Raw genomic sequence first — 57,671 nt, forward strand, 5'->3', positions numbered from 1 at the left:
TCTCATACATGGCGTTTCCTCTCGCACAGAACTGTGCCCGAACACTTCCAGGAGGATCGTCGTATCCCGCGTGGATAACAGCAGAATTTGCCTTTGTTACACCCCAGCCTACATCGAGGTTTTTCTCTATGAGTATGACTTCAAGATCGTACTTCGTCAGTTCTCTTGCGATGAGAGAACCGAACACACCCGCACCGATGACAACCGCCTTCAAGTCGAACACCTCCTCAAATAAAAAAGAGCCATACCCCACTCTTGTGGGATATGGCCCTCTCTTTTTCTCTCTCCACATGTATTATAGAATTTTCCAGAGATCTTTGCAACTTGTTGAGATAGCCTTTGCTCCAGCTTTCAAGGCAGCAAAGATCTGTTCTTTTTTCCTCACCAGGCCTCCTGCGATAATATTCCCAGGGTATCGACTGGATATTTCCTCGATGACTTCTGGAATGATACCTGGCAGTATCTCCAGAAAGTCTGGCTCCAGGTCTTTTGCCTGAACTATGCCGCTTTCCATGGCTCCGGAATCCACGAGAAATACTCTCTGAATGATCTTCAATCCGAGTTTTCTGGCCGCTTTTAACAGTGAGATGTGCGTGGAAATAATTCCATCAGCACCCACAACGTCTTTGAGAAATTCGAGTGAACATTTGTCAAACGATAATCCTTTCACAAGATCGATGTGAACGAAAACTTCCTTGTTTCCCTTTTTGAGGTTATAAACCACCTCTTCGATGTTCGCCACGTTTCCCGTCAGTAGAAATACCAAGGTAGAGGGTGAAGCCAGAGCCTCTTCGATGTCTTTTTCTGTCCTGATGGCCGGAATCACAGGATATAGATTCACTGCTTTTCCCATCCGAGAGACCTCGACACAGCCTCTTTCCATTTTGAATACAACCTCTCTCTCTCTTCAGGATCCATGGATGGTTCAAATCTTCTGTCCAACTGCCACAATTTCGATATCTCTTCCTGATCCTTCCAGTATCCAACGGCGAGTCCTGCAAGATAGGCAGCTCCAAGTGCCGTCGTTTCGTTTACAACGGGACGCTCCACAGGGACCCCGAGTATGTCAGCCTGGAACTGCATCAGGAAATTGTTCACAACAGCGCCCCCGTCCACACGGAGTGTGTCCACTTTCATGTTACTTTCCTTTTCCATGACTTCTACAACATCTCTTGTCTGATAGGCGATCGATTCAAGAACAGCCCTCACTATGTGTTCTCTGGTGGTTCCCCTGGTAAGACCGATGATCAAACCGCGGGCGTACATGTCCCAATACGGTGCACCAAGCCCCACGAACGCCGGAACAAAGTACACACCTCCGTTGTCCGGTACCTTTGTAGCGAGTTCCTCAGTTTCTGCCGCACTGGAGATGATCTTCAATCCATCCCTCAACCACTGAACGGCCGCCCCCGTTATGAAAACACTGCCTTCAAGTGCGTAGTAGACTTTACCGTTCAATCCCCAGGCAATTGTTGTAAGAAGCCCTGATTTGGATTCATAGGCCTTTTCTCCGGTGTTCATAAGCAAGAAACAACCGGTTCCGTAGGTGTTTTTGAGCATGCCAGGCTGGAAGCAAGCCTGACCGAACAGAGCAGCCTGCTGATCTCCGGCATCCCCGGCAATCGGTATCTCTGCTCCAAGCAGTTCTTTTGTCGTATGACCATACACGTGACTCGATGGCATCACCTGTGGAAGCATTGCCCTCGGTATGTTCAAAAGTTCCAGAATTTCATCGTCCCAGTCGAGTTTGTGGATGTTGAAGATCATCGTCCTGGAAGCGTTCAAATAATCGGTGACGTGTACTTTCCCGCCCGTGAGGTTCCAGATGAGCCAGGTGTCGACCGTTCCAAAGAGCACCTCTCCCTTTTCTGCCTTCTCCCTCACTCCTTCAACGTTGTCGAGAATCCACTTGATCTTTGTTCCGGAGAAATACGCGTCGATGACAAGCCCCGTTCTTTCGCGGATGAACTCAGCGTAGCCCTTTTCTTTCAACTCATCGCATATGGGAGCCGTTCTTCTGCATTGCCACACGATGGCGTTGTAGACGGGTTTTCCCGTGTTTTTGTCCCAGACGATGGTTGTTTCCCTCTGGTTTGTGATCCCTATAGCAGCTATCTCTTCGGGTTTGATTCCTGCCTCTTCGATCGCCCTTTTTGCAACTTCGATCTGAGACTCCCAGATCTCCATCGGATCGTGTTCCACCCACCCGGGCCTTGGATAGATCTGTTTGAACTCTTTGTTGACCTTGGAGATCACGTTTCCCTTCTCGTCGAAGACGATCGCCCTGGAACTCGTTGTACCCTGATCGAGAGAAAGAACGTATTTCACCTTCTCCCCTCCCCAAACGTGAAAAGCCCTGGGGAATTCCCCAGGGCTCTCTGATTCTCTAAGAGTATTTTATCAGATCTTGAACTTTTCTACATCCTCTTTCAACTCATCTGAGAGTTTCTTCAGTTCTGTTCCAACATCTGCTATTCTCTTTGCGGCTTTTTCTTGTTCTGTAATGTTAGTGGAGACCTCTTCTATTTCGTCGGCAACCGTTGTTGTTGTCTTGGCAACCGCATCGAGGGCACTGCTCATCTCTTCGGATGCGGCGCTGAGTTCCTGGGCACTCGCGGCGATTCCCTCGATCCTTGCGGCAAGATCCTCTATTCTGGATACGATCTGGTTGAAGTTTTCGTAGGACTCTTCCACCAGTTTTCTCGCATCTTTTGTGATCTCGACGTTTTCCTTCGACATCTCGTTCGTTCTTTCTACACCTTCTCTGATGTTCTCGAGGATCTGACTGATTTCTTCCGTTGCCCTCTGACTCTCTTCTGCTAGCTTCCTGATCTCATCGGCAACAACGGCAAAACCCCTTCCGGCCTCTCCAGCCCTTGCTGCCTCTATGGCGGCGTTGAGGGCAAGTAGGTTCGTCTGTTCTGCTATGCTCTGAATCGTTCTCACGATTTCTTCTATGTTTCTTGCGCTTTCTGTGACCTTGAGAACAACCTCGGCGGTCGTTCTGGAGTTCTCTGAAACATCTTCCACTTTTCTGACCGCTTCCTCGAGAACCTTCTGGCCATTCTTTGCGAAGTTCGATATGTTCTCTGCGTTCTCTGAGATCTCCTGGATGAGTTTGGAGATGTTCTGGGAGTTGGCGGCGACCTCTTCGGATCCGGATGTGACTTCTTCTATGGATGCAGAAGCATTCTGAACTTCCCTGCTGATCGTCTCGGACGCCCTTGCGATCTCCTCGAGGGCACCTCGAAGTTGCTGCGAGAGGGCAAAGAGTTCCTCGGAGACCCTTTCCACCTCATCCTGCGACTTGTCTATCTCCGAAACGATCTTTCTCAGATTTTCGAGTGTTTCATTCAACTTCTGAGAGATGGCACCGAACTCGTCCTTTGACCTTATATTCACAGACACGGAAAGATCTCCACCGGATATCTTCTCAAGGGCAGAAAGGATCGCTCTTGTCTTTCTGGAAAGCACCCTTCCATAGAAGAGGATGGCAACTATCACACCAAGACCTATTATTCCAACTATCAGAACGTTTCTGAAAACAAGTCCTCCGACGATCGCTTTCACATCGTCCACGTATATTCCTGTTCCCACGATCCAGTTCCAGGGTTTGAAGAGTTTCACGTAGGAAACCTTCGGTTCAGGTTTGTCACTTCCTGGTTTGGGCCAAGAGTATTCGACAAAACCTTCTCCTTTTTCTTTTGTTACCTTCACCATTTCGTTGAAGAGGTACACACCGTTTGGATCTTTGTAATCACTCAGGTCCTGACCGTTCATCTCTGGCTTGATCGGGTGAAACACCATCCTGGGGTGGGTGTCGTTGATCCAGAAGTAGTTGTTGTCGTCGTATCTGATCTTTCCTACGAGGGACTTTGCCAGGTTCTGTGCCTGCTCTCTTGTGAGTTCTCCTTTCTGTTCCATCTCGTATGCTCTCTCCAGAATGCCGTAGACCGTCTCAACCAGGTATTTTGCTTCATCCTTTTTCCTCTCCATGATAGTGTTGTAGACGGTTGTATTCATGAGGACGTACTGTGTCACAAAGAAAGCCAGCACAACCACCACGCCGATTACCAGGACTTTGGCAGAAATACTTCTCATGTCTGAAACCTCCTCTTTGAAGTATTTATGAAATTTTGATGAACATCAGCAAAGAAATTATACCACAAAAGAGGGGGCTGTTCCCCCTCTTTGATCGCTCGAAAATGCGGTTACTTCAGAAGGTGTTTTATCGTCAGGAGGGATTTTGTGAGGTCTTCGTCCACGACAATGACGTTTGAAGGAAGTTCAAGATGAACGCCAGTGAAGTTCCAGATGGCTTTTATTCCGTTCTTTATGAGAATTTCTGCTGTGGCTTGTGCTTTGTCCCTGGAGATGCACAGTGCGGCTATCTCCACGTTGAACCTCCTCATCACCCTTTCGAGTACGTCCATCTCCCTCACTGAGAACTCTCCGATGAACTTTCCTACGTTTTCGCTTTCTATGTCCAGGACCGCAACGATCTTTACACCGACCTTCGAGAAGTCCTGGTTCACGAGCGCTCTTGCCAGATCGTTTGCTCCCACGATGATCATGTTCGTTGTGCTGTTCACACCGAAGAGGTCGTTGAGTTCTTTTCTGAGTTCTTCCACATCGTATCCAACCCTCGGTTTTCCCTGACACTTCAGATAGGAAAGATCTTTTCTCACAAGTTCTGGGTTTATCTCGAGAAATTTTGCTATTTCATCGGAAGAGATGAAAGGCTTTTTTACAGACTCCAGTGCCTTCCTGTACATCTTCAACCTTTCAAACGTGGCTCTGGGAAGATGGATCATTTCACCCATTCTTCGATAACTCCTCCAGCACCTTTTCGAAAGTGGCCTCACTCAGAATTTTACCATCCACGACCACGTTCGGAGAAGCACCGCAGTTTTCCACGCAGAAGGTCCCGAGAACCTCTATTTTCCCCTCCATGTCATTTTCTTTGACATAGTCGACGAGTTTTTTCAGAATCTCGTAGGATCCCTTGGTGTAACAGGAGGTTCCAAGGCAGACCTTCACTGTTCTCTTCTCTTCAGACGGAACGGGAAGTATCTCAACGTCTTTTTCCGGGTATCTTCTTCTTGGACGATACGTTGTGTGGAGTATCTCGTGCCTCAGGTGTGTGTCCTTTAGGTCTTCTTCGTATAGTTTCATGAGAAAGAGATTCTCCACGGGGGTGAGAAGGGATTTTATTCCCATCGTGTCTCTCAGAACCTTTGCCCTGTGCTGTCTGATCCTGGAGTCGTTCGGATAGGGCTGTCCGCCGCCACCGACACATCCGTAGCTACACGCCATCACTTCCACTATGGACAGGTCGTTTCTTTCATTCAGAATCCTCCTCACCTTTCCAAGACCGTAGATGACAGCTCCCCTGAAGGACGTTCCATCCTTGAGTGTGACTTCTGCCAGTCTAACACCTTCTTCTGGAACCTGGATGTCCACCTTTTCTATACCTATCTCTTCATTCAGAACTGAGAGTACACAGGAGAAGACCCCCCCGGCCTTTCCAAAACCAAGTCCTGCCTGGGAGGACACACCGTAGGGTCTGTCGAAAGGCTGCGGTTCCACTTTGCCGATATCGATTCTGCTCATCTTGATGAGTTGTGAAAGTTCCCTGGTGGTGAAGACAAGATCGACGATTCCCCTGTGCTCTTGCCTCTCTGCTTCGAATTTCTTTGCAGTACACGGCATGAAGGAGACGAGGAATATCTTTTCCTCAGGAACACCGAGTTTCTTCGAGTAGATCTTCTTTATCACAGTGCCGAGTGCCTGCTGGGGTGATTTCACGCTTGAAAGGTTCGAAAGGTAATGTGGATAGTTGTGTTCTGCGTACTTCACCCACGCAGGACAGCACGAGGTGAACTGGGGAAGTTTCTCACCGTTTTTGAGCCTTTCGTAGAATTCGTGTGCTTCCTCGTATGCGACAAGATCTGCTCCGAATGAAACGTCGAACACCCTGTCGAAACCGATCGTCTTCAAGAAGGAAACGAGTTTTTCTGCCATCGCAACGTCTTCATCTATCCCGAACTCTTCCTGAATGGCCGCCCTGACAGCAGGTGCGATCATTCCTATCACCATCTTGTCGCTCTCGAGGGCCTCTATGAGTCTGTCTATATCGTTTCTGATGCTCAGAGCTCCCGTTGGACAGTAGGCGACACACTGACCACAGAAGACACACTCCGTCTCCGCAAGGGGCGTGTTGAACGCGGTTGTTACAACACTTTCGAAACCTCGTTTTGCAAATTCGATGACTCCCACTCCCTGAACTTCCTCACAGACACGCACACAGTCACCACAGAGGATACATTTGGAGGTGTCTCTCACGATCGGAGAGGAATCATCCCTGACGTGGTCTTTTTCGATGGGTTCAAATCTTATCTTTCTGATACCGAAGTCTTCAGCGTACTTTTGCAGTTTACAGCTTCCGTTTCTGTCACAGGTGGTGCAGTCCCTGTTGTGGGTTGCAAGGATGAGTTCGAGGATGTTCCTTCTCATCTCGTATATCTCCGGTGTGTTCGTCTTGACCTTCATTCCTTCGTGCGGTTTGAGTGTACAGGAAGTGGTGATCTGTCCATTGACCTCCACGAGGCACATCCTGCATGCTCCGTAGATGGAGGCTTCCGATAGATAGCACAGGTTCGGTATCTCTATACCCACGTTCCTCAGCGCTTCAAGGAGATTTCTCTCGTTGTCGTTTATGGTGATCTCTCTTCCGTCGACGAAGATTTTCATTCTTTCCCCTCCTCACACAAGTTCAATGGCCTTGAAAGGACATTTACTGGCACAAACACCACATTTGACACACTTTTCCTGGTCTATTCTGTAAGGTTTCCCGCGCTCTCCCGTTATGGCGTTCTGTGGACAGGATCTTGCACACAGACCACATCCTTTACAGATTTCCGGATTGATGACGTACTTTTTGAACGCTGTGCACATTCCGCTGGGGCACTCTCCCTCGATGTGGGCTATGTATTCATCCCTGAAGAGTTTCAGTGTACTCAGAATGGGGTTGGGTGCGGTCTTTCCAAGACCACAGAGAGAGGCCGTTTTTATCGTCTTTGAGAGATGTTCGAGTGTTTCGAGGTCTTCGTAGGTGGCCTTCCCGTGTGTGAACTTCTCCAGTATGTTGTACGCCTGCATGGTGCCTTCTCTACACGGAACGCACTTTCCACAGGATTCTCTCTTTGTGAAGTCAAGGAAGAACCTTGCCACTTCCACCATACAGGTTTTCTTCGTGATCACAACGATTCCACCAGATCCCACCATCGCATCTGCCTTCTTCAGCGTGTCGTAGTCCAGAGGCATGTCCAGGAAGTCTTCGGAAAGACACGCCCCGGATGGGCCTCCTATCTGAACGGCTTTGAACTCTTCACCCTCGACGAAACCACCACAGATGTTGTAGATGATCTCTCTCAGGGTGGTTCCGAACTCGACTTCGATGATACCAGTGGCTTTCAGGGGGCCTGCAACGGAGAACATCTTGGTTCCGGGAGAATTTTCCGTTCCTCGCTTTCTGTATTCTTCCACACCGTCTCTCAGTACTCTTGGAACGTTCGCGTACGTTTCTACGTTGTTGATGAGTGTGGGTTTTCCCAAGAGACCTGACTGGGCGGGAAATGGTGGTTTTGGCCTTGGCATGCCTCTTTTTCCTTCGATGGAGGCAAGAAGTGCCGTCTCTTCGCCGCACACGAACGCACCGGCTCCCTCTTTCACTTCCACGTCGAAGGAAAAGCCTGTTCCGAGGATGTTTTCACCGAGAAGTCCCATTTTCTTTGCATCTTCTATGGCCTTTTTGAACATCCTGACTGCGAACGGGTATTCGGCTCTGATGTAAGCGTACCCCTTCTGTGCGCCGACCGCATACCCGGCTATGATCATCCCTTCCAGAACAAGGTGTGGATCCCTCTCCAGGAGAGTCCTGTTCATGAACGCTCCCGGATCTCCTTCGTCTCCGTTGCACACGACGAACTTCAAGTCTCCTCTGGCTTTTCCTGTGTACTCCCACTTGAGGCCCGTCGGAAATCCACCGCCACCTCTTCCTCGAAGGCCGGAAGCCTTCACCGTCTCTATGATTTCCTCCGGTGTCATCGATGTGAGTGCCTTCACGAGGGATTCGTATCCACCACGGGCGATGTAATCTTCTATGCTGTCACATTCGGACTCTCCGATTGCTTCCATTATGTAGAAGTCCTGGTTCTTGAAGAGCGTTGTGTCTTCTATTCTGGGTACCTTTTTTCCTGTGATGGGATCCGTCAGGAAAAGTCTTTCAATTGGTTCTCCTCTGAGGATCGTCTTTTCCACGATCTCTGGAACGTCTTCCGATGTCACGTTGGAGTAGAAGAACCTGTAGGGCATGATCTTCACGAGTGGTCCAGAGGAACATCTTCCACAGCATCCCGTTCTGTTCAGTGTGACTTTGTCATCGTCGATCTTCTCCAGAGTCACTTTTCCAAGGAGGTTTCTCTTTTCGAGTTCCCTTTTGAAGGCGTCGTAGACCCTGAGAGCACCCTTGGCGGTACACCCCGTTCCAACGCAAACATATACGGAAGTACCGCTCAGTTTCTTTTCTCTGAGGTCTTTCAGTTTGCTTGCGTATCTGACAAATTCCTTCACGTCTTTAAACATTGGCGCTCTCCCTCTCTTTCTCTTTTATTTTTCTGAGGATTTCTTTCACCTTTTCTGCCGTCAAATTTCCGTAGACCTCATCGTTGATCACCATAACGGGTGCAAGGGCACAGGCACCGAGACAACCAACCTGATCCAGACTGAACATGAGATCCTCTGTGACGTTTCCGGGTGTGAGGCCCGTTTCCTCTTCGATGGCCTTCAAAACCTCAGGAGAGCCTGCCATATGACAGGCCGTTCCATCGCACACCATGATCGCGTACTTTCCCTTCGGTTTGAGGGAGAACTGCGCGTAGAACGTTGCCACCCCATAGATCTTCGCAGGAGGAATTCCCATTGCCGTACTCACGTAGTTGATCACGTCTTCGGGGAGGTATCTGTAGAGTTCCTGGATTTCGAGGAGAATCTTTATCAGGTTTTCTCTTTTGTAACCGTGCTTTCTCAGGATCTCTTCAACCCTTTCAAAGCGCCTCTCCAACTCCAACACCTCCTAACAGTATTGAACGTTCACTATTTTTCCTCTTTCCTGAAGGATGTGAGCGATATCCTTCACCAGTCTGAACTTCAGGGATATGTCGTGACTGAACAGTGGATTTTGATGAGCCGGGTTTATCGCCCTTCCAACGAAGAAATTGATCTCATCGGCCTCCAGAAGGTTTTTCACGATGAATTTCGCTCCGTACCCCATCTCTTCGGATTGTCCCTCAAGGTATCTGAACACCTGAGTCAGCGTGACGATCCCCTCTGTTAGAAGATCGATTCCCTCCATGTATCCAACGGGTGGAGAGTTCTCTGAGAACGTGTAAAGATCTATCTCCACCTTCTTTCCAGTGACTCTTTCGAATATCTGACCCGTGGTACCACCACACACGATCTTTTTCCCGGGAAGACTCAGGAATTTTTTCACGTACTCTTCATCTTTTTCCTTCCTCTCAGGTGGTCCAACAAACAGGTTCAGAATGCGCTTTTCACGAAAGTTCAAACAGGCAACGAGTGTGTCGTCTCCCTTCACATCTCTGTCCAGTTTCTCTGCAAGCCTCACAAAGTGTCTGACGATATCTTCGGGAGGAACATGGTTTCTGAGAAGGTGTCTTATTTCGCCCTCGATGTTTTCAACTCCAAAACCTAAGGGAAAAAGCTCCGTTCCCATTCCCGCCTGTGAGAGTCCATCTGTTGCAAGAAAAAGTATCATTCCTTCCTCAGGATGGAATTCCCAGATGGAAATTTGTCTTCCCTCTATGTTGATGCTCTTCTTTTCTGGATGAATCCGTCTGTTCTTCCTGAAAAGCATCACCACGGGAAACTCGTACTCCACCACGGTACAGATTTCGTTCTTGAAATCACACACCACGGAGCACAGGTTGGAGTAACTGATTCCCCTCACCCTGCAAACAGGAAGCGTGGCGAGAATCGTTCTGAAGACATCTGTCACAGCAAGACCGTTCGCCAGCATGGTTGTTGCAATGGTTGAGGTAAGGGTTGAAAGAATGCTCGCCTTTATACCGCTTCCAAGTCCATCGGAGATGCTGACCACGATTTTTTCACTCTCTTTTTTCACCCTGATCGAGTCTCCACAGACTTCCTCACCCTTTTTGTTCTTCGAGGCGAAGAACACATCACAGGTCAGCATCGTTTCCCCCCATGAACATCTTCAGTTCCAGGAAACTGCTCTTTGTCTCTGCAATCGATTCACCGAGAATACCGGCTATTTCCTGAGCGATTCTCATCTGTTTGTTCAGCATCTCCTCGACCTTTTTGAGCGTCTCCTGTTTCAGTCTGTTGAGTTCTTCGTCTTTTAACTTCTCCTGGGTGACATCCACAAGCATGAGAACCTCTTCTCCTTCCTCGAGTGAAAATCTCTTCACGAAGAAGAATCTTTTATCGTCAAGTGACAGCATGTTCCCCACCATGTTCATCGCTTTTGTCAGTATTTCCGGGTCACTTCCTGCCAGATCTCCCGCCAGCTTGTTTCTGTAGATCACCTTTCCTTCCTTAAGAACGAAGACGGCGTTGGGAGACTCTTCGACAACCCTGTAACTGGATGACCTCACCAGATCCAGAAGGTACACAAAGCACATCTCCTTTTCTGCCTTTCCAAGGACGACCGCTTTCGCTTTCTCACGGCACGAATCGTATCCGCAGGCACCACAGTTCAGTTCCTTTTTTGGGTCGTCTTTTCCGGTCGACACGAGAACTTTTTTGATCTCCTCTTCAGGAACGTCTACACTTTTGGATCTGTTCCTGAAGGGCCTGAATGTTTCTATTTCGAAGAAATCTATCTTCGGTTCTTCTGGAAGCTTCTTTTGCCACTCAAGGATCCTGTCTTTTCCTGCACCCTTCTTTTTCATCACGGGGCCGTTCAGACAGCTTCCATAGCAGGCAGATGCCTCGATGAAAACATTTCTGTATTCGTCGATTCGGGAAAAGACTTTCATCAGGTTTTCTATCCCTTCCACCACCATCTTTTTCTCCCAGGGGATGGAGACGGTGTAGTTGATTCCATCCGTTGTCGGGAAAAATCTTGCCCTGCTTGGATACGGAGGATCGGGGAGTGTCTCTTTTGCCTGTGTTTCATCGATGATTTCTTCGAGTTCTTCGAACGTGAGGACGATATCCACGAGGCTGCTCTCTTCTTTCTTTGCTATACAGGGCCCCACGAAGACAACAGGAAAGTCTCCATAGCGCTTTTTCAGAAACTTTGCGTGGGCCATGAGAGGGGAGTCAACCGGTGTCAGATACTTCAGAACATGCGGGAAGTGTTTTTCTGCAAGGTTTACGACCACAGGACACGCCGCTGTCACAACGGGGGCATCACTTTTTTCAAAGACCTCGGTGTACCTTCTTGAGACGATCTCTGCCCCAACGGCCGTTTCCTGAACGACCATGGCTCCCATCTTTTTGAGGGATCCAATCGCCTTCAGTGGATTTTCGAAGTAGGCAAAAAACGAAGGTGCGATGGAAGCAAGAAACGGTTTTTGAAGATTCAAAAGTTTCTCCGTGTCTTTTCTGTAGATTCTTGCACTCTGGGGACAGACCTCCAGACACGTTCCACAGAATATGCACTCTTCCACCACCACGGTGGATTTACCGGATCTGAAAGAAACCGCCTTGACAGGACAGTTTCTCAGACACTTGTAACAGTACCTGCAATCCGTTTCTTTTGAGAATATAAGTTCAGGCACTCTGAAGCACCTTCTTTACCAGTTCCTCCACGTTTTCAGGGGACACCCCTGTGAACAGACGCCCGTCTATTTCAACACAGATTCCCTGAGAACACCTTCCAAAGCAGAGAGAACCGTAGAGTTTGAAGTTGTAGTCCTTCTGAAGTTCCCTGAGTTTTTCAACTACCCGGTAGGAACCTTTCAGGTAACAGGAACTTCCCATACAAACCCGGATTGTCATCGGTTGTTTTCCTCCAATATCGTGAACCTTTTCACGTTATATTTTTCACTATTTTTCGACAAAAGTCAAGGGAGTACACCATGTTGTTACTGTATTCACAAGAAAAGTAAACACCGCGCGCTTCAGATTTTTAATCTTTATGAAAAGCAATAGAAATATATGATTGTCAAAATGTGGTATAATAGAATCGGCTACTGCTACAAACTTCCTCCACCACAATTTCTTTCCTGAAACAACCCCTCGATGAAAAATCTGACAGGAGGTGAAGGTACATGGTCAAAGTCCTGATTCTTGGTCAGGGCTACGTTGCCAGCACCTTCGTTGCAGGTCTTGAAAAACTCAAGAAGGGAGAGATCGAACCTTACGGTGTGCCGCTTGCAGGAGAACTTCCGATCGACTTCAAAGATATCAGGATCGTGGGAAGCTACGACGTGGACAGGGCAAAGATTGGAAAGAAACTGAGTGAAGTGGTCAGTCAGTACTGGTGTGATGTGAACTCTCTGTCCGATGATCCCGTCGTTTCCACGGGAGTACACCTTGGAAGCGTGAAGAACCTTCCCATCGAAGCAGAAGGACTCGAAGACAGCATGACCCTGAAAGAGGCCATTGAAAGGCTCGTCGATGAGTGGTCTAAACTCGACCCTGACGTGATAGTGAACACCTGTACCACCGAAGCGTTCAAGCCTTTCGGAAACAAGGAAGAACTGCTCAAAGCCATAGAAAACAACGATAAAGAAAGGCTCACAGCCACACAGGTGTACGCCTACGCGGCAACGTTGTATGCGAAAAAACGCGGTGGAGCAGCCTTTGTGAACGTGATACCGACTTACATAGCGAACGATCCGGCTTTCGTCGAACTCGCAAAAGGGAACAATCTTGTGGTCTTTGGAGACGATGGAGCAACGGGTGCGACCCCATTCACGGCAGACGTGTTGAGCCATCTTGCCCAGAGGAACAGGTATGTCAAAGATGTCGCACAGTTCAACATAGGTGGAAACATGGACTTTCTTGCACTCACCGATGAAGGAAAGAACAAGAGTAAAGAGTTCACAAAGTCCAGTATCGTGAAAGACATCCTCGGTTACGATGCACCGCACTACATAAAACCAACGGGCTATCTTGAACCCCTCGGAGACAAAAAGTTCATAGCGATCCACATTGAGTACACGAGTTTCAACGGTGCAACCGATGAACTCATGATAAGCGGAAGGATCAACGACAGTCCAGCCCTTGGAGGTCTTCTTGTGGATCTTGTAAGACTCGGAAAGATCGCCCTCAACAGGAAAGAGTACGGAACAGTCTATCCTGTGAACGCCTTCTACATGAAGAATCCCGGTCCATTTGAAGGAAAGAACATACCGAGGATCATCGCGTACGAGAAGATGAGGATCTGGGCGGGACTGAAACCAAAATGGCTGTGAGGGGCTTTCGCCCCTCTTTCTCTTTCATGGAGGTGATGCGGTGAAAGAAGCGGTCGTACTGGCATCGGGTGTGGGAAAAAGGCTGAGGACGGTCACTGGAGAAATTCCCAAAGTTTTCTATAGATTCAACGGCTGTGAACTGGTGAAATATCCGATGATCTCTCTGATGAAAAACGGTGTCGAGAGGTTCGTGATGGTTGTATCTGAAGGATACGAAGACTATGGTAGGAAAGTTCTGAAAGATCTCGGTGTGGAAGGTGTTGTGATAGAAAACAGCAGGGTTGAACTTGGGAACGCTTATTCTTTCTTTCTGACCGAGCCCCACGTGAAGAGCGAGAGGTTTTTTCTCTCCTGTGGTGACTCGATTTTTCCACCGGAGGCGCTGAAGAACGCCTTCGATGAGGATGAGTTTCACATAAAACTGGGTGTGAGCAAAAGAAAAGACCTGATAGATCCTCAGGAAGCAAGCAAAGTACTCGTTGATGAAAATGACCGCATCATCAGAATAGGGAAGAAAATCGATGAGTACAACTACTTCGATACAGGTGTTTTCGTTGTGACGAAAAAGGTCTATCAACTCAGGGATGTCTTTTCATGGTCGAAGGAGATTTCCCTGTACCATGTTCTGCAGAAGGCCGTCGATCTTGGAATGATTGTGAAGGTGTTTGATTTTGAGGATGCACCGTGGACGGAGATAGACTCACCGGAGGATCTGAACGAAAAGGTGTACGAACTGATGGAAAGGATAAAGGAGGGGATACCATGCTGAGAAAGACCACAGATGGATGGATTTCCTCCCTCCTGAACAGAAGAATCTCCACAAGGATAACGAATTTCATCCTGAAAAGGAACTGGAACGTAACACCAAACCAAATGTCTTTCGTCAGTTTTCTAATTGGAATGATCGCTTTTCCGTTCTATCTGATCAAAATGCCGTGGCTTGCGGCGATCTTCATTCAGATCTCTTCCATTCTAGACGGGGTCGATGGAGAAATCGCCCGTGCCAGAAACATGAGTTCAAACTGGGGGGCCTTCTTCGATACCATGCTCGACAGGTTCGTCGATATTTTTGCTGTTCTCGGCGTTTCAATTTACGGGTATCTTGAAGGGGGTCTTTCCTTTTCTCTTCTTCTCTGGTCGATTCTTTCCGTCAGTGGATCTTTGATGGTGAGCTATCTTCACAGTGTTGGGAAGGTGTTCGGTACGCACCCTGCGCTGGTGGGGAAACTCTCTGGTTTTGCCTCAAGGGACGTCAGATTGTTTGTGATCTTCGTCTTTTCGCTGTTTGGAATGTATCTTCCTGCCCTTGTCTTTGTCTCTGTGTTGTCTTATGTTTACATTACAGTAAAGTTTGTGGAACTTCTGGTACTGAACAGGTGATCTGGTGCTAAACTCTTCTTGAGGTGATGAAGGTGCTGGAACTCGTCGATATCTGGTATGAAGTGGAAGGAAAGACCATTCTGAGGGAGATAAACGCCCGTTTTGAAGAGAAAAAGGTTTACTCCATTCTTGGAACCAACGGTGCAGGAAAGAGCACCCTCGCTTATCTCATCATGGGACTTGAGGGATACAGACCCACAAGAGGAAAGATCCTTCTCGACGGGGAGGATATAACAAACCTTTCCGTGACGGAAAGAGCCAGAAGGGGCATCACCCTCATGTGGCAGGAACCCGCTCGTTTCACGGGAATAAAAATCAGAGACTATCTGACGCTCGGTGGGAAGAGAAAGGTTTCAGAGGATGAACTCGAAAGAGTGCTTGAAACGGTGGGGTTGAACCCTCTTCTTTATCTGGAAAGAAACGTCGATGAGAAACTGAGCGGTGGCGAAAGAAAGAGAGTGGAACTTGCCAGCATCCTCCTCATGAAACCCAGGTACACCATCCTGGACGAGCCAGATTCAGGAATAGACATCATGAGCCTTGAGATGATAGAAAGGGTCCTTTCCGAACTTGTGAGTGCGGGTGGTTCTGTGATTCTCGTCACCCACAGAGAAGAGATTGCCCTGGAAAGCGATTATGCCTTCCTCATCTGCCATGGAACCATTCTGAAAGAAGGAGATCCGTCAACGATCGTTCAGTTCTACAAAAACAGCTGTGACAAGTGTGATCACCCGAACGAGCCGCAAGAGGAGATGATCGGATGATAGTCAAAGACTACAGAAAGGAATTCGAAGCGCTGGCAAAAGCCTACGAAAAGGCAGGAGGGGACGTTTCTAAATTTCTCGACAGAAGGATCGCATCGATAATAATAAGCGGTGATAAGGTCATAGGTCTGAACGGTGTCGAGGGAGTGGAACTCACACCACATCGGATAGAAAACGGCGTACAGGTTGACATGAGAATAAAAGAGGGTGTGGTGGTGGAGTATCCCGTTCACGTGTGCACAGGGTACCTCGAGAAAAAGGGCCTTCAGCGGGTGATCTTCAACATAAAACTGGAAAGAGGTGCGAAGGCGATCTTTGTGGCCCACTGCGTCTTTCCCTGGACGGAGGATTTCACTCACGATGCGCTGATGAACGTGGAACTGGAAGAAGGAGCCTGGATGGAGTACCACGACGAGCACATGCACAGCGAAACGGGATCCATAAACCTGATCACAAGATCGATAGCAGAAGTTGGAGAGGGTGCCGTTTACCGGAACACGTTCACTCTGGTGAAAACCAGGATAGGGACTTTGAGGGTGTTCATGGACGCCGAGCTGGAAAGGGATGCAGTAGGAGAGCTCTACACGAAAGTAAAGGCAATCGAAGACGACGATGTAGAGGTGAAGGAGATACTGAGATTGAACGGAAAAGGAGCAAGGGGTCTTGCCAAAACAAACGCGGTTGCACTGGACAGATCGAGGGTTTCTGTTGTGAACGAAGTCTATGGAAACGCTCCTCACACCAGAGGACACGTGGAATGTCTTGAGATCACGAAAGGAGATGCGGTGGATGTGAGAGCCCTTCCGGTCCTTGTGGTGAAAAACGACACCTCTGAACTCACCCATGAAGCCTCGATAGGAAGGGTGAACGCAAAACAGCTCGAGACACTCATGGCGAAGGGCCTCACAGAGGAAGAAGCAACGGAGATGATCATAAAAGGTGTTTTGACATAATGGAGATTTTGTTGTAAAATCCATAGACGGATGGGTGCGTAGCTCAGTGGGAGAGCGCTTCCCTCACGAGGAAGAGGTCGCAGGTTCGAGTCCTGCCGCACCCACCAGAAGGCTCCCTCTAAGGGAGCCGTTAGTTTTTTTGGAGGGAGGGATCGAATTGGACAGACTGGACTTTTCGATAAAACTCCTGAGAAGGGTTGGGCACTTTCTCATGCTTCACTGGGGAAAGGTGGACAGTGTGGAGAAAAAGACCGGTTTCAAAGACATCGTGACGGAAATAGACAAAAAGGCCCAGGAGATGATAGTGGAGGAGATCAGAAAGGTTTTTCCGGATGAGAACATAATAGCGGAGGAGGGAATCTCGGAGAACGGAAAAAAACTCTGGATAATAGATCCCATAGACGGGACGATAAACTTCGTTCATGGACTTCCCAACTTTTCCATCTCCATCGCTTACGTGGAGAATGGAGAGGTGAAGATGGGAGTTGTGCACGCTCCTGCACTCAACGAAACACTCTACGCCGAAGAAAACGGGGGTGCTTTTTTGAACGGTGAAAGGATCAGGGTGTCTGGAAACACAAGTCTTGAAGAGTGCGTGGGATCAACGGGAAGCTATGTGGATTTCACCGGAAAGTTTATCGAGAAGATGGAAAAGAAAACAAGGAGAGTGAGAATTCTGGGGAGTGCGGCGCTGAACGCCTGCTACGTGGGAGCAGGGAGGGTGGATTTCTTCGTCACTTGGAGGATCAATCCGTGGGACATCGCAGCAGGCCTGATAGTTGTGAAAGAGGCGGGAGGAACGGTGACAGATTTTGCCGGAAAAGAGGCAAACGTTTTCTCGAAGAATTTTGTCTTCTCCAACGGACTCGTTCACGAAGAAGTTCTCGAAGTGGTGAACGAGGTTCTGAAAGAGATAGGAGAGGGGAAGTGATATGTTCAAACCCCACTACCACTTCTTCCCTATAACGGGCTGGATGAACGATCCGAATGGACTCATCCACTGGAAGGGAAAATACCATATGTTCTATCAGTACAACCCGAAGAAACCCAGATGGGGGAACATCTGCTGGGGGCATGCTGTGAGCGACGATCTTGTGCACTGGAGGCATCTTCCTGTTGCACTCTATCCGAAGGATGAAACACACGGAGTCTTCTCCGGCAGTGCGGTCGAAAAGGATGGAAAGATGGTACTCGTGTACACCTATTTTCGAGATCCAGAACACAACGAAGGCGAAAAAGAAGTCCAGTGCATAGCAACGAGTGAAGATGGGTGGAATTTTGTAGAGTACGAAAACAACCCTGTGATATCGAAGCCACCAGAAGAAGGTATACACGCCTTCCGGGACCCAAAAGTGAACAGGATTGGAAACAAATGGAGAATGGTTCTTGGATCTGGAAAAGACAAAAGAATCGGAATGGTTCTTCTCTACACATCCGAAGATCTTGTACACTGGGACTACGAGGGTGTGCTCTTTGAAGATGAAAGTACAAAGGAGATAGAGTGTCCCGATCTTGTCAGTATCGGTGGAAAAGACGTTCTCATCTACTCTGTAACGAGTACAAACAGTGTTCTGTTTGCTCTTGGAAAGTTGAAGGAAGGAAAACTAAGCGTTGAAAAGAAAGGCCTTCTGGACCACGGAACGGACTTCTATGCCGCCCAGACGTTCTATGGAACAGATAGGGTGATAGTTATCGGATGGCTTCAAAACTGGCACAGAACGGATCTGTATCCAACGGAGAAAGAAGGATGGAACGGTGTCATGAGCCTCCCCAGAGAACTGTACGTGGAAGACGGTGAGTTGAAAGTGAAGCCCATTGAGGAACTGAAAACGCTCAGAACGGGAAAGATCCTGGAAAAAGAATCTTCTGGAACGTACAGAATAAACACGAACAAAAACTGCTACGAGGTGTGTTGCAGTTTCCAGGGAAACCTTTCTCTGGCCCTTCAAAGTGAACTTGGTGAAGTGATCAAACTGTTCGTAGAGAAAGACACCCTCGTAGTGGACACGACACGTTCTGGCATCTCGAAAGGAGTAACAAAAGAAGTGAAAGTCCAGCGAAGAGAAACCGATAAAGTACGTCTCTTCATCGACGCGTGCTCTGTGGAGATGTTTTTCAACGATTCCGTCGCGCTTTCTTTCAGAGTACATCCTGAAGGGATCTACAACATGCTTGACATCGAATCTTATCTTCTCAAAGTGGATATTTATGCGTTGAAAAACGTATGGATTTCTTGAGCAGGAGCAATTAAAAATTGTTGAGAACATTCACTCGTTATGCTAAAATATACAAAAACTACAGGGGTAATCGGGAATGGCTGGAATTTATTTCAAGTTTCCGTTCTTCCGAGATACATTTTTAGGTGCTTCACTGGTTTTCCTTGTTTCGTTTTTTGAGAATAATTCCTTGTGGTTTATTCCTTTGGTTCTCATAATTTTAGCATCGAAATTTGGTGTTCCTGTTTCACCTTCTACACTTGGGATTCTATCATATTCATTCATTGTTTCGACCATGCTTCTAGGTGGATTTGTGCTGATTTTGACAAGATTGATATCAGACTTTTTGTATTTAAAAGATTCTCAGAGAATTTATGAAAACTATTCAGGATCAATATTTCTTGTAACCCTACTATCTTTTGTAATTGGTATCACAATTTTCAGGGCGTATCAGTACAAAACACTTGCTATTTGGTTATTTGTTAGTTTCTCGGTTTTGCGACTTGTTTTATTGTTCGTTGGGAGCATTGAAAAAACACACTTGTTCGTTTTGCCTGTATTGTCTGCTTTCTTGTTTTTGATAATGTTCTTTAGAACATTTGGAAAAACTTTTGAAGAGAAATATTTGATTATAATAATTACATCTGTGATGAATTTTCTGACTTTTATAGCAAATGGGATTATCACCAGATATTTAAGAAGTTCTACTCATCCTAGGTTTGATTTTTTTCGTTACGCGCGAAAATATCCTGAATTACCCTTATTGGCATTCTTTTATTACCTTTCCTATTGGATTGATAACATATTCATGTGGTTCAAGAAAGGAGTAGAGGTGGCTCCAAATATCATCGTATCTCCTGACTACGATTTTCCATTTTTTATAGCAGGCATTTCTTTTGTACCGGCTATTATTTTATTCAGTCTGAGCATTGAAACTAGTTTTCTGAAAAAGTATCTATCGTTTTTCTCAGCTATAAAAAACAACAAAACTCTTGAACAAATAGAGACGCATTTGAGGGAGATACAATTATCCATAAAATATATTCTTCTCAAAACAACATCTATGGTTATTATAATAACTATCTTAAATATATCAATAAGCCGATTTTTGAACAAATGGTTTTCTGAATTTTCAATAACAGTTTTTAGAATAGGAACCGTTGGACATGCCTTCAATGTTATCTTTTTGTCTATGCTATCGATTTATTTGTATTTCAGTTACTATAGAGAAGCTCTTATAGGGGTCTCTATTTCCTTCTCTGTAAATTCGATTTCAACGATAATTTGTGGTACGACAGTACCGGGGTTAGGTTTTCTATTAGCGTTTCTTAGTGGGTCTGCATTTCTTTTAAGAAAAATGAACACAAAAGATTTGATATTCAAAATTTACTCCTCTCAACCTCATGGCTTGGAAAAAGCTGAAAGAATATCTTGGAAACCTTGAAAGCAAAAAAACAAACACATATTCTTTGATCGAAGTATTGATCGTTTACTTAGTCGTGTACTCTGTTACTTTGATTGTTGAACATAAATATATTGAACAATTATATATCATACCATTAATAATTTTTTCGATACAACATAATATTGCTGCTCAACTTTTAAATATTTTAATGTATTCTCTCTTTGTGCTTTTCATTTCGAAAAGAGAGTATAATCTTGGAGAAATACTTTTACAATATTGCATAATACTTTCAGCTTTTATTTCCTCTTTATTCCATCAAAATCGCATCATCGAAATAAAGCTTTTAAAAGAGGAATTAAAGAGATCAGAAGAGAAATTGGAGTCATCTAAAAAATATATTAATTATCTAGAAGATGTTATAGATAAGTTAAAAGCAAAATTAATTTATGAAAATGAAGGAATAAGCACTTTGATGCTAGATTTATCGTGGGTTTATGTCGAAGATTTAAGGGAATTTGCATATATTTTTCTGGAAAAAGTAACAACTTTCTTGGAGATTAAAAAAGCAGGCTTTTACTTATATAGAAATGGTTTTTTAAGAGTAATTGCCAGTATAGGTAATCCCTCAATTGGATTTTCTGCTTCGGAGAATCAATCGCTGGTGATAAAAAAAGCTCTGGAAAAAGGAAGTTGTTCAATATTTGAAGTTTTCAATCAGGTTTCTCACCTTGAAAGAGAACCTTTGTTGGCTGTCAGAGTTGGAGAGGAAAAAATCATAGGAGTTATCATCGTAGAAGAACTTGAAGAACCCATTCTTTTGAATAGCATAGAGAAAAACTTGAAGATTCTTTCGGTATGGCTTGCTACGAAACTGGAAGGAATTGAGGAGGAAATGAAAAAATACAAGCTACCAGATGGAACATACACTGTTGACTTTTATAATAAAATTAAGCAACGTTTGGCAGACTTCTTTGAAAAATATGGTCTTCCATTCTCAGAGATCTGTATTTCAATACATAATGATGAATTGAAAAGCGTTCTGAAAGTTATCAGATCTGATGATATCATAGCAAAAATTAAAGATGATGGCAATAGAATTTCTTTGAAAATACTTTTGCCTTTTTGTGATGAAATAGGACAAATATCGATTATGGAGAGATTAAAACATGTTTCAAAAACGATTGAGTTTTCAGGTTGTTAATTTAATCAATTTTTCAATCGCTTTAATCAACTTTTTGATGTGGTTAAATGGAGAAAACAGTATGTTCGATTTAGTCATAGTGATAAACATTGTCGTACATTTTGCTTTAAACAAAGATCTATCACAATCTATGATAGCACTCGTTACATATCCCTTTGGATTAATCATTTTTTCGAAGAAAAAAGAGATCGATTTTCGAATTTATGATCAAGAAATTGAAGAAGACTTTCCAGTTCTAAAGGAAAAAAGGCTGGAAATACTTCCTTTAAGAGGAACTATTTTGTTTGGAACTCCAGATGAAAAAAAGAAACTAATACTTCAAATCGTAGAAGATGTTAAAGATGGAAAAATATCTTCGGATAAGGCTCTTTCTGTTTTCCGTAAAATGGTGCTCGACCCACATCCAGATGTTGGATTGTACGCATCAGAAGCGATTGGAAAAATAGAAGAATACTTTGGGTTGGTTGAAGAATCCTTAGATGAGATTATTAAGAACTTAAATGAAAAGAACATTAAAAATGTTTTAGATTATATAGAATCAGGTTTTTTAGATGGAGAAGTCGGAATTTTTTATAGGAACATGTTGCTTGAGGGATTGAAGAAAATACCACCCTCACAACCAGAATACTTTGCTCTGCTTTATGAGATTAAAGGAGATGTATTCATACTCATAGAGGGATTTTTAAAAACAAAATCCCAGGTGTTGTATAAAAAACTTTTGAAGGAATTATTAAAGAAAAAAGATTATCAAAAACTCAGGTTTTTAATGCTGTTTGGCCCCTTACCAGATGAAGATAAAGATCTCTATACCTCTTTATCATAAGATCAAGCCTGTATTTCTTGCGAACGATTTTTTTCGCATTTTGAGAAAACACTTTTCTCAGCTCTGCGTCTTCGTACAATTTTAAAATAGCTTTTGCCATCATAATGTGATTTTTAGGAGGTACAATAATTCCACATTGTCCTTCCTCATCATAAACCATTTCTTTACATGCACCTACGTCAGTTGCTACAATAGGAACACCTGCTGCCATAGCCTCCAGTATTACGAGAGGTTGTCCTTCTGATACGCTACTTAGGAGAAGAAGGTCCAGTTTAGGATAGTATTCCCTTACATTTTGTCGTCCTAGGAATTCGACCACATCTTCCAAAAAAAGGTTCTTCGATAGTTTTTTGCATTCTTCATAATAATCCTGTTCCTCATCTGTTGGGCCGATTATCAAAAATTTTATCTTTTTATTTCTTAAGACATCTTTCACTACTCTTATGGACCTTATAGCTGTTTTTACGTCTTTTATTCGGGTAACTCTTCCGACAAAACCTATTATAAATCCTTCGTGTTTTTCTTTGGGCATATCAAATTTGTCTACATCAACTCCGTTAGGTATTATCACCATTTTTTTCGGATCAGCACCAAGTTCCAGCTGAAAGAGTTGATTTTTTTTAAAAAGAGTGGTTAATGAGTCACAGGTATTATACGCTATCATACTAATTGCTCTGAACAAATTAATCCACATGGTTTTGTAGTCTTCGGGAAGCCACTTAGAGATGATTATTTCCCTTTCTCTTTCTCTATGATAAATCCCGTGTTCTGTTATTATTAGTGGGACATTGTAAAGAAACTTTCCCACAACCCCCACAAGAGAGGCGTAGCCTGTACTTGGAACGTGAAATATATCACACTTTTCAGGAACAAAATTCAAAGAATTTACGATGGGGAGAATCAAATTTCTGATGACCCAATAGTATTCAGTGAATCCTCTATGACTGAAAAAGTTTCTGTATGTTTTAACTACAAGGTTCCAGAATTCTTTACTAGAGAATATTTTGGAAAAAGACTTTCCGGCATTTTTTTCTATAAAATTCTCTAGTATAGAAACCAGTTCTTCCAAGCTTCGGTTTTTTACAATTACATCTGTTATGGTGTCGAGCATTGAAAGATCGGCCTTTTCAGAGATATCGGGATCGAAATCCCCAAAAATGTTTACCTCGTGTACACGAACCACGTTTTTTGGTATTTTGTACCTGACTTCTCTCTTTTTTGAATCTGGTCGTAAGTGATAGATTTCAAACTCAAATTCTGGAAGATTGGAGATAAGTGTTTGGATCCAACTTGAAACACCTCCTGTAATGTAAGGGTAAGTACCTTCAGCAATAATACCTATCCTCATATTTGTTTTCATCCCTCCGAAAACTATTCCGCAGGTTGTATTCCCTCTATTATATTTACCTCATCGAGTTGCAAATCAGATTTGGCTGCGTAGGGAATGTAAACCTTTTCTTCACATTTTTTGTAATAATCCAGAATGCGCTCCAGATTTTCTAAAGAATCACTACCGTCGTCCACGTAGTCAACAGAGAGAACAAATTTTCCGTGCCACCTCAACATATCCAGGTAATGTATTCTACTCTCAGTTTCTTCATCTGGAAGTGGTGTGGTTTTTAAGTAAAAGAGATTTTCAACACTCCAGCCAGAAACGAACGAGAGTATTCGCCCATCGTCGAACTCAAGGATGTTTTCGCCGTTCTGTGGGATTATCAGGATGTCAGGATTTTCTTTTCTGATGTATTCTGCTATATCTTCAATCAAATCTATCATCCGCCTGGCTGCCTCTTCTTTTGAGATCTGTCCCGTTGACGACCAGTATTCGAAGGAATCGACTCTATCCAGATACACACCTTTGAATCCCTGTGAAAGGATCCTATCGATGTAAGAAAAGATTATATCCTTCCATTCCGGATACCAGTATTTCACGAAGTAATTTCCTGGCCACATTTTATCTTCTTCTCCAAGCCACTCAGGGGGATTTTCATACCAATCATTTTTCCAGTAAAAACGATAATCTTCCGCTTGTCCTATGTTCAGGTACGCAACAGGAACAACTCCTGCGTCCAGCATGATTTTTATTTCCTCCTGGGAGTATTCACCCTTTTCACTTCCGTCTCTGGAATAATCTATGACGGCGAGTTCAAAACCAGAGGAAGCAATTTCAGAGGGATCAGCATTCTGGAGTTGATAGAGCCAGTTTTTGAAAGGTATCTCCCATTCATCTTGAAAGGTCATGCCACACGAAGCTATGATCAATGCTATTATAGAAATGAGCAAATTTCTTTTCGTAGAAACCACCTCCGGGGTGATTCATGTGAAAAAGATGTTCCTAGTGATGTTATTTTTGATCTCCTATCTGACCCTTTCTAGGACTCTCCTTCTTTACAAAGGTTCTGAGAATGGATATGGAACTGATGTGCTTTCATCTTATATTATCCCTGTCCTGAAAAACCTGTACGAAGATTACGATCTGGTTGATGTGGAAAAAGAACTGCCTGATCTTTCAGAGTACGATCTTGTTGTGACCTGTTATTATTCCTCGAAGATGAGAAACGCAAAGATCTATCTGAAAAAACTATCGGAATACGTTCTCAACGGAGGAAAAATATTTGTAATAAACAACCTTGGAGCCTTTGAAGATCCATCGGGAGACAGTCCTGGCCTTTCTGATATAAATGCTTTGTTGAATCTTATCGGTGTTCGCTATGAGTATAACTGGCGTCAGGAGGATGTTCTAGATCTGAAAGTCGATCAGGAATATCTCCTGAAAAGAGTGACACTCCCCGTGAGGAAATCTTTCGATGGATTTTCGATTTTTTCGCCGACTGTAAAAGTTCTGATGTACGCCGTGACGAGCAGAGGTAATTACCCGGTGATTTTTTATGGAGAACGTGGAGGAATGGCAATTTTTGAGCATGCTTTCGACGAAAGAGGCAATGCCGTGATAGATTTGGGAAAGATCGTAAGAGACATTCTTCTTTTCAACAAAACAAACCGGATTCTTCTTTTGAAGGAGAACACTCATGTAAAAAAGACGTTCGAGAATGCTCTTTTCGAAGTGGACACATCGCCCAGGTATCCTCTTTCTTACTATAAGGGCGTGGTGATAACCGAAGATACTCTTCTGGAAAGAGAGGACGTGAAGAATTACATTGAAAACGGAGGAAGTGTTATTTTTCTTGGAAAGGGGACACATTCAATAACTGGAAATCTTGTACTTGAGAAAAAGCATCTTTACATCCCAGAAAACATCAACGTGGGATATCACTATGTTAGTTACAGACCTGCTCCTCAAGATGCAGAGGTTTTCATGACGGTAGACGGAACACCTGTTTCCTGGATGGTGAAAAGAGGTAAGGGAACTCTTGTGTACTTTCCTCCCGATCTTCTCGAAAAGTGGTCCAGAGGAATTCTGTTTAATGAATTTCTTGTCTCATCTGGTTTGATAGTCTCTCCCATTGTAAATGTTTTTTCCATCTTCTTTGATGATTTTCCCCTTCCGTCTTATGGTATCAAGCACGATATAACGGGTACGGCGGATGAAATATTCTATTACAAGATCTGGTGGGAAGATATGAAAAAGCTGTGCAAAGAGTATTCTATGAGGCCGTTTACCGCGCTGATAACAAGTTACAACAACAAACCTGAGTACGTTGGTTTTCTTGAGTTTTTGCAGAGCAGGGTCACTCTTGATTTTTTAAAGACGCTTCTGGAAGCAAAGGATGTGAATGTGGGCTTGCATGGATACAACCATCTTCCTCCTCTACAAAAAAACTGGAATCCCGATGAATTGAAGATCTCTTACAAAGCTTTGAAGACTTTCCTGAATGAACTTTCAAAATCGTATGTTCCTTTCTTTTTTGTGGCTCCCAACAACGAAATTGATAAGGCAAGTATAGAGATTTTGAAAGAGATCTTTCCTTCGATAAAGATCGTTGGGACTTCTTATTTGGCAGAAACCGAAACAAGTGAGTACGAAATCTTCGAGGATGTATTGATTTTGCCGAGGACCACAAGTGGGCACTATCCTGTTCAGAGACTTCTTGTTGAAACCATGTCCACTCTCTTGAACATGGGAACTTTCCATTATTTCACCCATCCTGACGATGTGATCAGTTCCAACAGGAATCCGGAGAGCCGAAACTGGGAGTACATGCTTGGACAACTGAGGGAATTTTTCCGTGTAATAAAAAGAAATTACCCATGGTTGAGAAATATGACACCTGAGGAACTGTACGATACCTTCAAAGATTACTTCGAAAATAAACCGACAATCGTTTATCATAAAGATAAAATAAATGTGATATTGAATTCGCGTGCAAAACTCCCGCGCTATTTCTTCCTCAAGAGTGATCAGGATTTTTCCATTCAAGGTGGAGAGTTGATCTATGAAAGAAATGGCTTGTGTGTAATAGAGATGAAAGAAAGGAAAATGGAGGTATTGTTGAATGGCGGGTAAGAGTTTTGATTTGCTCTTTTCAAAGAACACCCTTTTTGCAGACGCTCTAGCGTTCTTTTATTCCACGTTCATATACTTTGCCCCGTGGCTGGTTGTCTTATTTTACATAGTCTGGGTTTCCAGATGGTTTTCTCCCTCCCCATTTTTCCTTGGTGTTTTGACTTACTCTCTCATATTCTCCATGATAATTTCAGGCGGAATGTCTTTTCTGATATCCCGTTTCCTGGCAGACAGCATTTACAGAAAGGACTTCAGAAGAATCTACGAAAGTTACATCGGAGCAGTTCTTCTTGTTTTTGTGGTGTCTTTTGTCGTTGGATGGATGTTCTTCATCTTGAACGATCAATATTCCACCGTTCAGAAAGTGCTTGCCTGTTATGCGTTGATTGGCTTTTCACTTGTGTGGATACAGATGCAGTTTGCATCCGTTACTGAGAGGAGTTCTTTGATCGTGCTTTCTTTCATACTTGGATTTTCAGTTTCGGTGTTTCTTGCCAGATACTGGCAGACGGATTTTTCAGAAAAGCTCCTTCTGGTGCTGGACGTGGGAATTGGTTTGATCATCTTTGCGCTCAACTATCTTGTATTGAGTTACTTAAGAAATTCCACAAGAATGGGATTTGGTTTTCTGACCCTGACAGGAAAATATCCGCAGTTGATCTTTGTTGGCTATTTTTATTACCTGTCGATCTGGATCGACAACTTCATCATCTGGAAAGCAAAAGGCCAGGAGATATCTCCGGGGTTTTTCTTGTTTTCAGAGTACGATATACCGAAGTTTATTGCTGCTCTGTTCTTTATACCGAGTCTTGCTGTGTTCAACGTTGCTATGGAAACAGTGTTCAGAAGAGACTATAAGAATCTCATGTTGTCCATTGTGAACAACTCCCCTCTGAAAACCATAAAAGAGAATATGGCAAAGCTTTCCATCTCTCTGAGACAAGCCTTTTTCAGCATGCTTTCCCTGAATCTTGCAGCGCTTGTTTCGTCTTTCTTTCTGGCACATCCTATCAGAGGGTGGTTCAATTTATCGGAGAATTTCGTTGGTATATTCTTCTGGCTCAGTATGGGTGTGAGTATGAATATATCTTTTCTGTCGCTTCTTGTTCTGGTCCTTCATATGGAGTATTACTGGGTTGCTTTTGAAAGTTCTGCTCTGGTGCTGACGTTAAACACCCTGCTTTCCGTTTTGACGATCGAAAAATTCCCTGGACTCAGTTTTTTCGTTTCCTTTTCATCAGGATTTGTTTATCTTCTTCTGCGGTTCAGGTCGAAAGATTTTCTTCACGAAGAGTATGTGAAACAACCACTGGGTTTGGAGAAGAGCAAAGTGGAGGTTAAAAAACTTGGGGAGTTGAGAAAGTGAGGAAAAGAAGAAAACTCTGGTTCCTGGAGGTTCTTGTCGCGTATTCCGTGGTTTTCTTCTTTGACTACGTATACGAAACGAATGTCTTTGAGAAGAGTTTTCTCAATTTTTACTGGATTCCTCTTCTTTTCTTCAGTGTAAGGTACGATTTGGTTGTACACGTGTTCAATGTGTTGGCCTACGCTTTTTCTGTAATCCTTTCAATTACGTTGAGGGATCAGAGTTTTGCCTTTCCTGAAGATTTTGCACTGGCAAATTCCATAATTGTCGGTGTATCTACCGTTCTTGCATTGATGAACGAGAAAAGGGTGAAAGAAATAGAACGTCTGTCCTTAGATCTCAAAAACAGGGAGAACGATGTGACTGAGTTAAGTAAAACTGTTCAAGATCTACGAAAGAAGTTGAACTCACTGGAACTCAAAATGTTCTATGAAGGGGCAGGGATCAGTTCGCTTCTTGTGAAACTGAGAGAAATTCCAACGGATGATTTTGCGGAGTTTTCCCAGAAATTCGTTGAAACGATTTCGGAGTTCTTTGATTTGAAAAGGATTTTCATCTATGAATACAAGGATGGTTTTTTGAGATTTGTAGCAGGAACGGAAAAGCCAGACCTTGGATTTTCACTCAAGAAAGGAGAGTCCGTTGTTGTAGAAAACGCTTTGAAAGAGGGAGTTTGTAGTATTGTTGATGTTATAGAGAGTGTCTCTTCTCAGAATGAACCGTGGCTGGCTGTGAAGATAGGTACTGATGAAGAGATACTTGGAGTGATAACGGTAGAGGAAGCAGAAACGCTCGAGATTGAAACGGTAGAGGAGTATCTTGTGTCTCTTGCAGATTGGATATACCTGGTGATGAGAAAGCTGGACTTCCACAGATACGATAAGTACAGACTGGATGACGGTACCTTTCCACCGGAGTTCTACGAGAACGAAAAAAGAAAATACAAAACCCTCGAGATACAATACGGTATTCCGTTCACAGAGTCCTGTTTGATACTGAATAAAAGAAGCCTCAGAAAACTCCTGAGTGCTCTCAGAAAGAGCGACCTGGCTGTGAAAATCTTTGAGGATGAAGACAACGTCTCTCTTAAGATACTTCTTCCCCTATGTGATGAAATCGGGTTTGGCATAGTTAAAAAGCGTCTGGAAGGTGAGATAGATGAGATCAAATTTGTCAGTTGTGAATCTCATTAACTTCTCTATAGGACTTCTGAACGTTGGTTTATGGATCAACGGAAAAAACGACTTCCTGCTCGTCATTTTTCTTTTGAATCTGGTTATAAATTTTCTGGTGAACAGAGATCTTTCGCAGGTACTTATAGCTGCTCTGACCTATCCTCTGGGCCTTATAGTACCCCTTAAAAGGAAAAAACCACCGTTTGAAGGTATGGAAAAAACAACTGAAATGGAAGTGCTCAGAAAGATTTCGAGAAAATCTCTGAAAGAAAGTGTATTCTTCGAAAACGCAACCACCAGGCGCGAAACGATTTTGAGAGTTTCAGAAGACGTTGAAAGAGGTGAGGTCTCTCTGGAGACGTTCATGAAAGTTTCCAAGAGGTTGATGAAGGATTCCGATTCGGATGTTGTACTCTACGCAACAGAAAGTACGGGAAAGGTGGAACGCTCTTTTGAAGACGTGGAAAAATTTCTCTCCGGAGTTCCTTTTGAAGAAACCAGAATTTTTTACGGGAGAGTCTGGGATTATCTCGAATCGGATTTTTTGACAGGAGGAGTTGAAAAATACTACAAAAAATCGATCCTGGCTCGAATCGGAAGAATGGAGAAGGATGAGAAGTATTTCGTGATGAAATACAGGGTGGATAAAGATCCGACAGTTTTATGGGAAGGTCTGGAAAAGACGAAGTCTCCTTTGATATATAAAATGCTTATGATCGAACTTTTGAAGCGGAAGGATATTGAGGGAGTCAGGAAATTGAAGGAACTCTTTTCTCAATGAGCGAAAGATAGATTTTTCTGTAACTTTCGATCATGCGGTCGAGCCTGTATTTTTGAACCACTCTACGGGTGTTTTTTGAGAACATCTCTCGCAGTTCATTATCTTCGTAAATCCTCACTATGGCTTTTGCCATGGAGAAATGATCTTTCGGCGGAACGACAATACCACATTGCCCATCCCTGTCGTACAGCATCTCCTTACACGAACCTACGTCTGTGGCAACAATTGGTAGCCCAGACGCCATGGCTTCAAGAATTACAAGAGGCTGACCCTCCGACACACTGCTTAGAAGAAGTAGATCCATTTTTGGATAGTACTCTTTTACATTCTGAGGTCCCAGAAACTCTACGGTGTCTTCCAGTTTCAAAACTTCAACCATTCTTTTGCACTCTGTGAGATAATCTTCTTCGTCTGCAGGTCCTATGACAAGAAACTTCAGTTTTTCTCGCTGGCCGATCATCTCTTTAACAAGGCTGATGGCCCTGATTGCAGTCTTCAGATCCTTTATTCTGGAGACACGCCCCACGAATCCTATTATGAAACCCTCGTGTGGCTCTTTTGGGAGTGAGTAAGCATCAACATCTATAGCATTCGGTATCACGATCATTTTTTCTGGATCTGCTCCGAGTTTTAACTGATAAGCCTGATTCTTTCTAGAAAGTGTGGTCAGAAGATCCGACATTTCATAAGCGATCATGCTCATAATTCTAAAGAGTTGCACCCACATTGGTTTGTAACTGTCGGGAACCCATGAAGAAAGAAGGATTTCCCTTTCTCTCTCCTTGTGGTATATGCCGTGCTCCGTTATCAGAAGTGGAGAACCATAAATCACTTTCCCATTTATTCCAACAAGAGAAGCATAACCTGTGCTTGGCACATGGTAAATATCGCATCTGTCCGGGGTGAATTGGAGGGCATTGATAACAGGGAGAAAAAGGTTCATTATCATCCAGTAGTACTCGGTAAAGCCTCTTTCAGAAAAGAAATTTTCGTATATTTTCACCATGATGCTCCAGAATCTTCTTGTTTTAAGCATCTTTCTGATGCTTTTTCCTGTGTTTTTTTCGATGAATTCAATGGCAAATGGAATTATCGATTCGATCGCCTTTCCTGAAGAAATCTCAGATATTATCCTTTCTAGAGGATCAAAATCAACTTTTCCAGAGATTTTCGGCTGGAAGTCTCCGAATATATTTAACTCGTGAATTGCTATCACGTTAGATGGGACTTCATATTTGACACTCCGAACTTTGTTGTCGGGTTTCAGGTAGTATATTTCAAAATCGAACTCTGGAAGATTGATTATTAGCGTGTGAACCCAACTTGAAACCCCACCAGTTACATAAGGATACGTCCCCTCAAGAACAAGACCTACCTTCATGTTTTTTCCTCCTGATTTGATGAGACACTCGATTTATGAGAAAATAAAAATCGAGGTGATAAGATGTCACAGCGAAGATTGAGTGAGATCGTAAGAGATCTCGTTTACAAAAGGAATCTGCTGCTCGTTTTTATTATATCAATCGCTGTGGCCATTTTTGTGTTCATGATCACGTTCCAGATCGACAAAAGATCCTGGTTTGAGAAGATCGATCTGATATCGGGTGAATGGTACCGGGTGATAGACAACTACCAGAACACTCTCAACTTCTTTGTGGCTCGCCCTGGAGACTTCAAAAATCCTGGAGATATTCTGGAAGTTTTAAAACTGATCCGTGAGCACTTTGGAGATTACATAGCCTACCCGATCTTTGCAACTCCAGATGGAAAGTATTACATCTATCCTCCCTACGACTTTCCTTCCGATTATGATCCAAGGAAAAGACCATGGTATAGATCTGCCGTTGAAAATCCCAATACTTCCGTCATCTCACCTCCCTTCACTCACAGAATACTTGGAGTGGTCACATTCGGCATTTCAAGGGCCATCTTTGACAAAGAAGGGAATTTTCTGGGGGTTCTTGCGATCGATATCGTTCCTGATAGGGTAATGAAAGATCTTTTGCTTTCTGGCATGTATGTGACCTCAAATGATGGTACGGTACTTCTTCAAAACGGTGATATCTACGTTCGACTCGATCCTGAAGATTTGAGATCTTCAAGTGAAGGATTCAAAATGGAAATCTCCGGTGTTGCTTTTTTCAAAAAGAAGGGTGAGATGTTCTTCGTTGTGCAGGTTCCGCTGCTCACCTTCTTGAGAAACTCTCTGTTTCATCTGGGATACGTGATAGGACTTTCGCTTCTTTTCTCTGTTCCGATCGTCAGAAGAATAACAAGATTGCTCGACAGAGAGTTGGAAAAGCCGCTTGAGAAATTTTCGGGTGCTGCAGAAGAGTACCTGCGTTCCAGAGTTTTCGATATCGCAGGAATATCCTCAAGCATTTTTGAAATCAATCAACTGATAGACAACGTGGCCGACATGATAACGATCATAGAATCCCAGAGAGAAGAACTCGAAGCGTCCTATGAGGAACTGGAAGCGTCTTACTCCGAACTCCAGAAAATGGCACAGAAGATAGAAGAAAAGAGCAAAGCCCTCTCTGAAGCCTATGAATTCTTTGCTTACAAACTTGCAGACATAGTAGAGGGTTTTGACGAGCCAACGGGAAGCCATGTCAAAAGGATTCAGGAAATATCCAGGTTTCTCGCCGAGAAGATGGAATTGCCATCTGAACTTGTGCGTCAGATCTACATCTACGCACCTCTTCACGACATAGGGAAGATAAAAGTTCCTAAGGAGATACTGAACAAGAAGGGAAAACTCACGCCTGAGGAATGGGAGATCATGAAGAAGCACACCATCTGGGGAGGAGAACTGCTCTCCGGTAGCAAAGAACTGGAAGTGGCAAAAAACATCGCACTGTACCATCACGAAAACTACGATGGAACAGGATATCCCTTCGGGTTGAAAGACGATGATATCCCAATAGAGGCCCAGGTTGTCAAACTGGTCGATGTCTACGATGCTCTCCGATCGGAAAGACCCTACAAGAGAGCATTGACACACGAAGAGGCTGTGAAGGTGATACTCGAGGGAGATGAAAAGACCACCCCGTCTCAGTTTCATCCCAGATTGATCGAGATATTCAAAAACTATCACGAGGAGATCAGAAAGATCTGGGAAAAAGTCTCCTCTGAATAATGAATTTCTCTGTGGAAGACTTGACTTCTTATCCTATATATGTAAAATACATATATGGGAGGTGAGAATATGTGGTGGGGCAGAGGATTTGGCTGGAGAAGAGGATGGAGAGGAGGATTCGGTTTTGGAGGGCCGTGGTGGTTTTACTTCGAGTATCCTCCCACACCGCCTACTCCTGAAGAAGAAAAAGAAATGCTCTTGGACTACAAAAGGTTTCTTGAAGAAGAACTCAGATATGTTGAGGAAAGATTGAAAGAACTCGAAAACAGGAGGTGAGTAATATGCCAAGGCTTGATGGAACGGGTCCACTCGGTCTGGGACCGATGACCGGCAGAGGACTTGGATGGTGCAGATACACTGGCCCGTGGGGCTGGGTAAGACCCTGGATGTGGTGGAGAGGCTTTGGATGGGGCTGGAGAAGAGGATGGGGATTTGGAATGGGTCTTGCCTGGAGACACAGAAGAGGCTGGGGCTGGAGAGGCTGGTGGTGAAACGAAGGGGGCAACAGGCCCCCTGAGTATTTTTCAAGTGGAGGGAAAAAAGTGCGCATATATATCCTGTGTGACGACTCGTCCCTGGGGGACTTCGAACACGAACACGGCTTTTCCGCGCTGGTGGATTCCGTTCTTTTCGATACGGGAAAATCCAGTGTGTTTTTAAAGAATGCTGAAAGATTCGGTGTGAATCTCCCGGAGGATGTGGTCGTAAGCCACGGTCACTACGACCACGTTGGTGGCCTTTTGCTTTTGACCGGAAAGCGTTTGTGGATCAGGAAAAAAGCCCTGAAACCAAAATATTCCGGTGATAGATACATAGGCGCTCCTTTTGAGTGGGAAGAGGTTCTTTCGAAGAACGAAACTCGATTTGTAAGCGAAAAGGTGGTTGAAATCAAACCAGGAGTATTTCTTATGGGACCTGCAAACCTGAGAAACAGAGTCTTTTCTGGAGAGTTTCTTGTGGGAAAGGAAAGGAAGATAGATCTTTTCGAAGACGAACAAACGCTGGTGGTGGATTCAAAGGGAGGATTGATCATCGTTACAGGGTGCTCTCATCGCGGAATAGACAACATAGTACTGGACGCTGTGGAAACGTTTAAAAAGAAGATTCATCTGGTACTGGGGGGATTTCATCTTTTGAGATCCTCCGAAAGGGAAATAGAAGATATCGTAGAGCTCTTCAACAAGATCGATGTGAAAACTGTAGCACCATGTCACTGTACAGGAAAAAAGGCTGTGGACATTTTCAAAGAAAGATTCAAGGGAAATCTACTGGAATGCCGTGCTGGGGTTACTTTTGAAGTTTCAAATTGATGAATTCTGAAAGGTGTTTTTCAAGTATACTGACCATCTTCTGATCCAGCGGCATTTTCTTCATGAGTGAGAGAGCGTCTTCTGGTTTCATAGCCTTTCTGTACGGTCTATCGCTGGTAAGAGCATCGAACACGTCTGCCACCGCAAGGATCCTTGCAAGAATAGGTATCTCTTTGTCTTTCAACCCGAGGGGATATCCAGAGCCATCCATTCTTTCGTGGTGATAAAGGACAACAGGTACAGTGAAGGACAACTCGGGATACTCCCTCAGTATATCTGCACCAACCACTGGATGTTTTTTGATTATCTCGAACTCTTCATCGCTGAGTTTTCCAGGTTTGTTCAGAATATGCTCTGGAACAGCGATCTTTCCTATATCGTGCAGATGTCCCGCTATTTCAAGAATTTTCAACTCTTTTCTTTTGAGGTTCATCTTTTCTCCTATGAGACATGCTATTTTTGCCACGTTTCTGGAGTGCTCAGCGGTGTAGTGGTCTTTTTTCCCAACGATGGATACCAGCCTTTCGAGCCCTTCCGTTTCATAGTGAGTCCTCAGGATGGATCTCACAAAAATCGAGTGAAGAACTACGATCAAAAACAAGCCCCCCAGAGAACTCCAGAATGAAATGGAAAACCAACTACCCCTGGCCTTGCTTTTATACTCCAGATTCCAGAAGGTCTTTTTTCCGCCCTTCTGGAACATCACAGAAGCACCAATCGTATCCAGAATACCATTCACATCCCACTCTACGTATGCGGTCTTATCCGGTATCAATTCCTCCCCCATGCTGTCGTATATCTTGAACAGCGCCCAGAGTCTTTCTCCATCGGACTCTATCCTGTAGTACTCTTCTTTGAAGTCCGGTGGAACGTTTAAAATTTTGATCTCCTTTATGTACGGATCGAGACCTCTGATCTCTTCGAACGCTTCTTCCATGAACTCCTCATCGTTTCTTTCTATGGCCTCTTTCAACTCTGTCCACTGGAAGTATCCACTCGATACAAGATCCACAGAGCGCTGAACGATGGTCTGGAAGACCCTGAGCTGATATTGCTCCATTTTCCTCTGATAATGGATCTGAACGAGCGCAACTATCATGAATATGAGCAGTGCAGAGATCACAAATATCCATCTGTAGCGTGTCAGGTACAACCGCTATCCCTCCAGCAACTCTGTGTTCAGGATACCTCCTCTGATGGCTTTGAGAAGAAACCCACGATCGCAAGTATATCACCGACGAACATGAGGATGAATCCAATTCCAAAGACAACCAAAAGAATCGCACCCCATTTGTAAAAAGAAGCGGCGGTGTTGAATATGGACACTTTCAAAGTCTCAGCGAGAATTCTGTATGCCTTCACTTTGTAGACAAGAGCGATGATTCCAAGGACGACAACGGTGACAAAACCTGCAACAGCAACACCACCGGCAAACAGCCCCCCTGTGAAAATGGCACCGAAAAGGGCAACAGAGAAGACCACGGAAACGATAAGTAGCAAAACTGCGGGAATCAGAAGGTAATTGAATATCCTCTTCTCTTTTGTAATCTGCGAGATGTTGTAGATACCGATGAGAAACAAAATGAGCCCAACGAGTGAGAAGATCCATCCCACTGCAGGGACCGCACCGAGCAATTCGAGGACCATACCGATTCCTGCCAGCGTTTTCGCCGTTGAAAGATCCATACCGTCACCTCCCTCTCAGATTGTACCAGACAAGACCGATCCACTCGTATATAGCTCGGGAGTTCAGATAAAAAGAGGTCGCACTCGGCAGGAAATCGACAAATTCTGGCGTTCCGAAATAACAGCCAGCAGGATACGGTACGACCTCGCTGAAGAACTTTTTGAAGGTGTAGAGCGCCCTTCTCATATGGATCGAATCGGTCACGAGTACGATCGGAACGTCTCCGATCAAATTCTTTGTAAAGAACGCATTTTCATAGGTGTTTCTTGATCTGTTCTCAACGAGAACGTTCTTTTCAGGTACACCAAGAGATACCAGGTACTCTTTCATAATAATCGCTTCGGGTTCCAAACCGGAGAGGCTTCCACCCGTGACGAGTATGGGAAGACCAGTTTTTCTGTGAACCTGAAACCCTGTGAGAATTCTCCTCAGGGTAGAGTCGCTCAGGCTGTCGCCGGTTTTTGTGTTCCTCTCCACCCCACCACCGAGGATGACGATGACACCGTTTTGAGGAAGACCATCTGGCACAATTAGATCCTCCTCGAGCGGGCGAAGAAAGAGAAACTCTGCTGGATAGCTGCTCAAAACGTAAAGGAAAGTTGCCAGAAGGACAAAAAGCCAGCGACCTTTCCTAGAAAAGACAGCCGAAAGAAGAAGTATCAGAATGAAAATCCCGGGAGTGACAAGAAAAGCTCCGATCGTTTTCTGAAGGAACACGCTTTCACCTCCATTCACGATTTTAACCGAAATGTCGATAATCATAACGGGGGCGAGTGAATGGACATCTGGAAGGTCGTGGGAAGGTACGGCAACGTACTCGTTCTGTCGAAAAAGAACAGCGTGCTCGTTCTGGAGATAAACGGCAAGATCCCGAAGGTTGGAGAGAGTGTTCGGGTATGGCGCAACAGGCTACTGACGGGAAAGGAAACCCGTGCAAAGCTCCTTGCACACTTCGATGAGGAACTGGCTCTTAAAGTCTTCAAAACCCCGGGTCTTCTGGGATTTCTTTGCGAAGTATCATCGGGTTTTGAGAAAAAATACATTCATTTTCTGAAGATGTTCGTGAAACATCTTGTTCCTGGCCGTTTTCTGAGAATAACCGAAGAAAAGAAAAAAATTCTGAAGGAATTTCTCCCAAAAGCACTTGAGGCAAAAGCTGTAGCATTTCCCAGAAAGTTTTCACTTCGAGAGTTCTTCAGGTTCGTCGATGAGAATTTCAGGAAAACAGCCTTCGACGTTGACGAGAAAGTTCTGAAAAGAGCCATTTCCATGCGAAGGGTTGTTTTAAGCAACGAGGATCACGATGTGTATCAGATCGATCTTTCTTTTGAAAAAGGCATCGCGAAAGGGCGTTACATGTTGATCCCTTTCAAAGAAAGAACGCTTTTGATCGTGTTCAAAAAAGAAGTCCTTCCCTTTGTTTCGTTTCGTGTAAAAGATGACGCGGATCTTTCTTTCCTTGAAGACTTTCTGAAGGGAAACGTCACCGTTGAAAAGAGAGGATCTTCCTGGAGTTTGATCTGGCGAAGGAAAGAGGTTATAGAGTTCGATCTTCCTGACAGGGAAATCATTCCAAAGCCAGAGAAAATATCAAACCAGGGTGTGATGGACGCTGTCTTTCTGATCAACGACCTTCTGAACGAAGATGTTAGATTTCTATCCCTGCCTTCTTTCGGGATATCCGAAATATGGTGGGAGAAAAATTCAAGCAGGGTCATCCTCGTGGTGAACACGCATCGCTTTGGAAAGGTGGCCGCAGACATCTTCCTGGAAGAAAGGAACCTTTCTGTCAGATTCTACGCGGAAAGAAATCTAGAGGAACTTTCTTCTCATGCAGAGGAACTCAGAAAAGATCTTGAGTCGATCGGTTTGCTTGCTCAACTCTTCTTTTCCAGGAAGGATCCCATGCTCTGGGAGGGATTCAATGCGTACGGATGATATAAGGAAGGCCGTTGCGTTGAGGTACGATCCTTCTTCGATGAACGCACCAGAAGTTGTTGCAAAGGGAGCAGGAGAAGTAGCAGAAAAAATCATCGAGATAGCGAAAAGATATGGAATACCCATAGAAGAAAGACCGGACCTAGTGGATGATCTTCTCAGGCTGGAGCTCTTTTCGGAAATTCCGGAGGAGATGTATCTTGTTATCGCTGAGAATACGCCTTTCTGAAAAAGTACGACAAATAAAAAGGTCCCCGCAAATTGGGGACCCTGGTCGGGGCGACTGGACTCGAACCAGCGACCTCTTGCGCCCCATGCAAGCGCGCTAGCCACCTGCGCTACGCCCCGCCGTCTATATATTTTATCACAGACCCGTGGGATTTCAACACCTGGATCTGGAAAGGTCGTCACGAACTTCTCGAAAACCCCTCTTGATTTTTCCCTGAAAATGGTTTAAAATCACTCTGGAGTGGCCCCATAGGATAACGGCCAGTCCGCCGGATTCTCAGTCCGGAGGTCGGGGTTCGATTCCCCGTGGGGCTACCACAGAAAAATCCGATTTTTGTCAACCTCGGGGGCTACCATCAAGGTAGCCCCTTCTTTGTTATATGGGAGAGCAAAAAGGGGCAGCAATGCCTCTTTTCATTTTTTTACAGGCCTTTTGACCACATACAGGAACGCCCTTCTCACAACCGTTTCAGAATCGTAACCTTCTCATAAGGACTTATAATAATGGGAGGTGATTGTGGTGATCAGAAAAACTGTGAGAGGAACAGACGGCAGAGAGTACACTTTTGTGGCAAAAGAAGGAACGTTTGAAGAGCTTACAGGGCTTGGTACGACCATCAGAGGGCACATACCTGGAACGGACTCTCCTTTCTACGGCGTTTTAGAAGACGGAGAAGAAGGCCTCAGAGCCTGGATTATGACGTTTCGTGTTGTAAACCGTGTTCCCATCGACAGTGAGACAGAAGAAGAACTTGTTCGTCTCTTTTTACCACTAGTGGAACGAAGAAGAATAGACCGTTCTATCCTGCTGTACGTTGAATGAATAGGGAAGCCCGGTCGAAATGGCCGGGCTTTTTGTTTTTTATGGGTCCTCACCAAATTGTTCCAGAGTTGAAACACAAAGAAACGGACTATAACTAGTGGAAGGAGGTGAGGTCATAATAGCCAGGGTGTATCAGAAAAGGGCAAAGCTCATATCCTGTACTGGTGAAATATTATTTTTTTGTTGAGGCAGAAGGGAAAAGAAGCTTTTAAAGAATTCTTTGCTTTAAGGTTTGAAGTGAGAAGATTTTGCATATCAGGGGCTTTGTGATACAATACCACCAATTAAATAGTAAATGAGGTTTTCAGAAAGCCTGGAGAAATCGACAGAGTTCACTTAAATGGTGTAAGGGGGGTGTTTTTATGAGCAAGATGTTTATCACTGTGTTCTTTGGTATAATGCTTGTTACTGTTTCTTTAATTTGCATAGCTGAAACTGCGCCAGAAATTATTTGGCAGAAAATTCTTGGTGGATCCAGTGATGATTATGCTTTTTCAATTCAACAAACACCCGATGGTGGGTATATAGTGGCTGGATATACCGAGTCAAACGATGGAGATGTCAAAGGGAATCATGAAAACGGTGACTTTTGGATAGTAAAGCTTGATAAAGATGGAAACATAGAATGGCAGAAAACTCTCGGTGGATCCAATTGGGATTGGGCTTTTTCAGTTCAACAAACACCCGATGGTGGGTATATAGTAGCTGGATTTACCTGGTCTAATGATGGAGATGTTAGTGGAAATCATGGCTCGCTTGACGCTTGGATAGTAAAGCTTGACAAAGATGGAAACATAGAATGGCAGAAAACCCTTGGCGGATCCGGAAATGACTGGGCCACTTCAGTTCAACAAACAACCGATGGAGGTTACATAGTGGCTGGAGGAACCTATTCAACCGATGGGGTTATCCGAGGAAATCATGGATCACTCGATGCTTGGGTAGTAAAGCTTGACGGCAATGGGAACATGCAGTGGCAAAAAGCACTGGGCGGATCTGGTTCGGATAGTGCTTGGTCAGTTCAGCAGACAACAGATGGAGGATACATAGTGGCTGGATTTACCAAATCAAACGATGGAGATGTGACTGGAAATCATGGAAGCGCTGATTTTTGGGTTGTGAAGCTTGGTTGGCAGTGAGGTGAGCCTTTGTGGCTTACCTTTGAATCAAAGAAGTTTGGTGGGAGATGATACTGAAAGAGTGACGAGATATTATTCAGTTCCTACACGCATTTACTTTGTCAAACAAGATAAAGCAAAATCACTCACAACCAAAGAAAAGGAGTAGTAATGCTCCTTTTCGTTATTTTATTATTAGGAGTGTTTGGTATCACGGTCCTTTGATTACACTCATTGATGCTGGTAAACAGATCTTCTTGATATTTCAACCGCTCACCCCTCAAACCTCTGAAGAGAAATCAGCACGCCTCCTGCGATGAGCGCCATGGAAGTGGTTATGAAGATGTGCGCCGTTGCAACGTAACTGGAGAGAAATCCAAAGAAACCATAGGAAACGGGCAGTAGCGAGAAAGATACGGCTGAGATCAGGGAAAAGATCTTTCCCCTCATTTCCTCCGGTATTGCCAGTTGAAGCAGTGTGATAACGTTTATGTTGAAAAGGGTTTGAAAGATTCCAATGAGGAAATACATGGCAAACATAAGCCAATGGTTACCCGTCATGGCAAACACGAAAACAGCCAGCCCGTACCCCACCAGATTCAAACCCAGGGTTTTCACGCTGGCTCTTGTTTTTATCGTTGCCATCAGAAATGTAACAATCAGCCCTCCAAACGACAGCATACTCATCAACGTTCCATAAACCCACTCGCTCTTTCCCAGTTTCGAGACGTGCTCAGGTAGCAGAACGTGCATTGAACCTGTGAAGAAGTTCATGATGGCAATGACCAGTATCGTCACCAGGATGAACCTCACCGATCTTATGTACAAAAGAGCAGATCTTATGTCCTGCCACATCTTCCTTTCTTTTGATACTTTCTTCAGATGCTTTTCTTCAACCTTTATGAACATCTCAAAGATTCCTGAGATCAGAAAGGACAGAGAATTTATGAGAATCACCCCTGCAAGCCCCACTACCTTCAGAAGGAGGCTTCCAAGGGCAGGTCCAAGTATTTTTGAGAGGTTCTTCAGCAACCTGTAGAGTGAATTCGCCCTGACCAGGTTTTCTTTTCTGACCAGATCGGGAAGCAGGGAATCAACTGCTGGATTGAAGAAAGAATCGAACACGGAGACAAGAACGGTGACGATCAGAAGAAGCGCCATCGTTAACTCTGAGAAATATTCCATGAGAAACAGATACATGAACAGAACTCCCCTGAGAATATCCATCACAACCATCATGTTTCTTCTGCTGTGCCTGTCCACCACCGTTCCAGCGAAGGGACTCACTATTATGGCGGGAAGAAAAGAGGATATCATGAAGAGGCCCACGTATTCGCTCGAGCCGGTTTTCGAGTAGAGCCACCATGCCAGTGCAACTTGATAGATCCTGGTGCCGATCAGCGAAACGAACGAACCGGAGGCGAAAAGAAGGAGGTTTCTGTTCAACTCCTTTCACCTCCTCTACACGTTCTTCAGTCTGAAGGTGTAGGTGCTGACACTGAGATTGAAGTCTTCAAACCAGTATACGTAGAGACAGTAGGTCTTGTTGATTCTCTGATCTGTCCTTTTCAGGGCCACCTCGACTTCGAACTTTTCCTCCCCACCAGGCTCAAGCGTGAAGACCTGAAAATCTCTGCTCAGGTAAATGTTCTCCATTTCGCTTCTGTTCTCACACCACAGATTGAAACACACCAGGTTGTTCGTGGTGTGGACATTTTCGTTCCAGACTTTCACGTAGAAGATCTTTCTGTCGGGTTGCTCGTGAACAAGGACTATCTCAGGATACTTCGGGGGATGAACGCTCTCGGTGTCGAAAACGTTGTGACAGTTGCTGCAAAATCCAGAGTATCTTTTCATGGGTACGAGAGTGTTTTCGCTCTCTTTTATTGACAGGTAATTACCACAGTACGGACACCTGATGGTTTTGTGAAGGTCTTCTTCTGCACATCTGACCGTCATGTTTTCGCCGTACACCTCTATGAAAAACTTCGGATTCTGTGAAAGAAGATGATCGGCCAGAAGGTTGTAGATTCTCTCCTCCACTGCTGACAGATTCTTACTCAATCTGTGCAAATCGAAGTTTTTCAGGTTTCTGTTTGCTTCGTCCAGAACCTCCGTTTGCTCGTTTATCTTCGAGAAGTAATCGTGAACCTGATTCTGAATCTTCTTGTGCCTGAATCCCAGAAGTTCCAGTTTTCTCATGTTGAAATATCTTTTTGAATACACATCTTCTCTTAACTTTTTCCCCACTCCGAAAACAATTCTCAACGGCCCATTCACTTCTTCCCATGAATACAAAAAGAGTTTGATACTGTTTTTGAGCGGATAGGGTATCACCGAGTAGAACACGTCCTTCCTTATCTCGTCGCTGGAAAACACATAGAACTGCCTTTTCAATACTTCATTGAGAATATCCTCTCCTGCATGAATCTCCAGAAGCCTCATTCCAGAGATTCTGTTGATATCTACAACTATTTCGCTTTTTTCCATTCTCAGCCTGTCCACTTCCAGTTTTTCTGGAATGGTCACCTTTGCGTTTGGAAAGCCGTAGAGTATGTACGGAAGGTAGTCCGAGCAGTGGTTGTAGGAGTTCGTGTTCAGAATGTAGAGCACTTCTCCTGCCTCGAATCCGTGAGAGATGAGATGATGGAAAAGAAGAGCCTCACTGTTATAGCCTTGTTTTGGCCTGTAAGAGCTGATGAGGACCTTTGCGTTCTTCAAAAAGTTCATTCCAACGTTTATGTACTCTCCCTTCTCTGAGGTGGAAATGAGAGTGCTTGAGCACGAGTCCATGAAGATACACTCAGCCTGAACATCCTGAGCATAAACCCTCTCATATTCGCAGTTCTGACAGTCCGGGAAGTATCTGTAAATCTCTTCCAGAGGGATGTCTCTGTTGATTCCGCAGATCTTTCCGTCACTCAGATGCAGATGCCTTCTGTTTCCATCTATCACCATGCTCAAACAGAGCTTTTTGTGCTTCACTCTGTCGAAGTTGTCCACCGTGCTTTCGTACCGCGTGAAAACTTCCGCGTTGAGTCTGTGTTTTATACTTTTGTTTTCCTTCCTCAAGATTATAAGATACTGCTGGGGATCAAGTACGATCTGTTCCTGGTAATTTGCGAGTTTTTCTCTCAGCAGATCGATGGAAAGGGCAGATATCACTCCAAAGTAAATGCCCCTGTCTCTGGAGTATTCATACGCCTGCCTCAGGAAATTTTCCGTCAGCAGTTTTGGATTGCACACGATTATGAAGTCATTTTCTATCTCTTCTTTCCCGTTGAAGTTATCGGGGGACATTTCATGAATTCTGAATTCATCGAGAAAATCAGCCAGTATCCTGGCTGAAAGACCATATTCATCCCCTCTGAAGGCCACAACCTCAAGCATTCGACATTCCCCCCTGATAGTTGGTCGTCGATATATCAATACATCGATTAAAGCATTGAGAACAATTTAACTTACATTCCTCATCTGTTGATATAAAGTTCAAAGCCTTAAAATATTCTCTTAATAGATAATCTTCTGATATTAAAGTTTTCTGGATCTTCCAAGGACAGTATTTATCAATATATTCCTCAAAGTACCAAGCTGCATTTATACCAAACTCATTCAGGAGATTCTCAAGATCACTGACAGTATTGAAGCGTTTGCTATGCAAATAGTGTAGCAAGAAAGCTATTTCTAATCCTCCCCTTGAAATCATTGGTTGGAGTAAAGAAATTGGATGAAACACCGTTGTTTCAAATTTTACAAGCGACTCATTTTCATTTTCATCTTTTTGTCTTTTTTCCACTTTTTCGTCAACAACATCATTTGATATAACCACAGGAAATCCTTCTTTTTTAACTTTCTCTACAATGTAAAGAAATCTGTCCTCAATATTCTTAAGCGACGGAAGTTTCACATACTGGAAAGGAGTGAAAGGTTTAGGATATAAAGGATTTATACCTATTTCCAAGCGCCCATCAGTATTCTTTAGTTTGTTCATTTGATGCCGAACCTTCATTATAAGATCTGCTATCTTATCTAAATCCTCAAATGTCTCGCCAGGTATGGCTAAGATAAAGTAAAGACCGAAATCTGGTATGCCATAGAGGGAAGAGATCCTAACCACTTCCAATATTTCCTCATCCTTTATTTCGTGTTTACCTATTACTTTGCGTAATCTTCCGCTCGTTTCTGGTGCTACAGTTATCTTTCTTTGGCCGGAAATTGCAGCAATCTCTATTATCCGCTTCGACAATTTTTCTAATCTCTGAGAACCGATCCTCACTCTCCCTCCTTTTTTAATGATGTATTCAAGATAATGCTCTACAATCCTAGTTTCTAGTCCTTCATAGAAGAGTTTAATTATTTCCACATTGCACTGATCAATTGCTAGATCAACTATTTTCTTGAATGTTTCCCATCTTAAAGTTCTAGGTGGTTTTAACCTATGCCCCATATAACAAAATCTGCATCTTTGGGTACATCCTCGTCTCACTTCTATAGAAAAAACTCTTTCCTCATAAACGGTATTTTTAGTAACGAATATACTATGTGCTGGATGTTCGTTTATATCAACAGGACTGGTTTGTTTCACCATACCCGTTTGGAAAAAACCGTGAATACAAGGCACGTAAATCCCTTCTATTTGAGAGACAGCCTGCAGGAATTTCATACGCTTTCTTTTTACATTTCGATAAACTTTGTATGAATCTATGATTTTATGAATAGCCTCTTCTGCCTCTCCTAAGACTATGACATCACAAACTAGAGATAACGGCAGTGGATTATAATTAGCTACAGGTCCTCCACCTATTATAATGGGATCGTTCTCTTCTCTGAGAAGATTGATCAATGGTATAGAACCTGCTTTCAATATTTTGAAAGCATTTAACACGATTCCTTCGTATTGAAAACTAATACCTATGAAATCACTATCTTTTAGTTTGAAACCGTATTCGAAAGAGAAAGGCTGATCTTCGTCTGTGTAATACCTATCAACAGCAACATCATCTCTAAGATACAGCTCTTTATACAGGGTCTGGATTCCTAGATTCGGCAAACCGTACTTGTATATGTCAGGAAAAGCCAGAATGAAGATGATTTCATTGCCTTTTAAATTTTTGGAAGGAAGTATTCTTTCTTCTTCCTTGATCTTATAAAGAAGAGAAGTTCTCATGTTTCATCCCCCAAAATGAACCATTTCTTGCCCTTTGTACAAATTTTCATCCTTTACCTCTCACTTGAGCCATCGGTCTTTTTCGCTTCTCCTAAAAAGTATATTAAAAGATATTATATACACTCTCTCAAAAAGTTTGCATTTCGTTCCCTGCGTCTGTCTTGCCATCAGAATCAAAATCCTCCTCAACAACTCAGGAACTTTCCCACATCTGCACGGTGCCAATATTTCTCACCCCCCGCACAGATGCTAAAACACCCTATATGGTTTTCAAGTTTTAAAGAAAATTCTTCAATGATTTGAAAAGAACTTACAGGGCTGTTTTTTAGATCGCAAAATTTCTGTGAACTTAAATAAAAATGATTTTTTACGTACAGCAGAACAAGGGTTAAAAACTCTGATTTCCAGCAGTTGAACCTTTGAAAGTAACCTCACAAGTAGCTGCACTTTTGGGTGCAACCTGAACCTGTTCCGTAATCTCACTTTTCCAGGAATGCGTTTCGTTATCTGTCTTCACTTTGTCAGCGAAAATGATTGTAGACAGGAGAACGAGTATCAAAAAGATTATCATCAAAACCCTTCGCATTCTGATCACCTGTCATCACTTTATCAAACCTTATATGGTTTTCAAGTTTTGGCTGTTCCAAAATCCTCTTTAAAAGCACATTTTCAGCACCAGATTTCATGGGCTTTGAAACAATTTGGTTTTTTGAGGTATAACTATAACAGAGGGAGTAAAGATGAAAAGTATAGAAGGCCTGAAAGAGACATTCAAGTACGGTGCTTTTTCTCTTCCAGCAGTGAATTACATGCTACTCGAAGAAAACCTTCCAAAAGAGTGCAGAGAGGTTCTCTGTATACTGAAACTCGCTTGGAAAGGAAACTTCAAAGAAGCGATTCAGAAAACAGATAAAATTTTGAAAAGCTGCAAATCCGAAGCAGCGAAATATTTTCTTTTGGCGAACAAACTGGCATTTTTAAAATATACAGGCAAAGTAGATATGAATCTGTACAGGTACCTGAAAAGAAACCTTCCCAAGATGTCAAAATCAATAAGAGATACTGTGATCGTTACTTTAATAAACTTTGAAGCAAGCGGAATAAAGCCACTACGGAAGGTGAGGGTGTGGAAAAACGATTACAGAAAATCCACACTTTCCTTTTTATATCTTTCCCTGGCAAGAAGGGAAGCAGATTCTGGAAGACTCTCTGAGGCGGTACACGATTACATACAGGCCTACAGACTATCCAGGGAGGTTCCTCACCCAACCTGTATTGTTTCCTCCCTGAACGATCTTGCATGGGATATCAGGGAAAAACATCCAAAACTTGCCCATGCTCTTTCTCAAGGAGCCGTTTTCTGGCTAGGATACTACAGAGAGGAACCAGGAAATCTCTTTGGAGCCCTGGATACTCTGTTTGTTGTGGAAAAAGACATGGATTCACCGTCTATCCACAGCACTGCACATATCATCGTTTCGCTTCCCGTACCAGAAGATTATCTGTCTCTACTCAAAAAAGCGAAGAAATTTGTGTTGGACTACACAGGATCAACTTATCCGAACACAAGTCAGTTGAGAAGATATGTTGAAAAGGTCGCTTGGAAAGGAAAAACTCTCAGCTCCAAAGGTATCTCAGATATATTGAAAGGGAAAACAAAAATGATTCGTGCAGATACGATAAGAAAACTGTTGACATCTGGTGTTGATACAGGGGCACCTTTTCCTGTCTGGAACGAGTGGATAAAGATGGAGATTGAAAGAAAATACAGGGAGTCGTCAGAAAAGCTTAAAGAGCTCCCCTTTCATCAGAGACAAATCCTTTTTCTTACCACCTACATGGCTCTTCTTGATAGAGAGTTCCTTTCAAGGAAAGAAAGACTCAAAAGGGCATATAAGCTTCTTGAAGATATTGAGTCGTTCGCTGATTTCATGGCAAAAGATCACCGGACCATGGAATTTGTTGTTTCAATGGTGAAGGCTCATCCTTTCATTGAAGGAAGGAAAGAGACAGTGAAGAGAGCCCTTGGAAGGATGAAAAGAAAGAGACTGGAAAGATTCACGCTAAGGTACATCGAGATGAAAGAGTCCGACAGAAAACTCCTTGACAGATTTCTGAGGAACTACGGAAGGTATGATGGGGTGAGGTTTGGTGTCAGGCTAAAGGGGCCGGATGTGGTGAGGGAGTTTGCAAGGAGGTACTCTCTCAAGGTTCAACCTCTGCTTGTTGCCTTCTGGTGCGAAGAGGACGGCAGGGTGAGAAGAAGACTGGAAAGAATCTTGAGGTACATGGTTCAGGGCTGAACCCAGCGTTCCAGTCTTTTTTGAATCTTTATTTGATTGAAATCGCTGTAGCGTCTGTCACGATGGAAAAAATGAGAGATGAAAAACTTGCGTAAAAGATGTGATCACAGTACAAAACTACCGGGGGATGTTCCGGCAGACTTACAACCCCAAGCATTCAATCCCCCTTTGCATATTCAAAAAAGAAGATTTTTTATTTATTCAATTATAAAGCACGAGAGCGATGATCACGGGAAGGAAAGCGTGTTTTCTGGTCTGTTTGGTTTTCTTAGCAACACTTTTGCTTGTAAGCTGTGCTGGTGGAATCTTTCAGGGAACAACTGATACTCTTTCTTCAGATGAGGCAAACAAACTCATAGAAGAGCTTTTAATGGCCAACGAAAACACATCATCACTTGATATTCTAGACCCTGACAGAAAAAAATCAGTCCCGCAAGCCCTTCTCCGTCCCTGGTCAGGAAGACAAAGCGAAAAAAGAACTTCTGGCGAAGGTATCCTGTGGCTTCCCAGGTAGTGGCGGTGTTGGCACCCGCCAGAGGTGTGAGGTTCAATCCGCACCTCTGTGGCCATGGAACACCTGCTGCTCCATGGAAGGCAGCCTAGAGCTGCCAGGAATCCCATCTCCTTCAGGGGATTGGAAGTGTCAAAAAACCATTTTTGTTCAGAAAACCTACTTTCTTTCTCTGAGATGCACAACACAGGATGGAACAGAAACATCTGTCCACTGGCCATGATACTGGTTGGGGATGACTATTATTTCTTCTCGATAGACATCGTGGATACAGGATCAGGGACGGAAGTCAGGATATATCCGGAACCCTTTTTATCACTGTAATCGTTCAAAACCCTGCCTTCCGCTTCGAACTTGATCTGTCCACAGATGCTGGCCTCAAAGCGTGTTCATCAACTTTCTGAGAAAAACATGTTTTTTTGCGGTATTTCTGGAATATTCAACGCTCTTTCCGCATAATCTCCGTTTTTTGCCCTTTGAATGTAAACATTTTCATAATAGACTGTTTCTTGGAGGTGATAAACGTGGTGGAACTGACCGCACCAGGAACGGCAGATTTTCGCTGGAATGACATGCCGCTTTCCATGGAGCTGAATCTGTGGAACGTAGAAAGATACACGGGAACGGTGGTGATGAGATTCGACGGTGAAAGACTCACCTTCAACGGTGATGTTGAAGATCTTTCTGCCAGAGAGCCAGAAAGGTACATCCTTGGCTATCCTGAGTTTTACTACGGATACAAACCCTGGGAAAGACATGCAGCAGAGGGGACAAAGTTACCTCTGGTAGTGTCTTCTGTGGAGTCCTTCACGGTCGAACTTTCCTTCGAAATAGACCACATGCCCTCTCTTCCGCTGAACTTTGCCATGGAAACCTGGCTCACAAGAGAAAAATACCAGGTCGAAGCTTCCATCGGAGATGTGGAGATCATGGTGTGGTTCTATTTCAACGAACTCACACCGGGTGGAAAGAAAGTGGGAGAGTACACCGTTTCGTTCGAACTTAACGGAGAACAAAAACGTGGAATCTGGGAACTCTGGCACGCCGAATGGAACTGGGATTATCTTGCTTTCCGGCTGAAGAATCCTGTGAGAAAGGGGAGGGTGAGATTCAACGTGAAGGATTTTCTCGATGTTGCAGGAGAGTATCTTTCAAGGTCCACACGTGTGAAGGATTTTGATGATCTGTATTTCACCGTCTGGGAGATCGGAACCGAATTTGGAAGCCCTGAAACAAAGAGTGCCCGTTTTGGATGGACGTTCAATAACTTTTCAATCGATATGGAGGTGAAAGGATGAGGTTGGTCGTCTCTTTTCTTCTTGTGGTTTCTGCCTTTCTTTTCTCGGCAGAAGTCGTTCTCACAGACATTGGTGCAACAGACATTACGTTCAAAGGCTTTCCGGTGACCATGGAACTCAACTTCTGGAACGTCAAATCCTACGAAGGAGAAACGTGGCTCAAGTTCGATGGTGAAAAGGTCCAGTTCTACGCGGATATCTACAACATCGTTCTTCAAAACCCGGACAGCTGGGTTCACGGCTATCCAGAGATATACTACGGCTACAAGCCGTGGGCGGCGCACAACAGCGGAACAGAGATTCTTCCGGTGAAGGTGAAAGATCTTCCTGACTTTTACGTAACCCTTGATTATTCAATCTGGTACGAGAACGACCTTCCGATCAACCTTGCAATGGAAACGTGGATCACAAGAAAGCCAGATCAGACATCTGTTTCCTCTGGAGACGTCGAGATCATGGTCTGGTTCTACAACAACATCCTGATGCCAGGTGGGCAGAAGGTGGATGAATTCACAACAACGATCGAGATAAACGGCTCTCCTGTGGAAACAAAATGGGACGTTTACTTTGCGCCCTGGGGCTGGGATTATCTCGCCTTCAGGCTCACAACTCCCATGAAAGATGGCAGGGTGAAGTTCAACGTGAAGGACTTTGTGGAAAAAGCAGCGGAAGTTATCAAAAAACACTCAACAAGGGTGGAAAACTTCGATGAGATGTACTTCTGCGTCTGGGAGATAGGAACAGAGTTCGGTGATCCAAATACCACCGCGGCAAAATTTGGATGGACCTTCAAGGATTTCTCTGTTGAAATTGGAGAATAACGCAAAAACTCACCGTGTGAAGAAGGCGGGGCAATCCCGCCCTTTTCTTTTTGGAAATTTATACTCAAGTAGTATAATATTCTGTGCAGTGTGTGAAAATGAGAACAATGGGGTGGTTTCATGAAGGTGAAAGACGTTCTCACGTTGGCCATAAGACTGGAAGAAGAGGGAGAAAGGTTTTACAGGGAACTTTCAGAGCATTTCGATGGAAAGATAAAGGAAACATTCCTTGAACTTGCAGATCAGGAAAAGCTTCACGCGGAGATCTTCAGAAAGATGTCCGATCAAAACTTCTGGGACGAGGTGGATTCTTATCTTTCGGGATACGCCTTCTACCAGGTTTTTCCAGACACCGATGAAATCCTGAAAAGAAAAGATCTGACCCTGAGGGAGGTTCTGGAGATCGCCATATCTGTGGAAAAAGACAGCATAATCCTCTACTACGAACTCAAAGACGGCCTTGTGAATTCTGACGAACAGAAGACGGTGAAGAGGATCATCGAGCAAGAAAAGGAACATTTAAGGAAGCTTCTCGCACTGAAACGCGAAAGATCCTGAAGCGATGTCTTTCAGGGTGATGCTTGAAAACATCTCTTTTAGATGATCCGACAGCCAGCTCCAGAAGTACTTTGCCCTGCAGTGTTTGTAATTTTCACAGCGATTGCTGCAGTCCACAATGACAAGGTCTTTTTCAAAAGCCCTGATGATATCTAGAAACGAAATCTCATCCGCAGACCTTGCAAGCACAAAGCCGCCGTTTTTTCCTTTGATGGAAGAGACAAGGCCAGATCTTTTGAGATAGTGAAGGACTTTCAGGGTGAAACTTCTTGTGATGTGCTCTTTTTCTGCGAGTTCTGAAGAAGACATCGGTCTGTTTTCCAGAGACAGTCTCATGAGGAGCCTGAGAGCGTATCTTACATGTTTTTGACACTTTCCAAACATCCAAAGCACCTCCGGGAGGGATCAGTGTTGAAGTACCTCATAGCCTTGAGACCTTTTTCCTTTGTTGCGAGTGCCTTTCCTGTCACCGTCGGAGCCATGCTGGCAGAGGATTTCTCCCTGACCAGATACATTCTATCACTGATCGCTGCCGTTTTGCTTCATGCCGGTGTCAACACCACGAACGACTATTTTGATTACAAAAGTGGTGTGGACACAAAAGAGTCTCTTGGCTCAAGCGGGCTTCTTGTATCGGGAAAGATCACCCTGAAGGAAGAACTCTTCCTGAGTGTACTGTGCTACATTGCGAGTGTGGTTCTGGGAATTTTCCTCATAAAGATGTCTGGACTTGCTCTTTTGTGGATCGGGCTTGTCGGTCTTGTTCTTGGTTATGCGTACACAGGCCATCCCTTCTATCTGAAGTACAGAGCTCTTGGTATGTTCCTCGTGTTCATCCTCATGGGGCCTCTGATGGTTCTGGGGGCATACTATGTTCAGACGGGAAGGTTCTCAGTTGAGGCACTTTTTGTTTCCGTTCCAATTGGGATTGCCACCGATCTGATACTTCTTGCAAACGAGATCAGAGATTCCGAGTACGACAGAAAAAGCGGCATCAAAACCCTTCCCATCCTCATCGGTGATCTTGCCTCCTCCTATCTCTATGCGGTCCTGGTCGGGCTCATCTACGTTTTCGTCTTCTACCTGGTCGTAACAGGCGTTCTAAAATCCATCGCTCTTGTCAGTCTTGTAGCCTTCTTTCTGTACGCTGGTGTGATGAGGCAGCTCTTTCAAAAGTCCACCGGGAAAAAGAGTGCCAGAGAGATCGCTGCCGTTGACAAAATGAGTGCACTGGCTGAGATGATACTCTTTGTTTCCATGATCCTGGGACTCATGGGGTGAGAGCGATGAAAAGAATATCTCCTTCTGGTTTCTTTCTTGTTCTTGCCGGGCTTTTTGCAGGATGGTACGTTGTTTTCCAGACCAGTGTGCTGGACTTCTGGTGGAGGATGTTTCTGACAACGCTGGTTTTCTCCCTTGTTGTGATCCTTCTTGGTGGAAAAAGAAACGTGGTGCCCAACCGGTACGAGTCACCACTGATAATCTACTCTGCCCTGATCGCGTACCTTGTCTTCGTGATAGGGTATCTGATCTCACTTCTGATTCCAGCGTTTCACAGCGATGTTGTGAATGTCTACAAACTCTCAACAGGGCAGAGTGTTGTGAAGGTGACGATTCTTCTTCTGTTCATAGCTTTCTTCGAGGAGATCATATGGCGGGGCTTCATAACGGAGTTTCTTCTTCAGAGGATGGATGTTCTGCCTGCTGTTTTGATTTCTTCAATACTCTACAGCGTGGTTCACGTGTTCACCGGGAACATCGCACTGATAGCGGGGGCTTTTGTTCTTGGATTGATCCTGTCGTTTCTTTACGTGATCACGGGAAAGGTGAGCACAACTGCTTTTTCACATGCACTGTGGAGCCTTCTCATATTCGTTCTTTTTCCTCTGAAAGGAGGATGATACTGTGAAAACCCTGAGACTCATCGTCGAGTTTCCCGTTGCGCTTTTGATCGTTCTTTATGTTGGTTTTGACGTCTGGAAAAGGTACCTGAGGAGGCGAGAGAAATGAACGTGGTCGTCTGTATCAAACAGGTTCCCGATACAACGAACGTCAGGATCGACAGAAAGACGAACAACCTTGTGAGGGAAGGAGTACCATCCATCATAAACCCGGACGATGAAAGGGCCCTTGAACTCGCCGCACAGTTGAAAGAAAGATTCGGTGCAACTGTCTACGTGATAACGATGGGCCCACCTCAAGCAAAAGAGGCGTTGAAGGATGCCATCGCCTTTGGCCTGGACGAAGCGGTACATTTGAGCGACAGGGCGTTCGCAGGTGCAGACACCCTTGCCACAACCTACACACTCTACTGGGGGATAAAGAAGATAGAAGAGAAAGTAGGAAAAATAGATCTTATACTGACGGGAAAACAGGCGGTGGACGGTGATACCGGACAGGTCGGGCCCGGGCTTGCCACAAGGTTTGGATACGCCCTTGGTGCCTACGTTGTCCGAATAGAAGAGATCGATCCAGAAAAAAGAGAGATGGTGATTGTCAGAAGGCTGGACCGCGGGTTTGAAAAGATGCGCTTGAAGATGCCAGCGGTTCTCACGATAACGGATGAGTTGAACAAACCAAGGTACGCAGACCTTCCCAATCTCATCAGGGCGATCAGGTACGAGCCCATCGTCTGGACCCACAAGGATCTGGGGCTCGATCCCAAAAAGTGCGGGTTCTTCGGATCTCCCACAAAGGTTGTGAGTACGAACATTCCTCCTGCAAGAAAGGGTGGGGATATCATATCGAAGAACGAAGACCCTGAGGTGGCTGCGGAAAAACTCATAGAGGCTTTGAAGAGATTCGAGGCTGTTCGTCTGGTGGAGGCTTTGAGACCAATTCTGGAAGGTGATGGAAATGAGTGAGAAGAAGTTAATCTTCGTTCTGATCGAACACCACGACGGTAGGGCTCATCCTGTCTCCTGGGAGCTCATTGGAAAGGCAAGGGAACTTGCCTCAAAACTGGAGAACTCGGAAGTGTGGGGCGTTCTGCTGGGAGAAGGTCTGGAGAATGTAGCAAAAGAGGCGATCCATCGAGGAGCAGACAGGGTTCTTTACGTGAAGAACAGAGAGTTCAACACGTACGTGAACTATCTCTACAAGAAGGCCCTTGTGGACATGGTGAGAAAGTATAAACCGGAGATATTCCTGATTGGTGCGACCCTTGAAGGAAGAGAACTCGCCGGAATGGTAGCGACCGAACTGGAAACGGGTCTGACCGCCGATTGTACTGGACTGGACATAATACCGGACAAAAAACTCCTCGCCATGACGAGACCAACCTTCGGTGGAAACCTCATGGCGACCATCATGTGTCCCGATCACAGACCTCAGATGGCAACGGTGAGGCCCGGTGTGATGAAGGAACTTCCTCCAGATCCCGAAAGAACGGGAGAGATCATCGAGGAAGAGTACGATCTTGGGACCTATGAGAAGTTGATTGAGATCCTGGAGACGATACCGCTTCAAACCCAGGTGAATCTCGAGTACGCTCCCGTCGTGGTTGCCGGAGGAAAGGGAGTGGGAGGACCGGAGGGCTTCAAGAAATTGAAGGAACTTGCAGATCTTCTTGGAGGGGAGATAGGGGCATCCAGGGCTGCCGTGAAGGCTGGATGGATCTCTCCAGAGTACCAGGTCGGTCAGACCGGAAAAACCGTAAGGCCTGTCATTTACTTTGCATGCGGTATCTCCGGTGCGATCCAGCACGTTGTGGGAATAAAGGAATCCGAGATCATAGTTGCCATCAACATCGATGAAAACGCACCGATATTCGACATAGCCGACATAGGTATAGTGGGAGATCTCCACAAGGTGGTCCCTGCGCTCACATCGAAGCTCAGAGACCTTCTGAACAGAAGCGGGGTGAGAGGATGAAGATAGAATTCGACGTGGTCGTGGTCGGGGCAGGACCGTCTGGCCTTTCCTGTGCGTACGTTCTTGCCAGAAACGGGCTCAAGGTTGCCGTGGTGGAAAAGGGAGAGTATCCCGGCTCCAAGAACGTGATGGGAGGAGTCCTTTACGTTCATCCGCTGAAAGAGTTGATGCCCGATTTCCTGGAAAAGGTCTCCGGGTCAAAAGCACTGGAGAGGAACGTCATAGAACAGAATCTATGGGTCCTCGGAAAAGAAGGTGTTGTGAAAATCGGTCACAGAAACGTTGAGTGGAAAGAGAAACCAAACGCCTTCACCGTTTTGAGGGCAAATTTCGATAGATGGTTCGCTCAGGAAGTGGAGAAAGCGGGGGCTCTGATCATACCGAAAACCAAGGTGGAGGATTTCCTCAGGAACGAAAAAGGAGAGATAGCGGGCGTTGTGACCTCCAGGCCCAGAGGAGAGATACACAGCAGGGCGGTTGTGATCGCTGAAGGTGTGAATCCCATTCTCACGATGAAGGCAGGGCTTAGAAAGGAAGACCTGAAACCTCACATGGTGGCCGTTGCCGTGAAAGAGGTGATCAGTGTTCCTGAAGACGTTGTGAACAGGATGTTCGGTGTTGAGGGAAACGACGGAGCAACAATAGAACTTCTTGGAAGCTGGTCTGAGGGAATGTTTGGAATGGGATTTCTCTACGCCAACAGGTCCTCGGTATCTCTGGGGTGTGGTGTCCTTCTCGAAGACCTCAGGAAAAAGAAGATAAAGCCGTATCAACTCCTGGAAAACCTGAAGAACCATCCCGTCATCTCCGACATGCTCGGAGAGTACAAAAACAACACCATGGAGTACCTGGCACATCTGATCCCCGAGGGTGGATATTACGCCATGCCGAAGGTGTACGGAAACAGGGTGCTCGTGTGCGGAGACGCGGCAATGCTTGTGAACTCAATACACCGTGAAGGGTCGAACCACGCGATCACATCGGGAAGACTCGCTGCTGAGACACTCCTTGAGGCCTTTGAAAAAGGCGATCTCTCCGAAAAGACCCTGAAGAATTACTACCTCAGGTTGAAGGAATCTTTCATACTGAAGGATCTGGAAAAGTACAAAGACCTCATGCCCACAATGGAGAAGAATCATCAGTTCGTTGAAGTCTACCCCGATCTTGCAAACGATGTTTTGAAGAGGTTTTTGCAGGTCGATGGAACGCCGAAATGGGATGTTCAAAAACAGATCGCAGACATGGTTCTTTCCAGAAGGAGTCTAATCGGAATCTCCCTGGACCTTCTCAGATTCTGGAAGGCTGTGAGGTGATGTGCCGTGAGGATCGAGGATAAACTCTACCTGAACAGATACAGAACGGACGAGGAAAATCCCCATTTGAAGATAAAAGACGAAAGCGTCTGTGCAAAAAAGTGTTCCGACCGGCCGTGTATAAGTTGCTGCCCTGCGGACGTGTACGAATGGACGGAAGAAGGAATGGAAGTGAAGTTCGAAGGATGTCTTGAGTGCGGTACCTGCAGAGTGGTCTGCCCATTTGGGAATATAGAATGGGAGTATCCAAGGGGGAATTACGGGATACTCTACAAATTCGGGTGAGGTGGTCTTATGTATGTGAGGATAGACAGGAGGAAACTACCCTGTGTGGAAACCGAAGGAACGGTTCTCTGCACCACCTGCGGAAACAGTTATCAGATAGAGCCAAGGCAGAAACTGCATTCCATAATCGTCACGACGTGTCCACACTGTGGCCATCAGAACATAAACGTTGTGACCAACAGCATAAGGTTCATAGAAGAGGTCATCTCAAAGATAGAAAGACTCAAGCAGGATCTTCTCGAACTCAAAAGATCTCTCGAGATAGAGATGCAGCAGAACGGCTTTGTGGACAACTACCCGGAGGTGTTCAAAGCGGATGATGGAAAACAGCCTGAACCAAAACTCCTGTGAACTGGAAAGGGTCAGAGAACGCATCGTACAGATTCTTTCGAGGTTTTTCCCGGAACAGATAATGAAAGATCTGCCGCTTTTTGGAAAGATGTTGAGGGTGAGACTTTCGATACTCTCTTTCAGAAACAAAGGAGTGGAGATCGACGAAGATGCGATATCGTCTCTTGCTGCCCTTGAACTCGTTCATCTTGCATCGCTCCTTCACGACGATGTGATCGATGGGGCTCGCTTCAGGAGAGGAAAGGAGACGATAAACTCCCTGTACGGTGACAGGGCGGCGGTGGCGGCGGGAGATCTGGTCCTCGTCAGCGCGTTCCAGACCGTTGAAGAACTGGAAAACGACACTCTGAGAAGAGCGTTTTTGAACGTGATCAGAAAAATGTCGGAAGGAGAGTTGATCGAACAGTTGAAAAGGTACACACCGATCACAAAAGAAGAGTATCTCCGCATAGTCGAAGGAAAGAGTGGTGCACTCTTTGGCCTTGCTCTCCAGCTTCCTGCACTGCTGAAAGGAGAATCAGGAGAAGAACTCTACAAACTTGGTGTTACCATAGGAACCATTTATCAGATGTTAGACGACATCATGGACTTTGCAGAGATGGAAAAGATCGGAAAAGACGGACTCCTTGATCTTAAAAACGGTGTTGCCTCTTTTCCGGTGGTGACGGCACTGGAGAAATTCCCGGAAGCCAGGCAGATGTTTGAAAGCCGTGACTGGAATGGATTGATGTCGTTCATGAGGGAAAAGGAGATTCTGAGAGAGTGCGAAGAGACTTTGAAGACTCTTGTGAAGAGAGTGATGGAGGAAAATCCCTGGTTGAAGGATTTTGTGGAGGGAATCTTCAGGGTCAAAATCTTTTCATGAGGAGGTGTGTGTATGTTCGTTGATTACCTGACTGTGTTCATGGCAGATGTGGTTGCTGGACTTGGTGTTCTCATCGCTTTTG

58 protein-coding genes, 3 tRNA genes and 1 pseudogene (2 of these 62 running past the window's edge) are annotated in these 57,671 nt (G+C 44.6%); 40 read left to right on the top strand and 22 right to left on the bottom strand.

The window, feature by feature from the left end:
* From CTN_RS05260 to CTN_RS05310, 11 genes are all read right to left on the bottom strand, one after another.
* A protein-coding gene (locus tag CTN_RS05260; protein ID WP_038067493.1) for an NAD(P)/FAD-dependent oxidoreductase crosses the window boundary here: on the bottom strand, positions 1-214 show its start. Its footprint begins 1,226 nt before the window's first position; the window shows 214 of its 1,440 coding nt (coding positions 1-214); its start codon is at positions 212-214; its stop codon lies beyond the left edge, outside the window.
* Between the two features lie 81 nt (positions 215-295).
* Entirely contained in the window at positions 296-853 is a 558-nt protein-coding gene (locus CTN_RS05265) for a glycerol-3-phosphate responsive antiterminator (RefSeq protein WP_231556034.1), read from the bottom strand.
* The gene (gene glpK, locus CTN_RS05270; protein ID WP_015919556.1) at positions 838-2,328 is read right to left on the bottom strand and encodes a glycerol kinase GlpK; all 1,491 of its coding nucleotides are present in this window, start codon (positions 2,326-2,328) and stop codon (positions 838-840) included. Before glpK ends, CTN_RS05265 begins: the two co-directional genes overlap by 16 nt.
* A gap of 72 nt (positions 2,329-2,400) precedes the next feature.
* Positions 2,401-4,101 (bottom strand): methyl-accepting chemotaxis protein, encoded by a 1,701-nt coding sequence (locus CTN_RS05275; RefSeq protein ID WP_015919557.1) that lies wholly within the window; start codon positions 4,099-4,101, stop codon positions 2,401-2,403.
* Positions 4,102-4,211: 110 nt separating this feature from the next.
* Positions 4,212-4,823: a redox-sensing transcriptional repressor Rex gene (locus CTN_RS05280; RefSeq protein WP_015919558.1), complete on the bottom strand. Its 612-nt coding sequence runs from the start codon at positions 4,821-4,823 to the stop codon at positions 4,212-4,214.
* Positions 4,816-6,753, bottom strand: a complete 1,938-nt coding sequence (hydA, locus tag CTN_RS05285; protein ID WP_015919559.1) for a bfurcating [FeFe] hydrogenase subunit alpha — start codon at positions 6,751-6,753, stop codon at positions 4,816-4,818. Before hydA ends, CTN_RS05280 begins: the two co-directional genes overlap by 8 nt.
* Positions 6,754-6,765: 12 nt before the next feature.
* On the bottom strand, positions 6,766-8,646 hold the full coding sequence (hydB, locus tag CTN_RS05290) for a bfurcating [FeFe] hydrogenase subunit beta (RefSeq protein ID WP_015919560.1): 1,881 nt from the start codon (positions 8,644-8,646) through the stop codon (positions 6,766-6,768).
* Positions 8,639-9,124 carry a bfurcating [FeFe] hydrogenase subunit gamma gene (gene hydC / locus CTN_RS05295; protein ID WP_038067500.1) on the bottom strand — a complete coding sequence of 162 codons (486 nt, stop codon included), beginning with the start codon at positions 9,122-9,124 and terminating at the stop codon, positions 8,639-8,641. Before hydC ends, hydB begins: the two co-directional genes overlap by 8 nt.
* A gap of 12 nt (positions 9,125-9,136) precedes the next feature.
* Positions 9,137-10,276, bottom strand: a complete 1,140-nt coding sequence (locus tag CTN_RS05300) for a SpoIIE family protein phosphatase (RefSeq protein WP_015919562.1) — start codon at positions 10,274-10,276, stop codon at positions 9,137-9,139.
* Complete coding sequence (locus tag CTN_RS05305; RefSeq protein ID WP_015919563.1) at positions 10,263-11,828, bottom strand: [Fe-Fe] hydrogenase large subunit C-terminal domain-containing protein; 1,566 nt, start codon at positions 11,826-11,828, stop codon at positions 10,263-10,265. Before CTN_RS05305 ends, CTN_RS05300 begins: the two co-directional genes overlap by 14 nt.
* Entirely contained in the window at positions 11,821-12,048 is a 228-nt protein-coding gene (locus tag CTN_RS05310; RefSeq protein WP_015919564.1) for a (2Fe-2S) ferredoxin domain-containing protein, read from the bottom strand. The genes CTN_RS05305 and CTN_RS05310 overlap by 8 nt, the downstream gene beginning before the upstream one ends.
* 272 nt (positions 12,049-12,320) lie before the next feature.
* Between CTN_RS05310 and CTN_RS05315 the strand changes: the two genes are divergently transcribed.
* The 11 genes from CTN_RS05315 (at position 12,321) to CTN_RS05365 (ending at position 22,211) form a co-directional block, all read left to right on the top strand.
* On the top strand, positions 12,321-13,469 hold the full coding sequence (locus tag CTN_RS05315) for an inositol-3-phosphate synthase (RefSeq protein ID WP_015919565.1): 1,149 nt from the start codon (positions 12,321-12,323) through the stop codon (positions 13,467-13,469).
* Positions 13,470-13,509: 40 nt separating this feature from the next.
* Positions 13,510-14,238, top strand: coding sequence for a phosphocholine cytidylyltransferase family protein (locus CTN_RS05320; RefSeq protein ID WP_015919566.1), 729 nt, complete (start codon positions 13,510-13,512; stop codon positions 14,236-14,238).
* Positions 14,232-14,849 (top strand): CDP-alcohol phosphatidyltransferase family protein, encoded by a 618-nt coding sequence (locus tag CTN_RS05325; protein ID WP_015919567.1) that lies wholly within the window; start codon positions 14,232-14,234, stop codon positions 14,847-14,849. Before CTN_RS05320 ends, CTN_RS05325 begins: the two co-directional genes overlap by 7 nt.
* Before the next feature lie 32 nt (positions 14,850-14,881).
* Positions 14,882-15,613 (top strand): ABC transporter ATP-binding protein, encoded by a 732-nt coding sequence (locus tag CTN_RS05330; protein WP_038067506.1) that lies wholly within the window; start codon positions 14,882-14,884, stop codon positions 15,611-15,613.
* Complete coding sequence (locus tag CTN_RS05335) at positions 15,610-16,566, top strand: SufB/SufD family protein (protein WP_015919569.1); 957 nt, start codon at positions 15,610-15,612, stop codon at positions 16,564-16,566. The genes CTN_RS05330 and CTN_RS05335 overlap by 4 nt, the downstream gene beginning before the upstream one ends.
* Positions 16,567-16,598: 32 nt before the next feature.
* Positions 16,599-16,673, top strand: a tRNA-Val gene (locus tag CTN_RS05340).
* A gap of 50 nt (positions 16,674-16,723) precedes the next feature.
* Positions 16,724-17,497, top strand: coding sequence for a bifunctional fructose-1,6-bisphosphatase/inositol-1-monophosphatase (gene suhB / locus CTN_RS05345; RefSeq protein ID WP_038067511.1), 774 nt, complete (start codon positions 16,724-16,726; stop codon positions 17,495-17,497).
* Between the two features lies 1 nt (position 17,498).
* Complete coding sequence (gene bfrA, locus CTN_RS05350; protein WP_015919571.1) at positions 17,499-18,803, top strand: beta-fructosidase; 1,305 nt, start codon at positions 17,499-17,501, stop codon at positions 18,801-18,803.
* Between the two features lie 76 nt (positions 18,804-18,879).
* On the top strand, positions 18,880-20,226 hold the full coding sequence (gene pelG / locus CTN_RS05355) for an exopolysaccharide Pel transporter PelG (protein ID WP_015919572.1): 1,347 nt from the start codon (positions 18,880-18,882) through the stop codon (positions 20,224-20,226).
* Complete coding sequence (locus CTN_RS05360; RefSeq protein WP_038067514.1) at positions 20,186-21,388, top strand: hypothetical protein; 1,203 nt, start codon at positions 20,186-20,188, stop codon at positions 21,386-21,388. The genes pelG (CTN_RS05355) and CTN_RS05360 overlap by 41 nt, the downstream gene beginning before the upstream one ends.
* Before the next feature lie 79 nt (positions 21,389-21,467).
* Positions 21,468-22,211, top strand: a complete 744-nt coding sequence (locus CTN_RS05365; RefSeq protein ID WP_161595587.1) for a hypothetical protein — start codon at positions 21,468-21,470, stop codon at positions 22,209-22,211.
* On the opposite strand, the gene pelF (CTN_RS05370) is transcribed toward CTN_RS05365, so the two are convergent.
* The gene (gene pelF, locus CTN_RS05370; RefSeq protein ID WP_038067522.1) at positions 22,144-23,559 is read right to left on the bottom strand and encodes a GT4 family glycosyltransferase PelF; all 1,416 of its coding nucleotides are present in this window, start codon (positions 23,557-23,559) and stop codon (positions 22,144-22,146) included. The two genes, CTN_RS05365 and pelF (CTN_RS05370), sit on opposite strands and share 68 nt — an antisense overlap.
* Positions 23,560-23,582: 23 nt before the next feature.
* A complete protein-coding gene (locus CTN_RS05375; RefSeq protein ID WP_244857324.1) occupies positions 23,583-24,473 on the bottom strand; it encodes an MJ1477/TM1410 family putative glycoside hydrolase in 891 nt (296 codons plus the stop codon).
* 79 nt (positions 24,474-24,552) lie between these two features.
* Here CTN_RS05375 and CTN_RS05380 point away from each other — a divergent pair, with 79 nt between their 5' ends.
* From CTN_RS05380 to CTN_RS05395, 4 genes are read left to right on the top strand one after another with little or no spacing between them, the layout of a single operon-like run.
* On the top strand, positions 24,553-26,676 hold the full coding sequence (locus tag CTN_RS05380; protein WP_244857325.1) for a DUF2194 domain-containing protein: 2,124 nt from the start codon (positions 24,553-24,555) through the stop codon (positions 26,674-26,676).
* Entirely contained in the window at positions 26,666-28,042 is a 1,377-nt protein-coding gene (gene pelG, locus CTN_RS05385; RefSeq protein ID WP_015919577.1) for an exopolysaccharide Pel transporter PelG, read from the top strand. Before CTN_RS05380 ends, pelG (CTN_RS05385) begins: the two co-directional genes overlap by 11 nt.
* Positions 28,039-29,235: a GAF domain-containing protein gene (locus tag CTN_RS05390; protein ID WP_015919578.1), complete on the top strand. Its 1,197-nt coding sequence runs from the start codon at positions 28,039-28,041 to the stop codon at positions 29,233-29,235. Before pelG (CTN_RS05385) ends, CTN_RS05390 begins: the two co-directional genes overlap by 4 nt.
* Entirely contained in the window at positions 29,222-29,998 is a 777-nt protein-coding gene (locus CTN_RS05395; protein WP_244857326.1) for a hypothetical protein, read from the top strand. Before CTN_RS05390 ends, CTN_RS05395 begins: the two co-directional genes overlap by 14 nt.
* Here the strand turns inward: CTN_RS05395 and pelF (CTN_RS05400) are convergent.
* The gene (pelF, locus tag CTN_RS05400) at positions 29,967-31,379 is read right to left on the bottom strand and encodes a GT4 family glycosyltransferase PelF (protein WP_015919579.1); all 1,413 of its coding nucleotides are present in this window, start codon (positions 31,377-31,379) and stop codon (positions 29,967-29,969) included. The two genes, CTN_RS05395 and pelF (CTN_RS05400), sit on opposite strands and share 32 nt — an antisense overlap.
* 63 nt (positions 31,380-31,442) lie before the next feature.
* Here pelF (CTN_RS05400) and CTN_RS05405 point away from each other — a divergent pair, with 63 nt between their 5' ends.
* The 4 genes from CTN_RS05405 to CTN_RS05420 all read left to right on the top strand — a co-directional run bounded on the left by CTN_RS05405 (position 31,443) and on the right by CTN_RS05420 (position 34,450).
* Entirely contained in the window at positions 31,443-33,140 is a 1,698-nt protein-coding gene (locus CTN_RS05405) for an HD domain-containing phosphohydrolase (protein ID WP_015919580.1), read from the top strand.
* Positions 33,141-33,209: 69 nt separating this feature from the next.
* Positions 33,210-33,416 (top strand): DUF5320 family protein, encoded by a 207-nt coding sequence (locus CTN_RS05410; RefSeq protein ID WP_038067528.1) that lies wholly within the window; start codon positions 33,210-33,212, stop codon positions 33,414-33,416.
* A gap of 5 nt (positions 33,417-33,421) precedes the next feature.
* Positions 33,422-33,631 carry a DUF5320 domain-containing protein gene (locus CTN_RS05415; protein ID WP_015919582.1) on the top strand — a complete coding sequence of 70 codons (210 nt, stop codon included), beginning with the start codon at positions 33,422-33,424 and terminating at the stop codon, positions 33,629-33,631.
* A gap of 51 nt (positions 33,632-33,682) precedes the next feature.
* Positions 33,683-34,450, top strand: a complete 768-nt coding sequence (locus CTN_RS05420; protein WP_015919583.1) for an MBL fold metallo-hydrolase — start codon at positions 33,683-33,685, stop codon at positions 34,448-34,450.
* Here the strand turns inward: CTN_RS05420 and CTN_RS09970 are convergent.
* The 3 genes from CTN_RS09970 to CTN_RS05435 are packed head-to-tail and all read right to left on the bottom strand — an operon-like array spanning position 34,428 to position 36,854.
* Positions 34,428-35,603 carry an HD-GYP domain-containing protein gene (locus CTN_RS09970; RefSeq protein ID WP_015919584.1) on the bottom strand — a complete coding sequence of 392 codons (1,176 nt, stop codon included), beginning with the start codon at positions 35,601-35,603 and terminating at the stop codon, positions 34,428-34,430. The genes CTN_RS05420 and CTN_RS09970 overlap by 23 nt on opposite strands.
* A 26-nt stretch (positions 35,604-35,629) precedes the next feature.
* On the bottom strand, positions 35,630-36,136 hold the full coding sequence (locus CTN_RS05430; RefSeq protein WP_015919585.1) for a DUF996 domain-containing protein: 507 nt from the start codon (positions 36,134-36,136) through the stop codon (positions 35,630-35,632).
* Positions 36,137-36,140: 4 nt separating this feature from the next.
* Positions 36,141-36,854 carry a YdcF family protein gene (locus tag CTN_RS05435; protein WP_041437653.1) on the bottom strand — a complete coding sequence of 238 codons (714 nt, stop codon included), beginning with the start codon at positions 36,852-36,854 and terminating at the stop codon, positions 36,141-36,143.
* 60 nt (positions 36,855-36,914) lie between these two features.
* Between CTN_RS05435 and CTN_RS05440 the strand changes: the two genes are divergently transcribed.
* Together CTN_RS05440 and CTN_RS05445 are read left to right on the top strand one after the other, a co-directional pair.
* A complete protein-coding gene (locus tag CTN_RS05440; RefSeq protein ID WP_015919587.1) occupies positions 36,915-38,075 on the top strand; it encodes a flagellar hook-length control protein FliK in 1,161 nt (386 codons plus the stop codon).
* Positions 38,062-38,304 carry an EscU/YscU/HrcU family type III secretion system export apparatus switch protein gene (locus CTN_RS05445; RefSeq protein WP_015919588.1) on the top strand — a complete coding sequence of 81 codons (243 nt, stop codon included), beginning with the start codon at positions 38,062-38,064 and terminating at the stop codon, positions 38,302-38,304. Before CTN_RS05440 ends, CTN_RS05445 begins: the two co-directional genes overlap by 14 nt.
* A 42-nt stretch (positions 38,305-38,346) precedes the next feature.
* Here CTN_RS05445 and CTN_RS05450 read toward each other — a convergent pair.
* Positions 38,347-38,423, bottom strand: a tRNA-Pro gene (locus tag CTN_RS05450).
* Positions 38,424-38,546: 123 nt separating this feature from the next.
* On the opposite strand from CTN_RS05450, the gene CTN_RS05455 reads away from it, so the two are divergent.
* The 3 genes from CTN_RS05455 (at position 38,547) to CTN_RS05465 (ending at position 40,265) form a co-directional block, all read left to right on the top strand.
* Positions 38,547-38,621 (top strand) — tRNA-Glu (locus CTN_RS05455).
* A 202-nt stretch (positions 38,622-38,823) separates the two neighbouring features.
* Positions 38,824-39,126 carry a hypothetical protein gene (locus tag CTN_RS05460; RefSeq protein ID WP_244857327.1) on the top strand — a complete coding sequence of 101 codons (303 nt, stop codon included), beginning with the start codon at positions 38,824-38,826 and terminating at the stop codon, positions 39,124-39,126.
* Positions 39,127-39,488: 362 nt separating this feature from the next.
* Positions 39,489-40,265, top strand: a complete 777-nt coding sequence (locus CTN_RS05465) for a hypothetical protein (RefSeq protein ID WP_004081536.1) — start codon at positions 39,489-39,491, stop codon at positions 40,263-40,265.
* 252 nt (positions 40,266-40,517) lie between these two features.
* Here CTN_RS05465 and CTN_RS05470 read toward each other — a convergent pair whose 3' ends face one another.
* The 3 genes from CTN_RS05470 to CTN_RS05480 are packed head-to-tail and all read right to left on the bottom strand — an operon-like array spanning position 40,518 to position 45,411.
* Entirely contained in the window at positions 40,518-41,690 is a 1,173-nt protein-coding gene (locus tag CTN_RS05470; RefSeq protein ID WP_015919591.1) for an MFS transporter, read from the bottom strand.
* 15 nt (positions 41,691-41,705) lie between these two features.
* A complete protein-coding gene (locus CTN_RS05475) occupies positions 41,706-43,634 on the bottom strand; it encodes a hypothetical protein (RefSeq protein ID WP_015919592.1) in 1,929 nt (642 codons plus the stop codon).
* Positions 43,627-45,411, bottom strand: coding sequence for a radical SAM protein (locus tag CTN_RS05480; RefSeq protein ID WP_015919593.1), 1,785 nt, complete (start codon positions 45,409-45,411; stop codon positions 43,627-43,629). Before CTN_RS05480 ends, CTN_RS05475 begins: the two co-directional genes overlap by 8 nt.
* Positions 45,412-46,151: 740 nt before the next feature.
* Between CTN_RS05480 and CTN_RS05490 the strand changes: the two genes are divergently transcribed.
* From CTN_RS05490 to CTN_RS05515, 7 genes and pseudogenes are all read left to right on the top strand, one after another.
* A complete protein-coding gene (locus tag CTN_RS05490) occupies positions 46,152-47,714 on the top strand; it encodes a hypothetical protein (protein WP_015919594.1) in 1,563 nt (520 codons plus the stop codon).
* Positions 47,715-47,937: 223 nt separating this feature from the next.
* Positions 47,938-48,228 carry a hypothetical protein gene (locus CTN_RS09800; protein ID WP_015919595.1) on the top strand — a complete coding sequence of 97 codons (291 nt, stop codon included), beginning with the start codon at positions 47,938-47,940 and terminating at the stop codon, positions 48,226-48,228.
* Positions 48,192-48,317 (top strand): annotated as a pseudogene (locus CTN_RS10095) (RNA-guided endonuclease InsQ/TnpB family protein); the annotation flags it as partial. The gene CTN_RS09800 and the pseudogene CTN_RS10095, both read left to right, overlap by 37 nt.
* Positions 48,283-48,549, top strand: a complete 267-nt coding sequence (locus CTN_RS09935) for a hypothetical protein (RefSeq protein ID WP_162527307.1) — start codon at positions 48,283-48,285, stop codon at positions 48,547-48,549. The pseudogene CTN_RS10095 and the gene CTN_RS09935, both read left to right, overlap by 35 nt.
* 200 nt (positions 48,550-48,749) lie before the next feature.
* Positions 48,750-49,523, top strand: a complete 774-nt coding sequence (locus CTN_RS05505) for a GH12 family glycosyl hydrolase domain-containing protein (protein ID WP_038067566.1) — start codon at positions 48,750-48,752, stop codon at positions 49,521-49,523.
* Positions 49,520-50,344, top strand: a complete 825-nt coding sequence (locus CTN_RS05510) for a GH12 family glycosyl hydrolase domain-containing protein (RefSeq protein WP_015919598.1) — start codon at positions 49,520-49,522, stop codon at positions 50,342-50,344. The genes CTN_RS05505 and CTN_RS05510 overlap by 4 nt, the downstream gene beginning before the upstream one ends.
* 120 nt (positions 50,345-50,464) lie before the next feature.
* On the top strand, positions 50,465-50,902 hold the full coding sequence (locus CTN_RS05515) for a ferritin-like domain-containing protein (protein WP_015919599.1): 438 nt from the start codon (positions 50,465-50,467) through the stop codon (positions 50,900-50,902).
* Here CTN_RS05515 and CTN_RS05520 read toward each other — a convergent pair.
* Positions 50,864-51,286, bottom strand: a complete 423-nt coding sequence (locus tag CTN_RS05520; RefSeq protein WP_041437669.1) for an Rrf2 family transcriptional regulator — start codon at positions 51,284-51,286, stop codon at positions 50,864-50,866. The two genes, CTN_RS05515 and CTN_RS05520, sit on opposite strands and share 39 nt — an antisense overlap.
* A 24-nt stretch (positions 51,287-51,310) precedes the next feature.
* On the opposite strand from CTN_RS05520, the gene CTN_RS05525 reads away from it, so the two are divergent.
* From CTN_RS05525 to CTN_RS05565, 9 genes are all read left to right on the top strand, one after another.
* Positions 51,311-52,183, top strand: a complete 873-nt coding sequence (locus CTN_RS05525) for a prenyltransferase (RefSeq protein ID WP_414625527.1) — start codon at positions 51,311-51,313, stop codon at positions 52,181-52,183.
* A 5-nt stretch (positions 52,184-52,188) separates the two neighbouring features.
* Entirely contained in the window at positions 52,189-52,803 is a 615-nt protein-coding gene (locus tag CTN_RS05530) for a CPBP family intramembrane glutamic endopeptidase (protein ID WP_041437677.1), read from the top strand.
* Between the two features lie 105 nt (positions 52,804-52,908).
* Positions 52,909-53,766 (top strand): electron transfer flavoprotein subunit beta/FixA family protein, encoded by an 858-nt coding sequence (locus CTN_RS05535; protein WP_015919604.1) that lies wholly within the window; start codon positions 52,909-52,911, stop codon positions 53,764-53,766.
* Complete coding sequence (locus CTN_RS05540) at positions 53,759-54,775, top strand: electron transfer flavoprotein subunit alpha/FixB family protein (RefSeq protein ID WP_038067573.1); 1,017 nt, start codon at positions 53,759-53,761, stop codon at positions 54,773-54,775. The genes CTN_RS05535 and CTN_RS05540 overlap by 8 nt, the downstream gene beginning before the upstream one ends.
* A complete protein-coding gene (locus tag CTN_RS05545; protein ID WP_015919606.1) occupies positions 54,772-56,088 on the top strand; it encodes an NAD(P)/FAD-dependent oxidoreductase in 1,317 nt (438 codons plus the stop codon). Before CTN_RS05540 ends, CTN_RS05545 begins: the two co-directional genes overlap by 4 nt.
* Before the next feature lie 6 nt (positions 56,089-56,094).
* A complete protein-coding gene (locus tag CTN_RS05550; RefSeq protein ID WP_015919607.1) occupies positions 56,095-56,373 on the top strand; it encodes a ferredoxin family protein in 279 nt (92 codons plus the stop codon).
* A 9-nt stretch (positions 56,374-56,382) separates the two neighbouring features.
* The gene (locus CTN_RS05555; protein ID WP_015919608.1) at positions 56,383-56,724 is read left to right on the top strand and encodes an FmdB family zinc ribbon protein; all 342 of its coding nucleotides are present in this window, start codon (positions 56,383-56,385) and stop codon (positions 56,722-56,724) included.
* Complete coding sequence (locus CTN_RS05560) at positions 56,690-57,589, top strand: polyprenyl synthetase family protein (protein WP_038067575.1); 900 nt, start codon at positions 56,690-56,692, stop codon at positions 57,587-57,589. Before CTN_RS05555 ends, CTN_RS05560 begins: the two co-directional genes overlap by 35 nt.
* 12 nt (positions 57,590-57,601) lie before the next feature.
* A protein-coding gene (locus CTN_RS05565; RefSeq protein WP_015919610.1) for a DUF981 family protein crosses the window boundary here: on the top strand, positions 57,602-57,671 show its start. The gene runs 515 nt beyond the window's last position; only the first 70 of its 585 coding nucleotides appear in the window; the start codon lies at positions 57,602-57,604; the stop codon falls past the right edge of the window.

Source organism: Thermotoga neapolitana DSM 4359, from assembly GCF_000018945.1.
Lineage (GTDB): Bacteria > Thermotogota > Thermotogae > Thermotogales > Thermotogaceae > Thermotoga > Thermotoga neapolitana.

Coding starts and splice junctions, on each gene's coding strand:
- CTN_RS05380 (WP_244857325.1), top strand. CDS start 24,553: ATGTTATTTTTGATCTCCTATCTGACCCTTTCTAGGACTCTCCTTCTT.
- CTN_RS05535 (WP_015919604.1), top strand. CDS start 52,909: ATGAACGTGGTCGTCTGTATCAAACAGGTTCCCGATACAACGAACGTC.
- CTN_RS09935 (WP_162527307.1), top strand. CDS start 48,283: ATGGAACACCTGCTGCTCCATGGAAGGCAGCCTAGAGCTGCCAGGAAT.
- CTN_RS05520 (WP_041437669.1), bottom strand. CDS start 51,286: ATGTTTGGAAAGTGTCAAAAACATGTAAGATACGCTCTCAGGCTCCTC.
- CTN_RS05325 (WP_015919567.1), top strand. CDS start 14,232: ATGCTGAGAAAGACCACAGATGGATGGATTTCCTCCCTCCTGAACAGA.
- CTN_RS05480 (WP_015919593.1), bottom strand. CDS start 45,411: ATGAGAACTTCTCTTCTTTATAAGATCAAGGAAGAAGAAAGAATACTT.
- pelG (WP_015919572.1), top strand. CDS start 18,880: ATGGCTGGAATTTATTTCAAGTTTCCGTTCTTCCGAGATACATTTTTA.
- CTN_RS05530 (WP_041437677.1), top strand. CDS start 52,189: ATGAAAAGAATATCTCCTTCTGGTTTCTTTCTTGTTCTTGCCGGGCTT.
- CTN_RS05540 (WP_038067573.1), top strand. CDS start 53,759: ATGAGTGAGAAGAAGTTAATCTTCGTTCTGATCGAACACCACGACGGT.
- CTN_RS05445 (WP_015919588.1), top strand. CDS start 38,062: ATGCGTACGGATGATATAAGGAAGGCCGTTGCGTTGAGGTACGATCCT.
- CTN_RS05310 (WP_015919564.1), bottom strand. CDS start 12,048: ATGACAATCCGGGTTTGTATGGGAAGTTCCTGTTACCTGAAAGGTTCC.
- CTN_RS05410 (WP_038067528.1), top strand. CDS start 33,210: ATGTGGTGGGGCAGAGGATTTGGCTGGAGAAGAGGATGGAGAGGAGGA.
- CTN_RS05515 (WP_015919599.1), top strand. CDS start 50,465: ATGAAGGTGAAAGACGTTCTCACGTTGGCCATAAGACTGGAAGAAGAG.
- pelG (WP_015919577.1), top strand. CDS start 26,666: ATGGCGGGTAAGAGTTTTGATTTGCTCTTTTCAAAGAACACCCTTTTT.
- CTN_RS05280 (WP_015919558.1), bottom strand. CDS start 4,823: ATGGGTGAAATGATCCATCTTCCCAGAGCCACGTTTGAAAGGTTGAAG.
- CTN_RS05335 (WP_015919569.1), top strand. CDS start 15,610: ATGATAGTCAAAGACTACAGAAAGGAATTCGAAGCGCTGGCAAAAGCC.
- CTN_RS05405 (WP_015919580.1), top strand. CDS start 31,443: ATGTCACAGCGAAGATTGAGTGAGATCGTAAGAGATCTCGTTTACAAA.
- pelF (WP_038067522.1), bottom strand. CDS start 23,559: ATGAGGATAGGTATTATTGCTGAAGGTACTTACCCTTACATTACAGGA.
- CTN_RS05465 (WP_004081536.1), top strand. CDS start 39,489: ATGAGCAAGATGTTTATCACTGTGTTCTTTGGTATAATGCTTGTTACT.
- CTN_RS05430 (WP_015919585.1), bottom strand. CDS start 36,136: ATGGATCTTTCAACGGCGAAAACGCTGGCAGGAATCGGTATGGTCCTC.
- CTN_RS05440 (WP_015919587.1), top strand. CDS start 36,915: ATGGACATCTGGAAGGTCGTGGGAAGGTACGGCAACGTACTCGTTCTG.
- CTN_RS05510 (WP_015919598.1), top strand. CDS start 49,520: ATGAGGTTGGTCGTCTCTTTTCTTCTTGTGGTTTCTGCCTTTCTTTTC.
- bfrA (WP_015919571.1), top strand. CDS start 17,499: ATGTTCAAACCCCACTACCACTTCTTCCCTATAACGGGCTGGATGAAC.
- CTN_RS05315 (WP_015919565.1), top strand. CDS start 12,321: ATGGTCAAAGTCCTGATTCTTGGTCAGGGCTACGTTGCCAGCACCTTC.
- pelF (WP_015919579.1), bottom strand. CDS start 31,379: ATGAAGGTAGGTCTTGTTCTTGAGGGGACGTATCCTTATGTAACTGGT.
- hydB (WP_015919560.1), bottom strand. CDS start 8,646: ATGTTTAAAGACGTGAAGGAATTTGTCAGATACGCAAGCAAACTGAAA.
- CTN_RS05300 (WP_015919562.1), bottom strand. CDS start 10,276: ATGCTGACCTGTGATGTGTTCTTCGCCTCGAAGAACAAAAAGGGTGAG.
- CTN_RS05555 (WP_015919608.1), top strand. CDS start 56,383: ATGTATGTGAGGATAGACAGGAGGAAACTACCCTGTGTGGAAACCGAA.
- CTN_RS05265 (WP_231556034.1), bottom strand. CDS start 853: ATGGGAAAAGCAGTGAATCTATATCCTGTGATTCCGGCCATCAGGACA.
- CTN_RS09800 (WP_015919595.1), top strand. CDS start 47,938: ATGATCACGGGAAGGAAAGCGTGTTTTCTGGTCTGTTTGGTTTTCTTA.
- CTN_RS05360 (WP_038067514.1), top strand. CDS start 20,186: ATGGCTTGGAAAAAGCTGAAAGAATATCTTGGAAACCTTGAAAGCAAA.
- CTN_RS05490 (WP_015919594.1), top strand. CDS start 46,152: ATGAAAAGTATAGAAGGCCTGAAAGAGACATTCAAGTACGGTGCTTTT.
- CTN_RS05275 (WP_015919557.1), bottom strand. CDS start 4,101: ATGAGAAGTATTTCTGCCAAAGTCCTGGTAATCGGCGTGGTGGTTGTG.
- CTN_RS05560 (WP_038067575.1), top strand. CDS start 56,690: ATGATGGAAAACAGCCTGAACCAAAACTCCTGTGAACTGGAAAGGGTC.
- CTN_RS05475 (WP_015919592.1), bottom strand. CDS start 43,634: ATGCTTGAGGTTGTGGCCTTCAGAGGGGATGAATATGGTCTTTCAGCC.
- hydA (WP_015919559.1), bottom strand. CDS start 6,753: ATGAAAATCTTCGTCGACGGAAGAGAGATCACCATAAACGACAACGAG.
- CTN_RS05545 (WP_015919606.1), top strand. CDS start 54,772: ATGAAGATAGAATTCGACGTGGTCGTGGTCGGGGCAGGACCGTCTGGC.
- CTN_RS05415 (WP_015919582.1), top strand. CDS start 33,422: ATGCCAAGGCTTGATGGAACGGGTCCACTCGGTCTGGGACCGATGACC.